This is a genomic window from Paraflavitalea sp., from assembly GCF_059502485.1.
The window spans coordinates 2,652,890-2,710,560 of the sequence record NZ_JCACET010000008.1 but is presented as its reverse complement, the minus strand read 5'-3'; the positions used below and the strand labels follow the sequence as shown (position 1 = coordinate 2,710,560).

Annotated in this window: 53 protein-coding genes (2 of these 53 running past the window's edge); 18 read left to right on the top strand and 35 right to left on the bottom strand. The window is 47.6% G+C overall.

Annotation, left to right across the window (positions count from 1 at the left end):
- Positions 1–335, bottom strand: the beginning of a protein-coding gene (locus AC5JBY_RS13565) for a hypothetical protein (protein ID WP_495905139.1). Its footprint begins 469 nt before the window's first position; only the first 335 of its 804 coding nucleotides appear in the window; it begins with the start codon at positions 333–335; its stop codon lies off the left edge, out of view.
- Positions 336–513: 178 nt separating this feature from the next.
- Between AC5JBY_RS13565 and sucC the strand changes: the two genes are divergently transcribed.
- A complete protein-coding gene (sucC, locus tag AC5JBY_RS13560; protein ID WP_495905138.1) occupies positions 514–1,725 on the top strand; it encodes an ADP-forming succinate--CoA ligase subunit beta in 1,212 nt (403 codons plus the stop codon).
- 199 nt (positions 1,726–1,924) lie between these two features.
- Here sucC and AC5JBY_RS13555 read toward each other — a convergent pair whose 3' ends face one another.
- Both AC5JBY_RS13555 and AC5JBY_RS13550 read right to left on the bottom strand, forming a co-directional pair.
- A complete protein-coding gene (locus AC5JBY_RS13555; RefSeq protein ID WP_495905137.1) occupies positions 1,925–2,407 on the bottom strand; it encodes a hypothetical protein in 483 nt (160 codons plus the stop codon).
- Positions 2,408–2,465: 58 nt separating this feature from the next.
- Entirely contained in the window at positions 2,466–2,810 is a 345-nt protein-coding gene (locus AC5JBY_RS13550; protein WP_495905136.1) for a helix-turn-helix domain-containing protein, read from the bottom strand.
- A gap of 503 nt (positions 2,811–3,313) precedes the next feature.
- On the opposite strand from AC5JBY_RS13550, the gene AC5JBY_RS13545 reads away from it, so the two are divergent.
- Complete coding sequence (locus AC5JBY_RS13545) at positions 3,314–3,805, top strand: GNAT family N-acetyltransferase (RefSeq protein WP_495905135.1); 492 nt, start codon at positions 3,314–3,316, stop codon at positions 3,803–3,805.
- Here the strand turns inward: AC5JBY_RS13545 and AC5JBY_RS13540 are convergent.
- From AC5JBY_RS13540 to AC5JBY_RS13525, 4 genes are all read right to left on the bottom strand, one after another.
- Entirely contained in the window at positions 3,795–4,415 is a 621-nt protein-coding gene (locus tag AC5JBY_RS13540) for a SprT-like domain-containing protein (protein ID WP_495905134.1), read from the bottom strand. The two genes, AC5JBY_RS13545 and AC5JBY_RS13540, sit on opposite strands and share 11 nt — an antisense overlap.
- Positions 4,408–4,815, bottom strand: a complete 408-nt coding sequence (locus AC5JBY_RS13535) for a hypothetical protein (protein WP_495905133.1) — start codon at positions 4,813–4,815, stop codon at positions 4,408–4,410. Before AC5JBY_RS13535 ends, AC5JBY_RS13540 begins: the two co-directional genes overlap by 8 nt.
- Positions 4,816–4,899: 84 nt before the next feature.
- Positions 4,900–5,346 (bottom strand): bactofilin family protein, encoded by a 447-nt coding sequence (locus tag AC5JBY_RS13530; protein ID WP_495905132.1) that lies wholly within the window; start codon positions 5,344–5,346, stop codon positions 4,900–4,902.
- Between the two features lie 116 nt (positions 5,347–5,462).
- Entirely contained in the window at positions 5,463–5,858 is a 396-nt protein-coding gene (locus tag AC5JBY_RS13525; RefSeq protein ID WP_495905131.1) for a hypothetical protein, read from the bottom strand.
- A 182-nt stretch (positions 5,859–6,040) separates the two neighbouring features.
- Between AC5JBY_RS13525 and porW the strand changes: the two genes are divergently transcribed.
- Together porW and AC5JBY_RS13515 are read left to right on the top strand one after the other, a co-directional pair.
- Positions 6,041–9,133 carry a type IX secretion system periplasmic lipoprotein PorW/SprE gene (gene porW, locus AC5JBY_RS13520; protein WP_495905130.1) on the top strand — a complete coding sequence of 1,031 codons (3,093 nt, stop codon included), beginning with the start codon at positions 6,041–6,043 and terminating at the stop codon, positions 9,131–9,133.
- A gap of 202 nt (positions 9,134–9,335) precedes the next feature.
- Entirely contained in the window at positions 9,336–11,756 is a 2,421-nt protein-coding gene (locus tag AC5JBY_RS13515) for a penicillin-binding protein 1A (protein ID WP_495905129.1), read from the top strand.
- A gap of 233 nt (positions 11,757–11,989) precedes the next feature.
- Here the strand turns inward: AC5JBY_RS13515 and AC5JBY_RS13510 are convergent, their stop codons facing one another.
- Entirely contained in the window at positions 11,990–12,541 is a 552-nt protein-coding gene (locus AC5JBY_RS13510) for a hypothetical protein (protein ID WP_495905128.1), read from the bottom strand.
- 335 nt (positions 12,542–12,876) lie between these two features.
- Here AC5JBY_RS13510 and AC5JBY_RS13505 point away from each other — a divergent pair, with 335 nt between their 5' ends.
- Positions 12,877–15,894, top strand: coding sequence for a sensor histidine kinase (locus AC5JBY_RS13505; RefSeq protein ID WP_495905127.1), 3,018 nt, complete (start codon positions 12,877–12,879; stop codon positions 15,892–15,894).
- Positions 15,891–16,607, top strand: a complete 717-nt coding sequence (locus AC5JBY_RS13500) for a LytR/AlgR family response regulator transcription factor (RefSeq protein WP_495905126.1) — start codon at positions 15,891–15,893, stop codon at positions 16,605–16,607. Before AC5JBY_RS13505 ends, AC5JBY_RS13500 begins: the two co-directional genes overlap by 4 nt.
- Positions 16,608–16,732: 125 nt before the next feature.
- Here AC5JBY_RS13500 and AC5JBY_RS13495 read toward each other — a convergent pair whose 3' ends face one another.
- Together AC5JBY_RS13495 and AC5JBY_RS13490 are read right to left on the bottom strand one after the other, a co-directional pair.
- Entirely contained in the window at positions 16,733–17,158 is a 426-nt protein-coding gene (locus AC5JBY_RS13495) for a hypothetical protein (RefSeq protein ID WP_495905125.1), read from the bottom strand.
- A 134-nt stretch (positions 17,159–17,292) separates the two neighbouring features.
- On the bottom strand, positions 17,293–18,396 hold the full coding sequence (locus AC5JBY_RS13490) for a T9SS type A sorting domain-containing protein (RefSeq protein ID WP_495905124.1): 1,104 nt from the start codon (positions 18,394–18,396) through the stop codon (positions 17,293–17,295).
- Positions 18,397–18,749: 353 nt separating this feature from the next.
- Here AC5JBY_RS13490 and AC5JBY_RS13485 point away from each other — a divergent pair, with 353 nt between their 5' ends.
- Entirely contained in the window at positions 18,750–19,862 is a 1,113-nt protein-coding gene (locus AC5JBY_RS13485; protein ID WP_495905123.1) for a DUF2911 domain-containing protein, read from the top strand.
- Here the strand turns inward: AC5JBY_RS13485 and AC5JBY_RS13480 are convergent.
- The 14 genes from AC5JBY_RS13480 to AC5JBY_RS13415 are packed head-to-tail and all read right to left on the bottom strand — an operon-like array spanning position 19,859 to position 31,322.
- On the bottom strand, positions 19,859–20,944 hold the full coding sequence (locus AC5JBY_RS13480; RefSeq protein WP_495905122.1) for a redoxin domain-containing protein: 1,086 nt from the start codon (positions 20,942–20,944) through the stop codon (positions 19,859–19,861). The two genes, AC5JBY_RS13485 and AC5JBY_RS13480, sit on opposite strands and share 4 nt — an antisense overlap.
- A 10-nt stretch (positions 20,945–20,954) precedes the next feature.
- The gene (hisIE, locus tag AC5JBY_RS13475; RefSeq protein ID WP_495905121.1) at positions 20,955–21,551 is read right to left on the bottom strand and encodes a bifunctional phosphoribosyl-AMP cyclohydrolase/phosphoribosyl-ATP diphosphatase HisIE; all 597 of its coding nucleotides are present in this window, start codon (positions 21,549–21,551) and stop codon (positions 20,955–20,957) included.
- On the bottom strand, positions 21,548–21,715 hold the full coding sequence (locus AC5JBY_RS13470; RefSeq protein WP_495905120.1) for a hypothetical protein: 168 nt from the start codon (positions 21,713–21,715) through the stop codon (positions 21,548–21,550). Before AC5JBY_RS13470 ends, hisIE begins: the two co-directional genes overlap by 4 nt.
- Entirely contained in the window at positions 21,712–22,473 is a 762-nt protein-coding gene (gene hisF, locus AC5JBY_RS13465; RefSeq protein WP_495905119.1) for an imidazole glycerol phosphate synthase subunit HisF, read from the bottom strand. Before hisF ends, AC5JBY_RS13470 begins: the two co-directional genes overlap by 4 nt.
- A gap of 20 nt (positions 22,474–22,493) precedes the next feature.
- Entirely contained in the window at positions 22,494–23,618 is a 1,125-nt protein-coding gene (gene hisA, locus AC5JBY_RS13460; protein WP_495905118.1) for a 1-(5-phosphoribosyl)-5-[(5-phosphoribosylamino)methylideneamino]imidazole-4-carboxamide isomerase, read from the bottom strand.
- Complete coding sequence (hisH, locus tag AC5JBY_RS13455; RefSeq protein ID WP_495905117.1) at positions 23,619–24,212, bottom strand: imidazole glycerol phosphate synthase subunit HisH; 594 nt, start codon at positions 24,210–24,212, stop codon at positions 23,619–23,621.
- Between the two features lie 5 nt (positions 24,213–24,217).
- Positions 24,218–25,015, bottom strand: coding sequence for a tryptophan synthase subunit alpha (gene trpA, locus AC5JBY_RS13450; protein ID WP_495905116.1), 798 nt, complete (start codon positions 25,013–25,015; stop codon positions 24,218–24,220).
- 5 nt (positions 25,016–25,020) lie between these two features.
- Complete coding sequence (gene trpB / locus AC5JBY_RS13445; protein WP_495905115.1) at positions 25,021–26,247, bottom strand: tryptophan synthase subunit beta; 1,227 nt, start codon at positions 26,245–26,247, stop codon at positions 25,021–25,023.
- Positions 26,248–26,276: 29 nt separating this feature from the next.
- Positions 26,277–26,792, bottom strand: coding sequence for a GNAT family N-acetyltransferase (locus AC5JBY_RS13440; protein ID WP_495905114.1), 516 nt, complete (start codon positions 26,790–26,792; stop codon positions 26,277–26,279).
- A gap of 4 nt (positions 26,793–26,796) precedes the next feature.
- A complete protein-coding gene (locus AC5JBY_RS13435; protein WP_495905113.1) occupies positions 26,797–27,429 on the bottom strand; it encodes a phosphoribosylanthranilate isomerase in 633 nt (210 codons plus the stop codon).
- 56 nt (positions 27,430–27,485) lie between these two features.
- Complete coding sequence (gene trpC, locus AC5JBY_RS13430; RefSeq protein WP_495905112.1) at positions 27,486–28,265, bottom strand: indole-3-glycerol phosphate synthase TrpC; 780 nt, start codon at positions 28,263–28,265, stop codon at positions 27,486–27,488.
- Between the two features lie 50 nt (positions 28,266–28,315).
- Positions 28,316–29,308, bottom strand: coding sequence for an anthranilate phosphoribosyltransferase (gene trpD, locus AC5JBY_RS13425; RefSeq protein ID WP_495905111.1), 993 nt, complete (start codon positions 29,306–29,308; stop codon positions 28,316–28,318).
- 2 nt (positions 29,309–29,310) lie between these two features.
- Positions 29,311–29,883 carry an anthranilate synthase component II gene (locus AC5JBY_RS13420; protein ID WP_495905110.1) on the bottom strand — a complete coding sequence of 191 codons (573 nt, stop codon included), beginning with the start codon at positions 29,881–29,883 and terminating at the stop codon, positions 29,311–29,313.
- A gap of 20 nt (positions 29,884–29,903) precedes the next feature.
- A complete protein-coding gene (locus tag AC5JBY_RS13415) occupies positions 29,904–31,322 on the bottom strand; it encodes an anthranilate synthase component I family protein (protein WP_495905109.1) in 1,419 nt (472 codons plus the stop codon).
- 303 nt (positions 31,323–31,625) lie between these two features.
- Here AC5JBY_RS13415 and AC5JBY_RS13410 point away from each other — a divergent pair, with 303 nt between their 5' ends.
- Positions 31,626–32,081 carry a hypothetical protein gene (locus AC5JBY_RS13410; RefSeq protein WP_495905108.1) on the top strand — a complete coding sequence of 152 codons (456 nt, stop codon included), beginning with the start codon at positions 31,626–31,628 and terminating at the stop codon, positions 32,079–32,081.
- A gap of 69 nt (positions 32,082–32,150) precedes the next feature.
- A complete protein-coding gene (locus tag AC5JBY_RS13405; RefSeq protein WP_495905107.1) occupies positions 32,151–32,432 on the top strand; it encodes a GNAT family N-acetyltransferase in 282 nt (93 codons plus the stop codon).
- Positions 32,433–32,503: 71 nt separating this feature from the next.
- Here the strand turns inward: AC5JBY_RS13405 and hisB are convergent, their stop codons facing one another.
- The 6 genes from hisB to hisG all read right to left on the bottom strand — a co-directional run bounded on the left by hisB (position 32,504) and on the right by hisG (position 38,814).
- Positions 32,504–33,643, bottom strand: a complete 1,140-nt coding sequence (hisB, locus tag AC5JBY_RS13400; protein WP_495905106.1) for a bifunctional histidinol-phosphatase/imidazoleglycerol-phosphate dehydratase HisB — start codon at positions 33,641–33,643, stop codon at positions 32,504–32,506.
- Positions 33,644–33,732: 89 nt separating this feature from the next.
- On the bottom strand, positions 33,733–34,146 hold the full coding sequence (locus AC5JBY_RS13395) for a c-type cytochrome (protein ID WP_495905105.1): 414 nt from the start codon (positions 34,144–34,146) through the stop codon (positions 33,733–33,735).
- A gap of 11 nt (positions 34,147–34,157) precedes the next feature.
- On the bottom strand, positions 34,158–35,444 hold the full coding sequence (locus AC5JBY_RS13390) for a PQQ-dependent sugar dehydrogenase (protein ID WP_495905104.1): 1,287 nt from the start codon (positions 35,442–35,444) through the stop codon (positions 34,158–34,160).
- 41 nt (positions 35,445–35,485) lie between these two features.
- Positions 35,486–36,547 carry a histidinol-phosphate transaminase gene (gene hisC / locus AC5JBY_RS13385; protein WP_495905103.1) on the bottom strand — a complete coding sequence of 354 codons (1,062 nt, stop codon included), beginning with the start codon at positions 36,545–36,547 and terminating at the stop codon, positions 35,486–35,488.
- A gap of 63 nt (positions 36,548–36,610) precedes the next feature.
- Positions 36,611–37,900, bottom strand: a complete 1,290-nt coding sequence (gene hisD, locus AC5JBY_RS13380) for a histidinol dehydrogenase (RefSeq protein ID WP_495905102.1) — start codon at positions 37,898–37,900, stop codon at positions 36,611–36,613.
- Positions 37,901–37,962: 62 nt separating this feature from the next.
- Positions 37,963–38,814, bottom strand: coding sequence for an ATP phosphoribosyltransferase (gene hisG, locus AC5JBY_RS13375; RefSeq protein WP_495905101.1), 852 nt, complete (start codon positions 38,812–38,814; stop codon positions 37,963–37,965).
- 443 nt (positions 38,815–39,257) lie between these two features.
- Here hisG and AC5JBY_RS13370 point away from each other — a divergent pair, with 443 nt between their 5' ends.
- The 3 genes from AC5JBY_RS13370 (at position 39,258) to AC5JBY_RS13360 (ending at position 45,811) form a co-directional block, all read left to right on the top strand.
- The gene (locus AC5JBY_RS13370; protein ID WP_495905100.1) at positions 39,258–41,699 is read left to right on the top strand and encodes an alpha/beta hydrolase family protein; all 2,442 of its coding nucleotides are present in this window, start codon (positions 39,258–39,260) and stop codon (positions 41,697–41,699) included.
- A 275-nt stretch (positions 41,700–41,974) separates the two neighbouring features.
- Positions 41,975–43,117 carry a glycoside hydrolase family 172 protein gene (locus tag AC5JBY_RS13365; protein WP_495905099.1) on the top strand — a complete coding sequence of 381 codons (1,143 nt, stop codon included), beginning with the start codon at positions 41,975–41,977 and terminating at the stop codon, positions 43,115–43,117.
- Between the two features lie 330 nt (positions 43,118–43,447).
- Positions 43,448–45,811 carry an ABC transporter permease gene (locus tag AC5JBY_RS13360; protein ID WP_495905098.1) on the top strand — a complete coding sequence of 788 codons (2,364 nt, stop codon included), beginning with the start codon at positions 43,448–43,450 and terminating at the stop codon, positions 45,809–45,811.
- 115 nt (positions 45,812–45,926) lie between these two features.
- On the opposite strand, the gene AC5JBY_RS13355 is transcribed toward AC5JBY_RS13360, so the two are convergent.
- Positions 45,927–47,846: a beta-N-acetylhexosaminidase gene (locus tag AC5JBY_RS13355; protein WP_495905097.1), complete on the bottom strand. Its 1,920-nt coding sequence runs from the start codon at positions 47,844–47,846 to the stop codon at positions 45,927–45,929.
- A 236-nt stretch (positions 47,847–48,082) separates the two neighbouring features.
- Between AC5JBY_RS13355 and AC5JBY_RS13350 the strand changes: the two genes are divergently transcribed.
- From AC5JBY_RS13350 to AC5JBY_RS13340, 3 genes are all read left to right on the top strand, one after another.
- Positions 48,083–48,913 (top strand): universal stress protein, encoded by an 831-nt coding sequence (locus AC5JBY_RS13350; protein WP_495905096.1) that lies wholly within the window; start codon positions 48,083–48,085, stop codon positions 48,911–48,913.
- A 97-nt stretch (positions 48,914–49,010) separates the two neighbouring features.
- On the top strand, positions 49,011–49,946 hold the full coding sequence (locus tag AC5JBY_RS13345; RefSeq protein ID WP_495905095.1) for a LysR substrate-binding domain-containing protein: 936 nt from the start codon (positions 49,011–49,013) through the stop codon (positions 49,944–49,946).
- Positions 49,947–50,090: 144 nt separating this feature from the next.
- The gene (locus tag AC5JBY_RS13340; RefSeq protein ID WP_495905094.1) at positions 50,091–51,266 is read left to right on the top strand and encodes a threonine synthase; all 1,176 of its coding nucleotides are present in this window, start codon (positions 50,091–50,093) and stop codon (positions 51,264–51,266) included.
- 200 nt (positions 51,267–51,466) lie between these two features.
- Here AC5JBY_RS13340 and AC5JBY_RS13335 read toward each other — a convergent pair whose 3' ends face one another.
- Positions 51,467–52,030 carry a dihydrofolate reductase family protein gene (locus tag AC5JBY_RS13335; protein ID WP_495905093.1) on the bottom strand — a complete coding sequence of 188 codons (564 nt, stop codon included), beginning with the start codon at positions 52,028–52,030 and terminating at the stop codon, positions 51,467–51,469.
- Between the two features lie 44 nt (positions 52,031–52,074).
- Here AC5JBY_RS13335 and AC5JBY_RS13330 point away from each other — a divergent pair, with 44 nt between their 5' ends.
- Entirely contained in the window at positions 52,075–52,665 is a 591-nt protein-coding gene (locus AC5JBY_RS13330; RefSeq protein ID WP_495905092.1) for a methyltransferase, read from the top strand.
- Positions 52,666–52,683: 18 nt separating this feature from the next.
- Here AC5JBY_RS13330 and AC5JBY_RS13325 read toward each other — a convergent pair whose 3' ends face one another.
- The gene (locus AC5JBY_RS13325) at positions 52,684–53,385 is read right to left on the bottom strand and encodes a hypothetical protein (RefSeq protein WP_495905091.1); all 702 of its coding nucleotides are present in this window, start codon (positions 53,383–53,385) and stop codon (positions 52,684–52,686) included.
- A 304-nt stretch (positions 53,386–53,689) separates the two neighbouring features.
- Between AC5JBY_RS13325 and AC5JBY_RS13320 the strand changes: the two genes are divergently transcribed.
- Positions 53,690–55,207 carry a hypothetical protein gene (locus AC5JBY_RS13320; protein ID WP_495905090.1) on the top strand — a complete coding sequence of 506 codons (1,518 nt, stop codon included), beginning with the start codon at positions 53,690–53,692 and terminating at the stop codon, positions 55,205–55,207.
- Here the strand turns inward: AC5JBY_RS13320 and AC5JBY_RS13315 are convergent, their stop codons facing one another.
- Complete coding sequence (locus AC5JBY_RS13315) at positions 55,208–56,935, bottom strand: sodium:solute symporter family protein (protein WP_495905089.1); 1,728 nt, start codon at positions 56,933–56,935, stop codon at positions 55,208–55,210.
- Positions 56,936–56,989: 54 nt separating this feature from the next.
- On the opposite strand from AC5JBY_RS13315, the gene AC5JBY_RS13310 reads away from it, so the two are divergent.
- Positions 56,990–57,211 carry a hypothetical protein gene (locus tag AC5JBY_RS13310; RefSeq protein ID WP_495905088.1) on the top strand — a complete coding sequence of 74 codons (222 nt, stop codon included), beginning with the start codon at positions 56,990–56,992 and terminating at the stop codon, positions 57,209–57,211.
- A 29-nt stretch (positions 57,212–57,240) separates the two neighbouring features.
- Here AC5JBY_RS13310 and AC5JBY_RS13305 read toward each other — a convergent pair whose 3' ends face one another.
- Positions 57,241–57,671 carry the end of a PIG-L family deacetylase gene (locus AC5JBY_RS13305; protein WP_495905087.1) on the bottom strand. Its footprint extends 2,092 nt past the window's final position, so only the last 431 of its 2,523 coding nucleotides appear in the window; the start codon falls outside the window, past its right edge; it ends in the stop codon at positions 57,241–57,243.

Here is a 57,671-nt window from a genome sequence, read left to right as displayed (position 1 = left end):
TGGGCGGCCATCGGGCTCAAGGGTATGCGGGCAAAATCGGCATTGCTGCCGACGGACAGGTAATCGGGGGCTACATAGTATACCGCCTTGTGGGCCTGGCTCAGAGAATCGACCACTTCTGTTTCAATGCGCACAAAGTATTTGAGAAAGGGCGGGATATTACCCGACAGGATCTCTTCTATTGCTATGGTTTCGCGGTCTTCCCGGGTAAGAGGTATTACCTTTTTATAAAAAGCTGTTCCTGTGAGGGCCTCGTCCGGGCGATCGGGAATGACAATGTACTGGTTGCTGCGGCAGGAAGCGAATAATATGATTATCAATAGTAAGCGGAACATAGAATGAAGGTAAAGAAATCACCGTCCCCGGCTTCACATATCATATACATTTAAAAATCCATATTGCTAATTTCCTGTGTTTCAATTGCTGCCCTTCTATTCTTTATTAATGTATTCTAATTTCCACACCCTTGTATTATGGGCTTTCCTTCTTATTTTCGCCCAAAATTATTCCTGCATGAATCTCCACGAATATCAGGCAAAAGAGCTACTGAAGAAATACAATGTACCGGTTCAGGAAGGTATCCCCGTAGACAGGGCTGATGCGGCTGAAGAAGCGTACAAAAACCTCAAAGTACAGTTTGGCAATAGTTTCGCTGTGGTAAAGGCCCAGATCCACGCCGGTGGGCGCGGTAAGGGTAAGATCCAGGGTAAGGAGCAACGCGGTGTTGCCGTTGGTAAGAGTGCAGAGGATATCAAGCAGATCGCTTCCAATATCCTTGGCGGAACGTTGGTAACTATCCAAACTGGTCCTGCCGGTAAGGTGGTAAATAAAGTGCTGGTGGCTCAGGATGTTTACTATCCTGGTCCCAATGAAGTAAAAGAATTCTACCTGTCGATCCTCCTCGATCGTGGCCGTGGTCAGAACGTGATCATGTACAGCACTGAAGGTGGAATGGACATTGAAGAGGTAGCGCACAATACTCCTGATAAGATCTTCAAAGAGTGGGTTCACCCCGGTGGTGGCCTGCAAGGTTTCCAGGCGCGTAAGATCGCTTTCAACCTCGGCTTGAAGGGTGAGGCTTTCAAAAACTGCGTAAAGTTTGTTACTAATTTATATAACGCATATGTAGGGCTGGATTGCAGCATGCTGGAGATCAACCCGCTGTTTAAAACATCTGATGAGAAGATCATCGCGGTGGATTGCAAAATGAACCTCGACGACAACTCTTTGATGCGTCATCCTGACCTCGAAGCTATGCGCGATATCAGCGAGGAAGATCCTACAGAAGTAGAGGCTGGCAAGTTCAACCTCAACTTCGTAAAGCTGGATGGTAACGTGGGTTGCATGGTAAACGGCGCCGGTCTGGCCATGGCCACTATGGACATGATCAAGCTGAGTGGTGGTGAGCCTGCCAACTTCCTGGATGTAGGTGGTACTGCCAACGCTACTACTGTAGAGGCTGGTTTCCGCATCATCCTGAAGGACCCTAAGGTAAAGGCTATCCTCATCAACATTTTCGGTGGTATCGTTCGTTGCGACCGTGTTGCTCAGGGTGTTATCGATGCTTATAAGTCTATCGGTAATATCGAAGTGCCTATCATTGTGCGCCTGCAAGGTACCAATGCAGAAGAGGCGAAGAAGCTCATTGAAGAGAGTGGTCTGAAAGTACAGAGCGCTATTCTATTGAGTGAAGCTGCTGCGCTGGTTGGCAAGGCTGTAGCATAAGTTGATCATTCATTACTGATCTATATTGGGGTCGCTGGTTTCCAGCGACCTTTTTTATTGGGCTGACATGCCTGGTACATACACTACCCTACTACTGGCTATAGAGTATCCCGGGAGTATCTATGGATGAAACCCTCTATAAGACCTCTATAACTCCTCTATAAGAGCTCTATAACTCCTCTATAACTTTTACTGATTTTTAGAAGTCGCCCTGCATGAAGCGCTTGAGCATGCTGATGACGGAGCCGATGTAACGGTGGGTCTTGTCCTGCAGTTTTTCGTATATGGCAGTTTCGACATTCTGGGGCTTTTGTTCTAATGGAAAAACGTATTTGGTGTTCTTTTTATTGGCTTCGAGGTGCCGGATGGAATAGCGGTAGCCATTTCCTTTTACATCTATCTCCAGTTTCAGGTCTACTGGTATATTGAAGCCGGAAAGGCGGTGGTTAATACGTACTGAAATGTACCCTTTTCCGGTGTGGGTGCCATCAACAAATGCTACTGAATCCCAATGTACAATGAAGGGCTGGCGGAAGAAACTTTTGGCCCGCTGCATCAGCAGGGAATCGGGCATATTGAGGTGTATTTCCCCGGTATATTCGTATTGATCGATGTCATTGCGCGGCAACTGGGCAGTGGCCCGGGTACAGATGAAGAGGAGTATGATATAGCAGTAGCGCATATCATACAAGTTAGAAAATTTATTGATCTATGCAAGTTTGAATTCCGATCTCGACAGGTTAACTGGCTTCAGCTTTCCATGACCTGGGGGTTTGCCCGGTTACTTTGCGGAAGGCTTTGCTGAAGTTGCCTTCGTTCTTATAGCCTACGTATAATATGATCACTTTGATGGGCTTATCTTCCCGGAGCATCTCTTTGGCTTTTTCCATGCGCAGGTTGCGCAAGTAGGTGTACAGGCCGGCGCCATGTACTTCTTTAAAGGCTCTTTTGAGTCGTTTTTCGGGCAGCTTTACTTTGTCCGCCCATTGTGCTATGGTGTAATGCGATTTTAAAGATTGTTGCATTATCAATGCCACTTCCTTAACGCGTTCGATGTCTGCTTCTGTTAGTACAAAACCCTTCATGCAATAGCAATTGTTTATAAGCTGGTTTAATGGTTATCCGGTCCAATCGATGAATGTGCCAGGCGTTCTACCTTGAAAGCCTGTTACATAGGATTGCTTCAATAGCTGGCGTACGGTACTGTAAAAGGGTATGAATTTGTGCTGTCATTTTGTTCCGGTGCGCAACATACAAAAAGGGAGTTGTCGAAATTGCACAATATTATGTCCGATCGGTGCTACGGCTTTTTGGTGGCGTATCTGCCACAAAACTGAAATGCTTAAAGCCTTGCAAAAATCAAAATGGGGCAAAAATAAACTGGCATCGTTTTTCGTTAGGATCGATACGTTACGCTCCATTGCTTAACATAAAACGTTTGACGCAACATGAAAAACCCTGTCAAGATCTTTTTTGGTGTTCTTTTTATCAGCTACGTGCTGATGTATGGTATTATGGCGCTCATTGGTTAACAGCTTCGAGCCTTGAGCGGCGAGCTATACGCCTGGCATTCTTTATCTTCGCGGGCATGCAATCCGTTCATATCCGGTCTATTGAACCGGCCGACAACCCGGCCCTGGCGATTATTATCCGCCATACGCTTGCCGAATTTGGCGCCAATCACCCCGGTACCGTTTATTATGATAGCAGCACCGATGCTTTGTACGATCTTTTTCAAGCTCCCGGCAGTACTTATTTTGTAGCCGAACTGAATGGTAAGCTCCTTGGTGGTGCTGGTATTTTCCCTTCCGACGGTCTCCCTACCGGTACCTGCGAACTGGTAAAAATGTACCTTCTTCCCGAAGCCCGCGGATTAGGCCTGGGCAAATTACTGATCGAGCGATCGCTGGATTTTGCACGTGCTTCCGGCTATCAGCAGGTTTATCTTGAAACCATGCCTGAGCTGAGTAAAGCTGTAAGTGTGTATGAAAAGTTTGGCTTCCGTTATCTCAATGGCCCTATGGGGAATACCGGGCATTTTGGATGTGATATATGGATGTTGAAGGAGCTTACGCGCTGATCTTTACTTCGTAGATGGGGCTGAATAAATACATCTTGCCGGTTTTTATTTCGAGACACTGGTAGCGTTTTCGGAGCTTCTTTCCTTTTTTGAAGATACGCCCCTCTCCTATGTCGAATAGCTGTCCTTCGGACAGGTCTTCTACCAGTACCATCCCTTCATTGTTCCGGTCGTATTTGCGTAATACGCGCATCAATCCTTCATCGGCGCAACTGCTGGCTGGCAGGTCGTGCAGGGACTTCATGATGGCCTGCTGAATATCGGACGGGAATATCTTTTCTTTCAGGAACTCGGACAGCAGTAATGCATAGAGTGTTTTCCATTCTTTGCCGTGGGACTGTACGCGGTTGCCATATTGGGTAAAGGTGACCAGGTGGGCCAATTCATGCACCAATGTGATGAGGAAGGCATAGGGATTGAGGGTGCCGTTGACGCTGATGCGGTGGGCCTGGTATTGGGTGGCGTGGCGATAATCGCCCAAGACTGTTTTACGTTCCCGGGTAATGGTGAGGTGTACTTTGTACTGGTTCAGGTATTCCAGTACTTTCATCACTGCCGATTCGGGTATAAACCGGCGCAGGTAATCCAACGGGGCTTCCTGTTTAGGCATTCTTGTTTTGCTTGCTCAGTTTCATTACGATGGCGGCTTCTGTAATGGAATATACAAAGTAAAGGAGCATAAATCCGAGCACGGCTCCGGTATTCACGCCTTTGCTGCCAGTGGTGGTAATATAAATAAAGGCTACTACTGCGCAGATGCCCATTTTGATGAGCATGCTGCCTTTGATCATCCGTAAAAATGCATGGAGGTTCTTATTTTTTAAGGCCTTGGCATGCTGGTAAAAGGAAAAAACGGTGAGCAGGATCAGGAGGAGGTTGCCAACAATCAGCACATCGGTGTCTACGCCCCATTTTTCGAGCAGGGAGCGACCGATAATGAAGAATGTATTGGTAATCAGAAAGATAATGGTAATGGGCAGAAATGCTTTGACAGCCGTTTTATTTTCCATGGCGCAAAGGTAGGAAAAGGCAATAAGCTATCTGCCCTGTAATTTTTTGGGGTTACAAGGAAAGAAAATCGCGTTTATAGGCCGTTAAGCGCCGGCAAGAATGGCTTTCTCCGTGCGTTTGTCGGCCTGGCCGTTGGATGAAGCGGCTGCCTGCACGGGGGTGCTGCCTTCTGTCATATGGCACTGTCCGTTGAAGTTGGCGCTGGGCTCTATTTGCAGTTTGCCTGCATGGATGTTGCCATTTACCTGGCTGCCACCTTTGAGCTGTAACAGCTCTTTTACTTTGATGGTTCCGGTGACCTTGCCCATGATGTCAGCCTGCTGACCTGCAATGTCTCCATTTACCACGCCATTGGAGCCGATAACTACTTTTGCTGTGCAATTGATGTTGCCTTGTAATACGCCATCGATGCGAATGTCGCCGCTGCTGCTGATGTCGCCTTTGAGAGTTGTGCCGGAAGCGATGATGCTGGCGCCGCCAGGTGTAGGAGTTTCCTGGAAGGTCTCAGATTTGGACTTTTGGTTGAACATATGAACTGGTTTTAAATAAGTTAGGATATAATACAGTAATTCAGTACGGTACTCACCATTGGATTAACGGCAGTATTGCCTCTCTTGTTGCCTCTGTGGATTAATGCTTCGTCCTCTTACTCGTCTATGGCCTCCGGCTTGGGTATATCCAGCGCGGTGGTATCCAGCTTCACGTTCAGGTTGCCCTGCAGTACGTTCTTCACATTATCGAGGTATTGGCTGCGCTGGTACATCACCTGCTCCAGGGAATCGGTCCTGATCTTCAGTTCCCGCAGTTCCCGGGTTGCATTCACGTCACCATATCCTGGTATATACATCCGCAGGGGTGTAAATACGATAAGGGCAACCGTGAGGCCCGTAACCAATACAAATATTGTGCAAAGAAGTATGTAGACACTCAGTCTTGATAATTTAAACGTAACTACTTCTTCGTAAGTATCGTCGTTCATCACTACCAGGCGGTAGCGGTTTTGTAAGCGTTTTAACGTGGAATTGGCATCGAATTTGGCCATACAGAGGATTTCAGCACTTTAAAGGTAGCAAGATACCCCGAAAAGCCCAGTGGTGTGGAAACAAAAAAATAAAGGGTTGGCGTTAAAATATTTTTCCTGAAAATGAGTTATTGGGGTTAGTTTGCGCAGCAATGACGGTCGTGATTCGGACAATTTTAATACTTCTTCTCTGTTACGTTTGGTTGCCGGAAGTCTCCGCTCAGCAGCCCCTGCTTTCTTTTGACCTTAAAGGTAAGCCCAAGAAATACGAAGAAAAGAAACTCCGTTCTGAAAAGACCGGTGATAAGAAGTGGACTGTGGTACGCCGCTTTACGCAGAATGGTGTTACCAAGTTCAACTGGCACTTCAACGCCAATGCGAAGCTGGAAGAGATCATTGCCCGCGCTAAATACAGTTTCAAAGACGACTTTACTCAGCTCCTCCCCTTTTATAATTTCAGTCTGCAGCAAACGTCGACGGACCGGGAACTGGATTCTGTGATCTATAAGGCTAATGCCGGCATTCTCCTGCACGACCTGCGCAATACCTGGATCGACAACATGTATATGTTGATGGGCCGTGCTTATTATTATAAGAACATCCTGGATACGGCGTACCTCACCTTCCAATATATCAACTACATTTTTTCGCCCCGCGAAAAGGATGGTTACGATATTCCCATCGGCAGTAATGCTGTTGAGGGTGGCAATGCTTTTTCTATTTCTACGAAGGAAAAGACCGACATCCTGCATAAGGTATGGAGCTCACCGCCGAGCCGTAATGAATCTTTCATCTGGCAGATCAAGACTTTCCTTGCGCAGGATGAAATGCCCGAGGCTGCCGGCCTGATCGAAACGCTGAAGCATGACCCTAACTTCCCCGACAGGTTGGAAACAGACCTCAAGGAGGTGCAGGCGCTGTATTTTTATAAGCAGCAGTTGTATGATAGCGCTGCCGTGTACCTTGAACAGGCGCTTTCCAATGCATCTGGCGGTACTGAGCGGGCGCGCTGGGAATACCTGATCGCCCAGTTGTGGGAACGGGCCAACAATCATCAGCAGGCGCAGGAGTTCTACGACCGGTCTATCAAGCACACACTGGACCCCGTTATGGAGGTGTATGCCCGATTGAACAGCATACGTCAGAATAAGGGTGATGAAAAGGCTATCCAGGCAAACATCGATGACCTGGTAAAGATGGCCCGCCGTGACAAGTATACCAACTACCGCGATATTATCTACTTTGCTGCTGCGCAAATGGAAATGGAGCGTAACAATGTTGCCGGCGCCAAAGTGTTGTTGCTGAAGGCTACGCGCTACCCCAATCCTACCGGTGATAATCTTAATAAATCAAGGGCTTTCCTGATGCTTGGCGGCTTGTCGTACGACGAGAAGAGTTATGCCGAAGCCAAGCGTTATTACGATAGTGTAACTGTGGTTGACTCTTCTATTCTCAGTCAGCAGGTGTATGAGAACCGCAAGGGTGCTTTATCGCGTATCGTGCAGCAACTGGATATCATCGAACGGCAGGACAGCCTGCAACGGATTGCCAATATGCCTGAAGCAGCGCGGGAAGCGTTTATACGGAAGCTGGCTAAACAATTGCGCAAGCAACAGGGTATTAAGGAAGAAGAGCCTTCCGGCACGACTGATAACAGTAGCCTTACGCAGAACAATAATAATGCGCCTCCGCCTGATCTCTTTGGAGACAACGCCAAGGGTGAATGGTATTTTTATAACTCCGGTCTCAAATCAAAAGGGTTTAACGAGTTCAAGAACAAATGGGGTGCGCGTAAGAATGTAGATAACTGGCGCCGCATTGCTGCCGTGCGGCAAGCTGCCGCCGCCAACCAAACGATTGTTTCCGATCCCAATACCGGCAACCCGATGACCGGCATGGTGGGTTCAGATGGTTCGGCCAATGACCTGAGTTATGAAAGCTTGTTGAAGAACCTGCCGCTCACCGAGAGGCAAATGGCCGTATCGAACGACTCTATCGAGAATGCACAGGTGCAACTCGGCAAAGCTTATATAGAGGGATTGGAAGAATATGCTTCTGCCATTACCGTGCTGGAAGGTTTCCTTGAGAAGTTTGGCTATAGCAGCCTGCGTCCTGAAGCATTATACCTGCTCTATTATTGCTATAATAAAATGGGCCTTACAGCCAGTGCTCAACGCGTGGCTACTGAGCTGAAGGAAAAATATGCCGGTACTTCGTTCGAGAAAACGGTATCGAACCCCAGGGGTACGCCGGAAGAGAATGCAGCCAAGGTTGCCATGACGAAGCAGTATGAACATGTTTACAATCTCTTTATTGAAGGCAGCTGGCAGGAAGCGCAGGATCAAAAGAAGATTGCCGATAGCCTGTATGGCACCAATTACTGGACTCCCCAGTTGTTGTATATCCAGTCTGTATACTTCATCCGTCAGCGCATGGATGATTCGGCCAAGTTATCGCTGCAAAACATCGTGTCCATGTATGCCAATACGCCCATGGCTGAAAAAGCGAAGACCCTGATCGATGTATTGGGCAGAAGGGCACAGATCGAGGAATATCTTACCAAGCTGCAGATAGAACGTCCGAAGGATGACAGCATCACCACGGTCGTTGATGACCAGCCTGTAGTAGTGGCCAAGCCTGATACGGGTGTAGCGGCTCCTGTAGTAGTAGAAGAGCAGGCCCGCATCAAGGAAACGATCACCAAATCCAGTGCGGTCAAGAGCGACAGTGCCCAAAAGGCTCAACGTCCCGGCATCAATACCGACAAACTGAAGCGTGATCCGCTGGTCGTTAATACCACCCCGATACCGCAACAACCTGTGGACACTGTACAACGCCAACCTGTGGCGCCTGTGAAGAAAGACAGTGCCGTTGTGAAGGCGCGTGAAGTGATCGTGGCACCCGGCAAGCCTGCTTTCCTGTACGATCCGAATGCGACGCATATGGTGGCGCTCGTGCTCAACAAAGTAGATCCCGTGTACATTACCGAGGCGCGCAATGCCTTCAACCGCTATAACAAGGAAAAGTATTACAACAAGACTTTCCAGATGGGTAATGTGGCTATATCGGATACGCTGCGTATAATGACCATCAGCAACTTCGAAAATGCCAATGCAGCGATCGACTACCTGGAGAAAGCGCGGAAGGCCGCCCCTGGTGAGCTTATTCCCTGGCTACCGGCTGCGAAGTATACTTTTGTGATCGTTACGGAAGCCAACCTCGGCATTCTGCAGAATACGAAGGATGTAGATACGTATAAGTTGTTCCTACAGCAGATGTTCCCCGGGAAATTTTAAATCGACCACCGGTCTGGCCGCCTGAAGCGGCCTGACGGTTGCACCATAGGCTATTCTGGCAGTTTTAACAGTTTTCTAATGGGTGCCTGGATGGCAAATACTTATTGACAGACAATGGATTATGGTATATTTGAAATGTAGTCTGGTTTCAAGTATGATTTTTGCAGTTGTTCCTTAACCCTTCATAAAAGTTTATTTCTATATGACCCGTCCTGTTAAGATCTTTTGGCGAGTATTCCTATATGGTTTCCTGGCTGTGGTATTGTTTGTCCTGCTCATCAACTGGGGTGTATTTGGTGATATGCCTTCGCTGAGTGAGTTGGAAAACCCGTCCATTACGCTTGCTTCTGAAGTGTATGGCGATGACGGCACTCCTATGGGTAAATACTACCGCGAGCGTGGCAACCGCAGCTACGTGAAATACAACGATATTTCCAAGCATGTGATCGATGCGCTGGTGTCTACCGAAGACAAGCGTTTCTATGACCACTCGGGTATAGATGGCATTCGCCTGGCCAAGGCTTTTGTGACCTTCGGAAGTGATGGTGGCGCCAGTACGATTACGCAGCAGCTGGCTTTGAACATGTTCGATGAGCGGGCCAAGGGCAAGGTGGCAAGGCTTCTGCAAAAGATCAAGGAGAATATCATTGCCATTAAACTGGAACGCAATTTCACCAAGCAAGAGATCATTGCGCTTTATCTTAATACAGTTTCTTTCAGTGATAACGTTTATGGTATCCGCAATGCTGCGCGTACTTTCTTCTCTAAAGAACCTGACCGCCTGACAGTGGAAGAGGCCGCGGTGTTGATCGGTATGCAAAAGGCTACGGGCACTTATAATCCGAGAACAAATTATAAAGCTGCTTTCGACCGCCGTAACACGGTGCTGGAATTAATGGCCAGGAATAATGCCATCGCCCCGGCAGAAGCTGCACGGTTGAAGAAAGAACCCATCCGTCTTAACTACAAAAAGATGGATGAGAACAATGGTATCGCTCCTTATTTCCTGGATGTGATCCGTGATGAATTGAAAAAATGGGCTAAGGACCATAAGAAGGCCGATGGTGAAGAGTATGATGTATATGCTGACGGCCTGAAGATATATACGACTATCAATCCTCGTATGCAATTGTATGCCGAGGAATCAGTGATCAAGCATTTACCTGTTCTGCAACGTGCATTAGCTGCTCAACGGGGTCTGAAAACCGATGCGGTGTGGAAAGGTCACGAAAAGATCCTCGAGGGTTATATGAAGAGCAGTCAGCGCTGGAAAGATCTCAAAGAGGATGGCTTGAGTGATGCAGAAATCAAGAAAACCTTCTACCAGAAGGTGCCCATGAAAGTATTTGCCTGGAATCCCAAACGCGAGAAGGATACTGTAATGACACCGATGGACTCCATCAAATACAACCGTGAAATGATGCAGGCTTCTTTCATGGTGATGGACCCGCTGAGTGGCCAGGTAAAGGCCTGGGTAGGTGGTATCGATTTTAAGAATTACAAGTATGATCACGTAAACCTGAAGACCAAGCGCCAGGTAGGTTCTTCTATTAAGCCTTTCCTGTATGCGCTGGCTATCGAGGAATATGGTTTCACGCCTGAGACGCAGTGCGAGAACACGCAACAATATTTCCCCGGCTCCGGTTATGTGCCTGCCAAGAACAGGGGCCGCACCGGTACGCGCACCATGGCCAGTGGTCTTGCCTGGTCGGTGAACGAGGTGGCTGCTTATATCATCAAGCAAACCACGCCTCAACGTTTTGCCGACTTCCTGAAGCAGATCAATATCCCTACGAAAGTAGATCCCTTCCCTTCCATCAGTCTTGGTACCTGCGATCTTTCGCTGTATGAGATGATGTGGGGTTATACGATGTTCCCTTCCGGTGGTTTCAGCACCAAGCCGCTGTATATTACCCGTATTGAAGACAAAAATGGTAATGTACTGGCGCGCTTTGACACTGAGCGTAAGGAAGTGATCAGCCAGCAAACGGCTTACACCATGGCGCGCATGATGCAGGGGCCTGTAGATTATGGTACTGCTGCCGGCTTACGTGGCCGTCTGGGTATTGCTGAAATGGGTGGCAAGACGGGTACTACCAACGACAACTCCGACGCGTGGTTCTTTGGCTATACGCCTCAACTGATGGCTGGTGTGTGGATCGGTTGCGATGACCGTTTTATTCGTCTCGATGGTGGCCTCGGTGAAGGTGGCCGGGCTGCACGTCCTATCTGGGAATATTTCTTCCAGAAAGCGCTGGGTGATAAAACGCTCGGACTGGATAAGACAGCTAAGTTTGTTCAACCGGAAAACCTGCGCAACTCTTATGATATTCCTTTAGCTGACACCTCTCCTGATCCTGGTGCTGAGGGTGAGAATGTAGGTAATGGTTCTGCCGATGATTACCTGCAAAAGCCCGATACGCAAAATATTCCTACTGATTCCAAACAGGCTCTTGAAGAGCAAAAGGTATTGGAAGAAGCCAACAAGATAAAGAACCAGGTACCTGAAAAGAAAGAGAATACCAAGGAGGAAGTGAAGCCTGAAGAGAAGAAGAAAAAGGATGGCCTCTTCAGGCGCATCTTTGGTGGCAAGAAGAAGGGCGACAAAGAGAAAAATAATTAATAGTAATATACTTTAGTATAACGGGCCGTTTGCTTGCGCAAACGGCCCGTTATATTTTAAGGTATTAGTCAGTTCTTTTGCTTCGTTGATCCGTTCACTACGCTCCTTTTCTTCTAAGCTGGAAAACGAGCAAGGCTCCTACTACTGCGAGATAAAGTAAAAATGACAGCCACATAAATAATGAATTAAGAGGGGTTAGTAAACAGTCTATTGTTTCTAACGTTGATAATGAATCATTTATTATACCGGAATTGCGCGCCTTCCATCAGGGGGTGCTTTCCAAACAGTCCTTCTTTGTCGACGCTCAGGCTGAAGTTGCTGAAAAACACCTCCATAAGCCAGGGCTCGAACCGGAACTCGAAGTAATTATGCGTAGTATCCGCAATAGAAAACGTAGAATGCCGTTCGGGGCAAAACTCAAACAGCAGTGTGATTGAATCGATCTGCTGCTGTGGCAGGTGGATCATGCCTTTATTGTCGGCCGTGAGCATGCTATCACCGGGGCTAATCTTCGCATGTACATAAGGCAGCAGCACTGTATTGTTTTCAATGATGCGAATGGTTGTTTGCTTACCGGGCATGGCCTTGCTGGTTACCAACCCAAAGTCGCGCGCTGGCTGGGGCCTGCTGTTGAGGATCAGCTTACCATCTTTCAGTTGCCAATCGCCCGCTCCATAGCGGTCGAGTGCTCCGTAGGAGAAAAAGAACCGGAAGGTTGCATCTGCATTCAGTTTAAAACCGGAGGCCACTTCCATCACTCCGTCTAAATAATACTCTCCAATCATGTTCAAAGGTTTTTGCGCCTGCATATGGCATGCAGTCATCGTGATAATAGCTGTACTCAGCCACCGTTTCAAATTAGTTATCATCATTCCGGAGGCAAAGTAACTGAGCTCCGGGCAAGTGTAATTGTTGCATTTAGCGAGGTGCAGGAAAAACCTAATAAACAGTAGGATTTACTGTATAGAATGCGAAACAATATTGTTCTGCGGATTTTAATTTGTGTACGCACGATCTGGCATGATCAATGGCGTGTTCTACCTGATATTCAGATCATATTGCATGGTCATGAATGGTGACCGTCTTTACCCTATCAGGACAAATTACCTTACATTTAATCATGGTATGCCGGCTCCCGAAACTCCTGCTTCTTATTGTGATCATTTGTTGTTGCAAGCCGGGCAACCTCGCGGGCCAGTCTCCAGGCCTCAGCCGGATATGGGCCGTGAAAGATGGTCTTCCTCAATCTTTTATCAGTGGCATCTTCCAGGATAAGGATGGATTTCTCTGGATATCTACGCTCAATGGGTTTTGTCGTGGGGATGGACGGACATTCAAATATTTCCGCCACACATATGCTGATAGCAGCGGCCTTGGCAGCAATATTATTTTACACTTGTTCGATGCGGGCAATAACCAGCTGCTGTTGTGTTATATAGATGGGCGGATGGACCTTTTCAATACCGTTACCGAGCAGGTCATTCCTCTTTGGAAAAACAAAGCATTCGATGTATTGCGATCTGAAACTCACTGGTTCAAAAGTCTTGTAAAGGATCACCACGGAACCGGGTGGATGATGGCGCATGATGGTGGTGTTTTCCGGCTGGACCTGCACGGGCAATCGGTGAAGCATTACTCCTTATCTGAGCTGCAGCTCTCTCAACCTGTGCTGGGGCTTGCTGTGCGTGGGGATTCGCTGCTGCTGTTTACAGAAACACGTCTCTTTGTACGGGATAATACAGGAAAGGCTGTCCGGAACATCTCTTATCCTTTCCAGTCTCTTCATTTATTCAAAACAGGCAATGCCAACATTTATTCTCCTGCCATGAGGGCTAATGGTGATATGCTCATTCCTTATGCAGATGGAATAAGAATATGGAATATTGAAACGGGCTTTTTCAAATCTGTTCTGTTTGCCAGGAATAAAGTGCGCGCCAAGCTGATCGACAGGTTTGACCACAACGGTAATTATTATTTTGAGTGTGACAGTAATCTCTACCTGCTTCGGCCGGATAATTCTTTAACGAAATGGCCTTTGATCAATCCTGCCGTTGAAGGGATCATCACCTCGATGTGTATTGACCGGTCGGGCGTTCTTTGGGCAGGCACCAATGGTTATGGATTGCGGCAGTACAACTTGTTGAAGACAGGCATGGATGGGTATAAGTACCAACATTCTTTTGTGATCGATGTTTTGGATCATTATACGCCCTCCTCTGCACCTGTAGCAGGGGCCGGCACTTTTTTAAACAGGTCTGTTGCTTTCGCCAATCGTTGTGTCAGCTTTCATGACTCTGTCTGGATCACCGATGTCAACCAGCAATGGACACAACCAACGCTGACGCTCTTCGCCAACCATAGGGTGTCAGAGCTGACTTTTCGTAATGAAGATAAATTGTCTGTAAATGGGCCAACCCGGATCATGTTCCTTGCTTTTACACCGTCGGGTGTTTTATGGGGCATCGATCAGCATTTTTCGTTGATACGATTCAATATCCAACAACGTACTTTCCGGGTACTTCAACGCATTGCGCTGGACCCGGCAGAAGAGTTAAATGGTATGACGGCAGATGGGGAGTCTGCTTTTTATATCACTACCACGCGCAACCTGGTGCGGGTCGACTCTCTCGGACAGATGGTGAACCTTACTTCTCTCCTACCCAGCAAAGAGCTGCTAACGGTGAGCAAAGATCATGATGATGGCAATATCTTATGGATCGGTACGCTTTCTGACGGATTGATCCGGCTGGACAGAACAACGCAACGCACACAGGTATTCAGCATGGCTACCGGTCTTCCTAACAATACCATCTATAGTGCGCTGGAAGGGAGCGACCATCAGCTTTGGTGCAGCTCCAATAAAGGAATATTTGCTTTTAACAAACAGCTTCATACGGCACAATCTTTTACCTCCAGCAATGGATTGCCCGATAATGAGTTCAACAGGTTTTATTACATGGAGATGCCTGGTGGTGATCTTGCTTTTGGCGGCCCTATGGGATATACCATCTTCAATCCTTCGAAGCTGGAAACGGATAATTTTGATCCTCCCATTACTTTGACTGGCATGGAAGTGATCAACCGGCCTCGCCAGGACTCTGTATTGAGGAGCTTGTCTGCATTGCATTTGCGGTATGATCAAAACTCAATTACAGCTGAATTTGCCGCCATGCAATTCGACTTCCCTGAGAAGCTGCAATACAGGCATATGCTGGAGGGCTTCGATAAGACGTGGATAATGACAGGTAATGATAACAAGGTTTATTATACGAACCTTCCTCCCGGCCGTTATACCTTGTTATTGAATGCCAGCAATACCAGTGGAAAATGGAGTAAACATGTTCGTCGCATCCAACTTATTATTACTCCTCCTTTCTGGCGCACCTGGTGGTTTTATACCGTTGCGATCTTGCTGGTAGGCCTGATGGTCTATTTATTCCTGCAGCAACGGATCAGCAGCCTGAAAAAGGAACACAGGCAACAACTGCAGTTTGAACGTAAGGCCATGGAACTGGAAGCTATGGCTTTGCGGGCCAGGATGAACCCTCATTTTATCTTTAATTGTCTCAATTCGATCAAAGCGCTGATACAGGAAAAAGAGGATAAGAAGGCTATTGCTTATCTCACCAGTTTCGTTACGCTGATCCGCAAGCAACTGAGTCATACCAGTGATAAAACGACGTTGCAGGAAGAGCTGGATACCTGCCGGCTGTACCTGCGGCTGGAGGCCATGCGTTTCGACGACCGTATCGCTTATGAGTTCGACATTGCCGACAACGTGTTGCCGCAGCAAGTGATGGTACCGCCACTGATACTGCAGCCTATTATCGAGAATGCCGTTGTGCATGGGTTGATACCCATGGAGCAGGGCGGCCTTGTGAGTGTGCGGGTATACCGGGAAGGCCGCTATGTCATTTGCTCGATAGAGGATAATGGGATTGGCCGTGTTGCATCGGCGGCTCAACAGCAAAGAAGCAGCCGCCTGCACGAATCCAAAGGTGTAAGGATGTTGGAAGAACGGATATATATACAGAATCGCCTGCATGAGTGGTCGGGCTCTATGGAAACCACCGATCTATATGAAGGTGGCAAATCCTGCGGTACGCGCGTAATGCTTAAATTTGATACCGGATTATGATAAATGCCATTATTGTAGATGATGAAAAGAGCGCCATCATTGCGCTGCGCAATGACCTGACAGCTTATTGCCCGCAGGTGACGATACAGGGTGAGTTCACCCGTGTTGCCGATGCGATGGACCATATCCGTATGTATTCGCCGGGGTTGATCTTTCTGGATATCGATATGCCGGTGATGAATGGTTTTGATTTTGTGAAGGCACTCCCCTCCTCCATCGCACCATCCATTGTTTTTGTTTCTGCTTACAGTGAATTTGCCGTCCGTGCTTTTAAAGTGAATGCGCTCGATTATTTACTTAAGCCTGTTATTCCATCTGAACTGGAAGCGGCCGTGCAAAAGGTGCTGGATAAACGGGTGGGAACGGCTGCTGTACCTGAAGGGGCCAAGGGTAAGATCGCCTTACCCGTGAATGATGGTTATAACCTGATAGATCCTACACATATCATCTACTGCAAGGCGGCCGGGGCTTATACAGAGATCGTGATGGACAATGACAAGAGCTTCCTGATATCGAAGACCCTGGGCCGAACGCAGGAGCTGATGCCTGCGGATTATTTTGAAAGGGTGCATCAATCTTTTCTCATCAATGTTAATCATGTCAAGAAATTCAGGAAGGGGGAAACGCCTTCTGCTATTATGATTAATAATGACGTGGTAAAAGTGTCCCGGCAGAATAAGGACAGGCTTGCGCTGTTGTTGGGTATCCGGTGAGAGCTCCTCCTTTAGATCAGGGTGAGCCGCTCCCGCAGGGCGGGACAAGCTCTTAGAGGGCGACCCACCCTTCGACAAAAAAGCCTCCCGTGTAAGGGGAGGCTGCGTCAATTGGAAATAATGACTTACCTGTACAAATTCAATTTTTGCTCCAGGTAGTGATCTGGAATCGTCTCCGTATTATACAATTGTAGCTCTGTGTTGGTCAGGATTGGCAACTCATGCCCACTGCGATAGTCGAAGTAGTTTGTCTCTGTTATGTACAGCCTGTCGTTCGTAATCTTCCACTTGCCATTATAGGTGCTGCCTGTAACAACAATAGTCAGTGTGCTGTCTGCACGGAATTCGAAATAGTCGGCCGTGGTGAAGCGTGTTGTGTCTTTACTGTTGACGCCATAGTTCGTGTAGTTGCCAATGGCTTCTTTGATGGTCCACTTTCCTACGATCTGCGACGACAGGGAAAGCGTAGAGTCATTGTCCTTCTTGCAACTAATAAGACAAATCATAATGGCAAGGGCAAAGACTGAGAGCATGGATACTGATCTTTTCATGGGGTATGTTTTGTTTTAAAACGATGGTTGGAAAGGTGAAATTGAGTGGTTGGTTATGCTGCCGGCTGTTTGACAGGATCGAATTGGCCAATGGCGGGTATTGCATCATCATTGGCAGGAGAATGTTTGTGCTGTCACGGCGTCTTTAGTACCCGAACCGTTAAGAGCGGCCTGTCCATCTCCATCAACCTGATAAAATAAAGGCCGGCAGGCAACGAGGGTGGTAATTCACAACGGATGACCGGCGTCCTTCTGGCAGGCAAAGGAATGCTATGAATGATCTGTCCCACCCCATTGAGCACCACTGCCGAGGTAATTTTCTCATCTGACGTGGTGTATATGTTTACAACATTGGTAGCAGGGTTAGGGAATACACGGGGGTGTCCGGAACCCGGGGACCAGCTCTCTTGTAAAGGAGGCCGTTCATGGGACCGCAGGGGTAAAAGTATAGCCAAGTAATTATTGGCAACCGAACCACACAAACCATTGTCTGTAGTGCCCGGGGGCAACATAGGGGTGGCAGCGCAGGCAGCACCGGTGCAGGTGTTGGCGGCCGGATGCGTGACCCAGGCGATGGGGCCTCCCGGTATCTGCCACTGTATCTGCGATGCGGTACCTGATTGGGACAAGAACCCGGTACCAGCGCCATTGGCCACAGCCGCCCGGGTTACGATGTAAGAAGGTCCTGCACTCGTCTCCGTAAAGAAGCCCGTGCTGCTCTTAAAGCTAAAAGAATTGCACATCTCAACAGTGGCACCCATGCCTAACCTGAAATATGTATCGCTGATAATAGTGGACCATGATCCGTGGATCACGAACATCCCATAATCATGTATGGTGAAATTGGTTTCTCCAGGGTTAATGGCTCCTGATAAATACAAGTATCCATTGGAGCAAACGTTCACGTTGGAAATCGCAGAGGCAGGCGCCGTGGCCTCTCCTGTATAGGCATTGGCCATCAGCCGAGCACTTCCCATAACAATGATGGACCCGGTCTTACCAACGTTGAGGTTACCAACCGTTACCGAACCTGACTGAATGATCAATGTACCATTGATGGTATAGGCTGTTGTATTATTGATGGGACCTGCTATACAATAGGTGGTTCCCGCTGCGATAGTGCCGCCAGCGGGTAATACATTGTCTGCACCCGGAGGACAGGCTCCTGACCCGCACTGGGCAACAAGGGTGAACTGTAAAAGAACGAGGGGTAAGAGAAGAATGAACATCTTCTTCATAGCATTTAGGATTTTACCCGTACAAAATACTGCCTGCGTCTCGCAGCATATAGCAGGAATATGACCTGCTGATTGTTTGGCGGTGAATAATTGGTGTAATGGGTATTTTAGTTTGTAGGCTGCCCGATATACTAAGCAAGACTTAAAACCTATCAACGACCTGCTTCGCCTCCCAAACGACCGCCTGCATTGATTTTCAGCTACGTATGTACAAAACTGACAGTGTTTTCGGGAGCATTTGCCTTAGGTCATAAAAACCGTCAGTTCATCCTGTTCTTTTGCCAGCAGGTCTAAAATCCCTTTCGTGTTGTATTAATCTTTTTTAGCTTTAGTTACTTTAAAACATAGCTAACATGAAAAACAAACTGCTTCTCGCAGCATCTCTGCTGCTCCTGCTTGCGCGCGCCAATGCCCAACTTACCACAGCTCCGGAAGGTGGCAACCGCAAGGCCATGGTTAGTGAGAATATCGGTATCACCAATGTAACTATTGAATACAGTCGTCCCGGCGTGAAAGGCCGTGAGGGAAAGATATGGGGTGGGCTTATTCATAAGGGATTTGCCGACCTAGGTTTTGGCACCAGCAAGAATGCTCCGTGGCGTGCAGGCGCGAATGAGAACACCGTGATCGAGTTCACTACGCCTGTAATGATAGAGGGCAAGTCTGTTCCTGCCGGTAAATATGGTTTGTTCATTGCTTATGATCCCGATGCTTCTATCGTTATCCTTTCTAAAAATCACACATCGTGGGGCAGCTTCTTTTATGATGATAAAGAAGATGCCGTACGTGTAACGGTGAAGCCTGTACCGATTGACAAGAGTGTTGAATGGCTCAAGTATGAATTTCTGAATGAAACGGATTCTTCGGCTACTGTGGTGCTGGAATGGGAAAAGCTCAGGATACCTATCCGTCTTGAAACTGATCACGTGAATTTGCAGGTGGCCTCTTTCCGTAATGAGCTACGCAGTGAAAAGAGCTTCAATGTAGGCTGGCAAACCTGGAACCAGGCGGCTATTTATTGTGTAATCAATAATGTAAATCTCGAAGAGGCACTGGCATGGTCAGATCATGCCATCAGTGATCAATTCGTTGGGCAAAAGAATTTCAATACGCTTTCTACGAAGGCACAAATATTAAGCAGACTCAATCGCCAGGCAGAAGCTGATGCGGTTATGAAAGAAGCATTGCCACTGGGCAGCGCCAACCAAGTTCATAATTATGCACGTCAGCTGCTGCAACAGAAGAAAGGCCAGGCGGCTTTTGATGCTTTTAAACTGAACTACGATAAGAATCCCAATACTTTCACCACCAATGTGGGCATGATGCGTGGTTACTCAGCTATGAGTAATTACAAGAAGGCTTTGGAATATGCACAGAAGGCACTGCCTCAGGCGCAAGACAAAGTGAATAAAGATAATGTGGAACGCATGATCAAGTTGTTGCAGGATGGCAAGGACGTGAATTAATTACATCCGAGCAATTCGCACAGCTTCGTTTGGAGGCCCTGTCCGCGCAAGTTCTTACCAATGATCTTGCCAGTGGGATCGATAAGGAAATTTTGAGGTATGCCTTCCACTTTATAGAGGCGGGCTACCTCATTGCTCCAATATTTAAGGTCGCTTACCTGTGTCCAGGTGAGGTTGTCATCTTTGATGGCTTCCAACCAGGGTTGCTTGTCCCTGTCGAGTGATACACCCAACACCGTAAAGTTCTTATCCTTGAACTTGTTGAAGGCGCTTACCACGTTGGGGTTTTCCATGCGGCAGGGTCTGCACCAGCTTGCCCAGAAATCTACCAATACGTATTTGCCGCGGAAGGAGGCGAGGGTTACAGGTTTACCAGTTGTATCATTTTGTGTGAACTCAATGGCCTGGCTACCGATGGCGCCTATCTTGCTATCGTCGATGCGTTGTTTCAATATCTTTCCGTAAAAGTTCTGCTGGCCAGTCGTAGCAAGGAGGTTGTAATGTTTTTCCAGTACACTTATGTCCTGCTCCAGTTCGCTTGTTACCACCAACACAAAAGGAGCTACGGGTGAGTTCTTTCTTTCGGTAGTAAACTTCTCGATGGCTGCTTTCGTCTTATCGAGGTGGTTCATATAGGCCACCATGATGGAGTCGCCGGGCTGCACATTGGGTGTGGCGTATAATTTCTGGTTCATTTCCGACAGGGTCCTGAACATAGGGTTGAAAGTAGTTTGGAAGGCCACAAAGTCATCGTGTACCGGTGATCCTTTAACAGCCAACTGCTGCAGGTTCTCAACATTGCCTTGTACAGTAAGCTGATCATTGCCCATGAAGAGTACCGTCTTTTTGCTGGCGCCATCAAAGTTCAGCTGGTAGAGGTTGGCTTCTTTCACGTTACCTTTCAGCTCAAAGGCACCGTTAGTGATGGTGCCGCGGGCCAGTGTATCGGTGGCATTGTTTACATCTGTGAGGGTAACTTTAGAAGCCTCTGGCAGTCCTGCCACATTACCCTTGATCACAAATCCTGTTTGAGCCAGTAACCCCAGGGGGGAGAATAATATGCCAACCAATAACTGTTTCATAGAGAACCTTTTATTTAGAATGTCGCTGTTGTAAAACGTTCACGACGGACTGTAAATTATGCCCTTTTGCGTTAAGTAAAATTAAATAATGGAAAAGGAGATCGGCGGCCTCGTTCAGGAACAGGTCGTCGTTGGAATCCTTGGCCTCAATCACCAGCTCTACGGCTTCCTCCCCCACTTTTTGTGCCATTTTATTGATACCTTTTCCAAAGAGCTGACGTACATAGGATTTCTCATCGCTGCTCTTTTTACGCAGTTCAATGATGTCTTCCAGATAGTAGAGAAAATCGTCGTGATGGTTGCGTTCGCTCCAACAAGTATCGGCGCCTGTGTGGCAGGTTGGCCCCAGGGGCTGGGCTTTGATCAGCAAGGTATCGTTGTCGCAATCGGATAGTATCTCTTTTACCATCAGGTGGTTACCGCTCTCCTCGCCTTTCGTCCACAGGCGCTTTTTGCTTCGGCTGTAGAAGGTAACCTTGCCTTCGGACATCGTTTTCTTCACGGCATCTTCATTCATAAACCCCAGCATCAATACTTTATGGGTTTTGAAATCCTGTACTACGGCAGGTACAAGTCCATCGGTGTATTTTGAATAATCTACTTTCATTTGTCTTCTTCTTTGGTTTTCTTTGCCCGCAGGCTTTCCATGAGTTGCTCCTGTCTTTCCTGGCGTCTTTCTAAACGATCTGCACGTCTGCCTTCCTGCTTACTCCTGACATATTGGACGATGTACAGGGAAACAACCAGTATTATTAGTGCAGGAATGATCATACAGGTCTGATAGCTATTTTTTTGTCCTGCAAATATCCCTTTAATTCGGGAATACTGATCTCTTTAAAATGGAAGATGCTGGCTGCCAATGCCGCATCGGCTTTTCCGCCTTCGAATACATCTACAAAATGTTGCATACTACCGCCACCACCGCTGGCTATTACCGGCACCGGCAGTGCTTCTGCCAGCCGGCGCGTAATATCGAGGGCAAAGCCTTGCTTGGTGCCATCGTGGTTCATGGAGGTGAGCAGGATCTCTCCGGCGCCGAGGTCTACACCTTGTTTGGCCCAGTCGAAGCATTTGGCTTCTGTTTTTACCCTGCCGCCATTGAGGTATACGTACCACTCTCCATCGGCTTCCTGGCGGGTATCGATGGCCAGCACCACGCACTGGCTGCCGAATTCTTTAGCCAGTTCGTTGATGACTTCAGGCCGCTTGAAGGCGGCTGTATTGACTGATATTTTATCGGCTCCATTTTGCAGCAGCACCTGCACATCTTCCACGCTGCTGATGCCACCACCTACTGTGAAGGGAATATTGATGTGGTGGGCAATGCGGTTGACCAACTCGCTCAATGTTTTCCGCTTCTCATTGGTGGCCGTAATATCCAGGAATACCAGTTCATCGGCTCCCTGCTGTGCATAGAGGGCACCCAGCTCAACAGGATCGCCTGCATCACGCAGGTTCACGAAGTTGGTCCCTTTCACCGTGCGGCCGTCTTTAATATCCAGGCAGGGTATGATACGTTTTGTTAACACGTGTAATTATTTTTTAGCGCTTATATTTTCACCAGGTCATTGACTGCAATGCGTCCTTCGTAGATCGCTTTGCCAATAATTGCTCCGCTACAACCTATCTCCTGAAGTTGCAGCACATCATCCATATTGCTTACGCCGCCACTGGCAATCAAATGCAGTTGCGGGAACTTCTTGATGATGTTCTTATACAATTCTATTGAAGGGCCTTGCAACAATCCGTCCTTGCTTACATCGGTACAGAATATCTGTTGCACACCGTGTGCGATGTACTTTTCTATAAAATCATAGATCCATATGTCGGTTGTTTCCAGCCAACCGCCTACGGCAATCTTCTCTTCTTTTACATCGGCTCCGAGCAGGAACTTATCTGCACCATAGGTGAGCAACCACTTTACAAACTCCTGTTCATTCTTCACGGCGATGCTGCCCACTGTAGCCAACGCAGCACCGGAGTTGAAAACGATCTCTACGTCTTTATCGGTCTTGATACCGCCACCAAAGTCGATCACCATTTTGGTTTTAGATGCCAGTGTCTCCAACACTTTCCAGTTCTTCACGGCACCGGCTTTGGCACCATCAAGGTCTACCAGGTGCAGGCGCTCCAGGCCAGCGTCCTCAAATTCGAGGGCTACCTCCAACGGGTTTTCGTTGTATATCTTCTTCTGTTCGTAATCGCCTTGCGTGAGGCGCACGCATTTTCCGTCGATGATGTCTATAGCGGGAATGATCTGCATTTTCTTTTGTAACTGTTTTTCCATTTTAATGAATTCAATGCCGTACTTGTGCCAGGTAGCGCCTGTGGCCTGCATACCGAACTTCTTATAGATGCTGGTGGCCGACAACCGGGCATTGCACCAGATGGATTGTTTGTTGTGGCGCTTAGCCCAATCCAGTACGTATTGCAGGAGGGATGTACCATATCCTTTTCCCTGCTGATCGACCTTTGTGGCAAACTTCCTGAACTGTACGCTTCCTCTTTCCTCAAATACGGAGATGACGGATATCACTTCTCCTTTTACATATATACCCCAATGTAATCCTACTGCATCTTCTTCCAGCTTCACGAAGTCGATCGTCTCCTGCGGATACATCACTGTTTGACGCATCCTCCACACTTCCGGTAATGGTATTGTTCTGATCTCCATCTATATGCTCAAAAAGTTTTTCAACAATTGCTCTCCTACCTGTGCACTCTTTTCGGGGTGAAACTGCAGGCCATAGAAGTTATCTCTATGCAAACCCGCACTGTAGGGCTGTACATAATCGGCCGTTGCGATCGTATGTTCGCCCAGCGCAGCGTAGTAGCCGTGTACAAAATAGCAATAGCTGTTTTCCGGAGTGTTCTTAAACAGGTCTGTCTTCAGGTTGTAGATCGCGTTCCAACCAATCTGCGGCACTTTAAGTGTGCTACCGGCTGGTGGTGTAAACTGTTTTACCTGCTCAGGAAAAATACCAAGGCAGGGTGTGTCATTTTCTTCGCTGTAGGCGCACATCAGCTGCATGCCAAGACAAATGCCCAGCACCGGTTGCTGCAGGTTTTTCAGCACTTCGTCCAGTCCTCTTTCTTTCAGGTAGCGCATGGCGCTGCTGGCCTCACCTACGCCCGGAAAGATCACTTTGTCTGCACTGCGTATCTGCTCATGGTCATCCGTCACAGTTGCCTCTACGCCTATTCTTTCCAATGCATACAATACTGACTGTATGTTGCCGGCATTGTATTTAACGATCACTAAGCTCATAATATTTATTGTAAAACCGTATTCAGAAATTGTTTTACTGCTTTTGGTACGTCGGTCTGGTTTTCCAGCGCCTTGATGAAGGCGGTGCCGATGATAGCGCCCTGCGCATATTGGCTGGCAGCTTCAAAGCTGGCTTTGTCTTTTATACCAAATCCTACCAATACCGGATTGTTCAACTTCATATTCTGCAAGCGTTGCAGGTACGCACTTACGCCGCTCATGTCCTTATCTTTTCCCGTAGTGGAAGAAGATGATACTGCGTACAAGAAGCCAGTGCTCAGGGCATCGAGGCGCTTGATGCGCTCTTCCGATGTTTCTGGCGTAACCAGGAATATGAAATCAAGACCGTACTTTTTGATGATGGCGCCATACTCTGTTTGAAATTCATATTCAGGCAGGTCGGGCAATATCAATCCGTCAACGCCTGCGGCGGCTGCATCTTTACAAAACTTCTCAAAGCCGTATTGCAGTACGGGGTTCATATAACCCATCAGGATAACTGGTACAGTAATACCACCACGCACACCATCTCCGCCGGTGGCCTGTCTCATATCTTTCAACTGTTCAAACAGTGTTTTGATGGTCATACCATTGGCAAGGGCAACAGCACTGCTGGCTTGTATCACCGGTCCATCGGCCAGGGGATCGCTGTAGGGCATACCCAGTTCGATGAGGTCGGCGCCATTTGCCTGCAGGGCCTGCATTACCGGCAGGGTGCTGTCGAGTTGCGGATAGCCTGCCGTGCAATAAATATTCAGTACATGGTCTTTTTTCTTCTTGAATAGCTCCTGTATCCTACTCATAGTATCTACTTTTTTTCGTCCATTGCTTTCATGTACGTAGCGAGGTCTTTATCACCCCTGCCCGATAAGGAAACGATGATCGTATCTGTCGACTTTAATTTCAATTGTTTTAATGCTGCCAGCGCGTGTGCTGATTCGAGGGCCGGAATGATACCTTCCAGCTTAGCCAGTTCAAAAGCTGCTTCCAGTGCCTCGGCATCTGTAGCGCTTAAGAATTTACCGCGTCCTGTTTCAAACAGGTGAGCATGCAAGGGGCCGATACCAGGGTAATCAAGTCCGGCAGAAATACTGTGTGGCTCTACCACCTGTCCATCGGCGGTTTGCATCACCAGGCTTTTGCTGCCATGTAATACACCTGGCTTGCCCAGTTGGGTAGTAGCTGCGCTCAAACCACTGTTGACGCCATGGCCCGCAGCTTCCACCGCCACCAGTTGTACGGATGCTTCGTCGAGGAAATGGTAGAACATACCAGCAGCATTGCTGCCTCCGCCTACACAGGCTATTACATGAGTTGGCAATTCGTTGCCTGTTTTTTCTTTTAGTTGTTTGCGCGCTTCTTCGCTGATGATGCTCTGAAAGCGGGCCACCATATCAGGATATGGATGCGGGCCTACCACACTGCCTATAATGTAATGGGTATCTTCCGGGTTATTGATCCAATCACGGATGGCTTCGTTGGTAGCATCTTTCAATGTTTTGCTACCGCTCGTAGCGGGTATCACCGTAGCGCCCAGCATCTTCATGCGGGCTACGTTGGGCGCCTGGCGTTCGATGTCTTTCTCGCCCATGTAGACAATGCACTGTATGCCTTTCAGGGCACACACTGTAGCGGTGGCTACGCCGTGCTGACCAGCGCCTGTTTCGGCAATGATGCGCTTCTTGCCCAGCTTTTGGGCCAGCAGGATCTGTCCGATCGTGTTGTTGATCTTGTGGGCTCCGGTATGGTTGAGGTCTTCGCGCTTTAAGTATATTTTGGTATTGTATTGTTTGCTCAGGCGCTCAGCCAAATACAATGGTGTTGGCCGTCCTACATAATCGGTCAGCAATGCGTTGAACTCTTTTTGAAAGGCCTCGTCATACATGATCTGCAGGTACTTCGACTTCAGCTCTTCCACATTGCGGTGCAGCATCTCGGGAATATACGCTCCTCCGAAGTTGCCATAATATCCAAAGATATTCGGCTGCTTGTAGGTCCCTCTGTGCTGCCCCAATGGGCTTGTTTGATTGATCATTGGTCAAATATTTTTATATGCTCTTGTTATTACTCTTGTGGTGCTGCCGGTGTGTCCAGCACCAGTTGCAGGAACTTCAGGTCGAGCCAACGGTCGAACTTGTATCCTACTTCTTTGAAATGGGCCACTTCTTTAAATCCAAACCACTCGTGGAGCCTGATGCTGGCTTCATTGCTGGCATCTATACCTGCCAGAATGGTGTGCATCTCCAGTTTCCTGGCCGCATCTATCAGTGGCCGCATCAGTAGCTTGCCTACTCCTTTGCCGCGCACATCTGTTGCTACGTATATGGAGTTCTCTACTGAATATTTGTACGCCGCCCAGGCACGGAAGGGACCTATCGAGCTAAAGCCTATTATTCTTCCCTCCTCTTCTGCCACGAATACCGGAAAGCCTTGTTCTTTCTTGGTATCCCACCACTGCTTACGCATAGGGGCAGTGTGTGGTTCGTAATCATACACCGCCGTAGTATTTACAATGATGTCATTGTAGATCACCAATATTTCTGGAAGGTCTTTTTCTTCAGCGGGTCGTACTGTAATCATGTGGTTAGCTTTTCAACTTATCGACAAATGTTTTTACCTTCTCCATATCCTTTACGCCAGGGGTTAGTTCAAACTTGCTGTTGATGTCGATGGCAAACAGCGCTTTTGCTACAGGCTCTTTCTCAAATGCTTTCAGTTCTTCTTCGTCGCCGGGTTCGATGCCACCGCTCAGGAAGAAAGGCTTGCCAATTGTACTATTCTTCAACACGCTCCAATCAAACTTTTTACCGGTGCCGCCGTACCCCACACCCATCGTATCGAACATAAACATATCGCACACATCCATATAGGGCTTGATCATCCATTCTACGCTGTCATTGTCACTGAGCCGGAAAGCTTTTACCACGGAAACATAGTCGGCGATCTTTTCGCAATACTTCGGTGGCTCATCACCATGGAGCTGTACCATGTGCAGGCGACACTCATCTACCAGGTGCAGCACTTCTTCGATAGAGGTATTTACAAACACGCCTACCTTGTTTATATTATTGACTTTGCGGATCTGTGTAATGTTCATGTGTTTGAACACATACCGCGGGCTTTTCGGATAAAATATAAAGCCGGCAAACATCGCCCCCATTCCAGCCAATGCATCTACCTGATCGGGTTGTGTCATGCCGCATACTTTTACTCTCATGTACTGTCAGATTTTAAGTGTTAGTCATTATCTGGCAAATCAATCACCGATCCTTTTCAGGAAAGGGCTTTAACGAACTTTTCAAAGGCAAGGCCTGGATTTGGTTCTTTCATGAAGTTTTCCCCGATGAGAAAACCACGGAATCCATTATCCTTGAACAACCGAATATTCTCTACTGCAGAGATACCGCTTTCTGCGATCTTTACTTTACCGGCCGGGATGCGCTGTGCCATTGCCAGGCTGCGCTCGATATCCACCACAAAGGTCTTAAGATTACGGTTATTAATCCCTACCAATACGGTTTCATCGCAAACATGTTCCAACTCTTCTTCGTCGTGCAATTCCAACAGCACTTCCAGTTGCAGACTTTGGGCAAAGGTAGCCAGTCGCTTCACTTCAGCCGGTGTCAGGCAGGCTGCGATCAGCAAAATTACATCAGCGCCCATTGCTTTCGCTTCTACGATCTGGTATTCGTCTATAATAAATTCCTTTCGCAGGATCGGTATCTGGTTTACCCGGGCTTTTACCAGGTCTTCCGTGCTGCCGCCAAAGAAATCAGTATCGGTGAGTACGGACAGGCCTGATGCTCCATGTTGGGCGTAAGCCGTTGTTACCGCTACTACATCTGCATCGCCATTGATAATTCCCTTCGAGGGCGACTTTCTTTTAAACTCGGCAATGATGCCTGTTTTGCTATCATCGAGGAGGAACTGTTTTAATGAGAATGTGGTACGGGCAAAGGCCGGGCTCTTTTCCAGATCGGCAATACTTGTCACTGCTTTGCGCTCTGTTACTTCGATCTTCTTGTGTGCTATTATTTTATCGAGAATGTTCATTGTGCTTTATGTATTCGCTTATCAACTGTTCAACCAATCAACTTGTAAACCTATTGCAATGCTACCAGCTTATCCAGCGCGGCTTTTGCTTTTCCGCTTTCGAGGCTGTCGACCGCTGCGGCATAGGCATCGTCGTATTTTTTATAATTGCCCGTACAATACAATGCCATCGCTGCGTTTGCCAGTACCACCGCATTTTGCGACCAGGTGCCTTCACGGTTCAATATCTTCATAAATATTTTGGCTGCCTCTTCTACTGTATTGCCGCCAAAGATATCCATTGGCATCACCATGCGCTTGCCCAGTTGCTCGGGCGTCATCACCCGCTCGCCGGCATTGGTGATCACCTTCGTGTCGTTGGTGAGTGATATTTCATCGTAGCCATCCAGGCCGTGTATGATGGTAAATGCTTTGCCTGATTGCTGCAAAAGGTAGTTGTAGATACGTGCCATTTCAAGGTTGTACACGCCTACCAGCTGGAAGGCTGGATTGGCGGGATTCACCATTGGCCCCAGCATATTGAAGAAGGTGCGTACGCCCAGGTTCTTCCTGATTGGTCCTACTGTTTTTAAAGCAGGGTGGAACAAGGGGGCATGCAGGAAACAGATATTGGCTTCTTCTACTTCTTTCTTTAGTTGTTCGGAAGTGTTCTTGAACTTATAGCCCAGCTGTTCCATTACGTTGGATGCTCCGCTGATAGAGGAAGCTCCGTAGTTACCATGCTTGGCCACTTTTTGTCCGGTGCCCGCTACTACAAAGCAAGAAAGGGTAGAAATGTTGAAGGTGTTCTTACCATCGCCACCGGTTCCTACAATATCGATGGTAGCGTGTCCATTGAGGTCTATGCGCACACAAAGTTCCAGCAAAGCATCCTGGAAGCCTTGCAGCTCTTCAATGGTGATGCTGCGCATCAGGTATACGGTCATGAAGGCTGTTACTTCATGTTCGTTGTATACACCCTTTCCAATGTTGACCAATACTTCTTTGGCAGTGGCCCTGCTGAGGGTTTTGTGTTCGAATAACAGTTGCAGTATCTTTTTCATAATTAGTTTTTCAACCAGTTACGTAATATCTGTTCGCCCATGGGTGTCAGTACGCTTTCGGGATGAAACTGCACGCCTTGTACGTCGTATTTTTTATGTTGCAATGCCATGATATAGTTGTTGGCTTCGCGGGCTGTGATCTCGAGGTCTTTTGGGAAACCTTCTTCACTGATTACCCAGCTGTGGTAGCGGCCTACTTCAATTTCTTTTGGCAAGCCTGCAAAGAGGGGTGCTTTGGCGTTGATCACCTGGCAGGGAGTGGCCACGCCGTGGTACACCGTGCTGAGGTTGGTGAGCTTGCCACCAAATGCTTCTCCGATGGCCTGGTGGCCAAGGCATACGCCCAGGATGGATTTGGTAGCAGCGTATTCTTTGATCAACGGCAGCAACAGGCCCGCTTCTTCCGGAATGCCTGGCCCGGGTGACAGGATGATCTTATCATAGTCCTTTACTTTCTCCAGCGGCAGCTGGTCGTTACGAAATACTTCTACTTTCTGGTGCAGTATCTTCTCTACGAGGTGTACCAGGTTGTACGTGAATGAATCGTAATTGTCAAAAACTAATATCCGGGTCAATGTATATGTTTTTAGAGCTGTTATTTAGATACTTCTTCTGCGAAAACAATGGCTTTCTTCAAAGCACCGAGCTTGTTGTTCACTTCCTGCAACTCGCTTTCGGGTTTGCTGGCGGCTACTACGCCTGCTCCTGCCTGATAGTATAAAGTGTTTTGCCTGCTCAGGAAGGTGCGGATCATAATGGCGTGTACGCAGGTGCCATCGAATCCCATAAAGCCAATGGCGCCACCATAGTAGCTACGGGTGGTGGGCTCGTAGCCATCTATCAATTCCATCGCCCTGAACTTGGGGGCACCGCTCAATGTGCCAGCCGGGAATGTTTTGGCCATCAGTTCAAAGGGATTACTGTTGGGACGTACTTTACCCGTTACCTCACTTACCAGGTGTATTACATGGCTATAGAATTGTACCTGCCGATAATGTTGTACTGCCACTTCATCACATACCCTGCTCAGGTCGTTACGGGCAAGGTCTACCAGCATCACGTGTTCTGCATTTTCTTTGGCATCTTTCAGCAGGCGGTCTGCTTCCTGCTTGTCGATATCATCATCGCCTGTACGTTTAAACGTACCGGCAATCGGATGCACGATGGCTTTGCCTTGTTGAATGAGTATTTGAGATTCGGGTGAAGAGCCCAGTAATTTATAATCGCCGTAATCGAAGAAGAAGAGATAAGGGGAAGGGTTGATGCTGCGGAGGGCGCGGTATACGTTGAATTCATCACCGCGGAAGGATTGCTGGAAGCGGCGGCTTAGTACGATCTGGAAAACATCTCCGCGGAAACAGCTCTGGATACCTTTGGTGACCATCTCACGGTAAGCCTCGTCCGTCATATTGGATACTTCCTCGCCTTCTGCTTTGAAAGGATATACCGGTACGTCTTTGCTGCGAATGAGCGACTCTACTACCGACATATCGCTTTCCAATCCTTTGATCACGTTTTCACAAATGAACAGCTCGTCTTTATAATGATTGATCACGATAACATACTGGTAGAGGCGATAGCGCATGAGGGGAATATCGGGTGTTGTGCTGCCCGACTTCAATTGTATCGTATCGAAGAACTGTACGGCATCAAAAGTCGTATAGCCATAGAGGCCCTGTGCAAAGCGGCTTTCTTTGGAACCGTTGCCGGTGATCTCAAAGCGTTGCATGAAATCCCACAGTAACTGGGGTACCTGCTGCACATCTTTTACCGGAATTCTTTCAGGTGTTTCTCCGGGCCATTTGAACTCGATGCTGCGGGTGGAGGTGATCTCCATGCCGGCAATGGCATTGATACAAATAAAGGAATAGCTGTTCTCGGCCGCATGGTGGTCGGTGCTTTCCAGCAGTACCGTATCGCGGAAGCGATCGCGCACACGCAGGTAAATACCTACCGGTGTAAATACATCGGCCAGCATCTTTTTACAGTTCGTCTGAATGGCTATTTTTTTCATGCCTGGTCCCTCGGAAAGAATTAATAATTGATAAATAGTAAAAACAAAAAGCCCCGATTATAAATCGGGGCCTCTGAATATAGTGTCATAAACAACAATAGCAGCGTTACAAGCCCCGGTTAGAGTTTGTATGCCACCACCACTGATTATTTTGTTTGTTCAGTACCATATTGCAAATATGCAGTAGCAATTCCATTTTGCCAAAAATTTTACAAAATAGACCGATCCAAGGAAACGTTAATATGCCTGTAAACCTGTGTAATACCGGCTATTATTGCATCTACTCCTTAAACCCCACACATCATGAAACCCTTTGCTATCTCTTTTATCATCGCAGCTACGCTGTTTGTAGCTGCCTGCAGTGGCTCTAAAAAGACACAATATCCCGAAGTGGGACAAAGTTCTTCCAAACATGCGATGCTTGACAACAGAACTTTTAAGCTGACAGCAGTATCTACTGACTCTACCTATGGCTACACAGAGGCCAATCCCATCAAAGTAGGTGGCGGCCTGGACAACGGAGCGTCCAATGAACAGCGATTTTTGAACGCCTTGCTGGGGCCTGGCGGTGAAGCGGTCAGCTATACGAGAAGGGGTAGTTGCTGCCACTTCAAAACACCTAACGGCATCATGGGTGGCGGCCTGCTGGACGCCTATATCGTTACCTGGCCCGGGCAGGAAAAGCCCATCGTTCTATTTATTAATATGTATGACCCCGGAGCATTGCAGGCTCCCAAAGGCTTTACTTTCAAGCAATAAACCCTTCTACAACAATTGTGTTAAATTGCCTGTTTAGTGAAAGAGCTTTTTAACTACAATACTCTCAAGATGCTGATACAACACAGGGAAGGAAAAGTAAAGAGCCTGTTCTATGTAGAGCAGGAAGGTAAGATATTGGCTGAAATGGTGTACTCGACACCCAATCCCGGCCAAATGCTAATAGAACATACAGAGGTAGATGAATCTCTTTCAGGCAAGGGAATCGGTAAACAGCTCGTTTATGCTGCTGTAGAATATGCGCGTACAAACAATATCAAGATCATTCCGCTTTGTCCTTTCGCCAAGTCGGTATTCGACAGGATGAAGGATTGGCAGGATGTGCTGGTATAACAGGCATTAGCTTTTAGGTATTAGCTTTTAGCAATACAGCTAACAGCTAATACCTAACGGCTAACAACTTATTATAATACTCCTTTTGTGCTTGGTAAATAATTGCTCAGCGGATCGCGCTTTACTGCCATGCGGATGGCTTTAGCGAAGGCTTTGAAGATCGCTTCTATTTTATGGTGCTCATTATCGCCGTGGCATTCGATATGCAGGTTGCATTTGGCGGCATCTGAGAATGATTTGAAGAAGTGGAAGAACATCTCTGTTGGCATCTCTCCTATTCTTTCTCTTTTGAACTCCGCATTCCACACGATCCAGTTGCGGCCACCAAAGTCGATCAACACTTTAGCATCTGCTTCGTCCATTGGTAAGGCGAAACCGTAACGTTCCATACCGCGTTTGTCAGCCAATGCCTGTGCAAAAGCTTCTCCCAATGCAATGCCTGTATCTTCAATCGTGTGGTGTTCGTCGATGTGCAGGTCGCCATTGGCGCGGATGGTAAGGTCCATCTTACCATGACGGGCGATCTGATCGAGCATGTGATCAAAGAAACCCAGTCCGGTTATGATCTGTGCTCTGCCGCTGCCATCTACATTCAGTTCTATCTTGATCTGTGTTTCATTGGTATTGCGTTCGTGTATCACCTGGCGCAAGCCGAGGCGCAGGTAGGAATAGATATCACTCCACTTCGTGGTTTCCAACGCGATCACCGGTTGCAGCTCCGCTACCTTATCCTTGATCTCACCGGCGCCGAGGGAGGAATCATTGTTCAACCAGATGGCTTTACAGCCCAGGTTCTTGGCCAATTGTACATCGGTGATGCGGTCGCCGATCACATAGGAGTTGGCAATATCGTAATTCGGGTTATTGAGGTATTGCGTCAGCATGCCCGTACCCGGCTTGCGGGTAGGTGCATTGTCTTTGGGAAATGTGCGATCGATATAGGTAGCGCTGAAGTGAATGCCTTCGCCTTCAAGGCTCTTCATCACCAGGTTGTGCAGGGGCCAGAAGGTATCTTCCGGGAAGACTTCAGTACCCAGTCCATCCTGGTTGGTCACGATCACCAGTTCGTAATTGAACTCACGGGCGATACGGCCCATGTATTCAAACATACCGGGATAAAAGGTCAGCTTTTCATAAGCATCAAGCTGATAGGTAGGGGGAGCTTCGTTGATCAAGGTACCATCCCGGTCGATAAACAATACACGCTTCATTAATGATGTTTTTAAATAAAGAATCCAGGAAACAGCTTGCAAAGCTAAGGCTTCCCGGATTCTAAATGTTGTATTCCGTATTCTTGTATTTACTTCGTTTTAGCCCTGATCGCTTTTACTTCGGCAGGCGTGAGCATGCTTGCTTTGTTGCCAAAACTGTTGCGGATATAAGTGGTTACGTCAGCGATTTCCTGGTCGGTGAGGTAATCGTGGGGAGCCATTACGTTCTCATATGTTTCGCCATCCACTTCCACTCCTTTCAACCCTTTCAGGATCACCTGTACCAGTTTGGTTTTGTCGCCTGTTACCCAGGTTGTTTTTATCAAAGTAGGTGTCATATTGGGAACACCGCTGCCATCTTGTTGGTGGCAGGGCAGGCAATAAGTGTCGTATACTTTCTTGCCATTGTCCATCACTTTTTTAGGTACCGGTTTAGGTTTAACCTGTGCAGCCGTCAGCAGGAAGGCAGCAGCGCAGGTGATTAGCAGGAATGTCTTTCGCATAGCGGTCGTATTTATTTTTTAGTGTAACTAACTTTCCATATCCTTCCCTTCTTATCCTCAGAGATATACAATGAACCATCAGGGCCTTGTGCCAGTCCGCAGGGACGATAGGTGGCCTTAGCTGGTTCACGTGACTCACCGGCAAACCCGTCCGCAAATATCTCGTATTTACCGTTTGGTTTGCCATCTTTAAAGGGCAGGAATACTACAAAATAACCAGCTTGTGGCTTAGGCGCGCGGTTCCAGGCACCATGAAAGGCAATAAATGCGCCGTTTTTATATCGCTCAGGGAATTGGTTGCCAGTATAGAACAGCAAGGCATTGGGCGCCCAGTGGCCCGGGAATGCATAAGCAGGCTTTTTCTTGTCTGCACAGCGGTCTTGCTTTTTCTTATCGCCGCCGTATTCAGGCGCCAGTACTTTTTTATCCTGTTGCCAATCGAAGTAGCAATAGGGCCAGCCGAAGTCGTCGCTTTTCTTTATCTCGAACAACTCTTCTGCGGGCAGCTCAGCACTCTCGTCTTCATTGTACATTTCAGGGAACAGGGTGTTCAGGTTATCGCGGCCGTGCTGCATGGCAAATAAGGAGTTGCTGGTCTTGTTCCAATCCAGCCCTACAATGTTGCGGATACCAGTAGCAAAGCGAACACCATTGTGATAACCCTGATCTGGCTGATCGGCTTTGAACTGCCATACGCCGCCTACAGAGTCCAACAATGGGCAAGGATCGGGAGAAGGTGATCCCTTCTTACGGTCTTCCAGCTGACAGGCATTGGAAGGAGCGCCAATGTTGACATACATATTGCCGGCATTGTCCAGTACCAATGATTTGGTGTTGTGGGTGCCGCGATCGATCAAACCGGTAACAATCCTTTCGGGTTGATCGGGATTGATCACTTCCTGTTTATCGTTGAGCTTGTAGCGGAATATCTCTTTGTTGGAGGAAGCATACAAATAGCCATCTTTAATGGTGATACCGGTACCAGCGTAGTTGCCGAAGGTGGTTGACTGATCGGCCACACCATCGTTGTTGGTATCGCGTAACCGTAAAATGCCTTTTCCATTCTTCAACCTGAACAGCATGATGTACACATCGCCGGAGGAAGTGGTTACCAGGTGTCTGGCGCGACCCACTGTGTCGGCAAACACCGTAGCTTTAAAGCCCGCCGGCAGGGTGATGCCGCCATTTTCTTCTATGCGTGGGGCTTTACGGATTTTGGGTCTGATGTGGGTGGTATCGTTTCCATAGGCTGTGCCTGCGAGGAGTACCAACGGAAGCATTTTACAGATCCATTTCATATTGCTGTTTTTTCGTTAGTCATAAGACGACAACTTCCCGGTTATGCCAGTGCGACTGCATACTTTTTTAAGGCATTCACCAGGTTTTCGTTTTCTTTTGCCGTGCCCACCGTAATACGCAGACAGCCTTCGCAAAGGGTCACCTTGCTGCGGTCGCGCACTACAATGCCCTGCTGCAATAAATAGTCGTATATACCGCGTGCATCCGTTACTTGTACCAGCAGAAAATTTGCATCGGACGGATATACTTTTTTTACTACTGCCAATGATGGCAGTATTTTCTCCAGTTCACCGCGTTGCGATACGATCTCTTTGATCATGTCATTCACCTGCCCTACTTCTTCCAGTGCCTGCAGCACCAAATCCTGCGAAGCCTGGTTGATATTGTAAGGTGGTTTCACTTTATTCATTATATCGATGATAGAGGTGGAAGCAAATCCAAGCCCTACCCGCAGTGCGGCCAGGCCCCATGCCTTAGACAATGTTTGCATCACTACCAGGTTGGGATAATCCTGCAACTCCTGGGTAAATGACCGGAAGCGGGAGAAGTTGATATAGGCTTCATCGATGACCACCAGTCCAAAATAGTTGTTCAGCAATACTTCAATATCATCTCTTTCCAGCGAATTGCCGGTAGGATTATTGGGTGAACAGATAAAGATCATCTTGGTATTATCATCCACCGCTTCTTCGATAGCCGGCAGGTCGAGCTGAAAGGCAGGCGTAAGCGGTACTTTCTTGATAGCCACGTCATTGATGTTGGCGCTTACTTCATACATACCGTAGGTGGGCGGACAAATAATGATATTGTCTTTTCCGGGATCACAAAAAGCGCGCATCAACACATCGATGCATTCATCGCTGCCATTGCCAATGAACATGTTTTCTACCGGCACTCCTTTTATTCCACTCAACTTTTCTTTTACTTTCTTCTGCAAGGGATCGGGATAACGATTGTACCATTTTGTCAATGGAGAACCCAGGCTGTTCTCATTGGCATCGAGGTAAATGCTGGCCTCGCCGCTGAATTCGTCACGGGCTGAGGAATAGGGAACTAATTTTTTAATATTTTCTCTCAGTATATTATTAAGATCGAAGCTCATTGTTTTTGTTTTTCAAATTCACGAATCGACAATTCTAAACTACAACTCAGTGTGGGATAGCTGTTACTCATTCTTTACTGAGTGTAACCGCACCCGCACCGCATTCGCGTGCGCCTCCAGGCCTTCGGCCTCAGCCATCAACTCCACGGTGCGGCCAATGTTTTTTAACCCCTGCTCGGAAAGTTGCTGGAAGGTGATCTTCTTTACGAAGCTATCCACGCTTACTCCGCTGTAGGCTTTTGCATAGCCATTGGTGGGCAGGGTGTGGTTGGTGCCGCTGGCATAGTCGCCCACGCTTTCGGGTGAATAATGACCCAGGAATACTGAGCCGGCATTCACTACTTTATCAGCCAACTCGTTGGCATTGTTGCAGGCCAGTATCAGGTGCTCGGCCGCATATTCGTTCAACAGATCGATAGCAGCGGCTTCATCCTTCATCAGGAATATCTTACTGTTTTCCAGCGCCTGTACAGCAAGGTCTTTCCGTGGCAGCAAAGCCAGTTGATTGTCCAGTTCTTTTTGAACGCTATTCACCAATGAGCCTTCGCTTACTACCAGGATCACTTGGCTGTCTACGCCATGTTCTGCCTGGCTCAGTAAGTCTGCCGCTACAAAAGCGGGGTCAGCGCTTGCATCCGCATATACCGCTACCTCGCTGGGGCCCGCAGGCATATCGATGGCGATGCCTTCCTGCTGCACCAGTTGTTTGGCACAGGTAACGTATTGGTTGCCCGGTCCGAATATTTTAGACACCCGCGGTACTGTTTCCGTTCCGTAAGCCATGGCGCCAATAGCCTGCACACCGCCTGCTTTGAATACTTTGGTTACACCTACGGCTTGCGCAGCAAATAAAATAGCCGGATGCAGTTTGCCATTCTTACCGGGCGGAGAACACAGTATGATCTCCCTGCAACCCGCCAGCTTTGCCGGCACACCCAACATCAGGATGGTAGAAAACAAAGGGGCTGTTCCTCCCGGAATATACAGGCCCACTTTTTCAATGGCTACCGATTTGCGCCAGCATTGTATGCCGGGCATCGGTTCCACCACCTCGGGCTCACTCAACTGCTTCTTATGGAAAGCGACGATATTGGCCTGGGCAGTTAAGATAGCTGTCTTCAACTCCTCCTCCAACAAGCCCGCTGCTTCTTTGAACTCCTCCTCACCCACCAGCAGGTTATCGACTATTGCTTTATCGAATTGCTGCGTAAGTTGTTTTACGGCTTCATCTCCTTTGGCTTTCACCTGCTGCAGGATACCGCTGACGGTAGCTTCCAGTTTGGCTGCTTCTGCCACCGGTCGCTGTAGTAACCTATCCCATTCACCTCTTGCCGGATTGTCAAATACTTTCATAAACGCATAATATTATAGCACTTAGTGATTGGTTTCGTATGCCGGTTTAACGATGTATTTACTTAGATTATCATTTTCTCGATGGGAACTACGAGAATACCCTGGGCGCCGGCAGCTTTCAGCTGTTCAATGATATCCCAGAAGGTATCTTCACTCAACACGCTATGTACGCTGCTCCAACCTTCCTGTGCGAGTGGCAATACGGTAGGGCTCTTCATACCAGGCAGCAAGCCGATGATCTCTTTCAACTTTTCGTTGGGCGCATTGAGCAATACATATTTGGTACGTTTGGCTTTCTTTACAGCCCGTATGCGGAACAACAACTTGTCGAGCAACTGTTGTTGTGCTGCATTCAGTTGGTTATTCTTGATAAGAACAGATTGCGACTGAAGGATGGTTTCTACTTCTTTCAGGCCATTCATAAAGAGTGTAGAGCCGCTGCTCACGAGATCGGCTACCACATCGGCGAGTCCGATGCCGGGGGCTATCTCTACTGAACCACTGATCTCGTGGATCTCAGCTTGTACGTTATTCTTTGCGAGGAAGGAATTAACGAGAAAGGGATAACTGGTAGCGATGCGCTTGCCTTGCAGGGAAGCCACGCCATCATACTGCTGGCCGCGGGGCACCGCTACTGACAGGCGACATTTGCCAAAGCCCAGCTTCTCCACGACTTCAGCTTGTTTGTTCTTCTCAAACAATACGTTCTCGCCTACGATACCAATGTCGGCTACGCCATCTTCTACGTACTGAGGAATATCATCATCGCGCAGGAAGAACACTTCCAGCGGAAAGTTGTCTGCTTCTGTTCTCAGGCGGTCTTTTACGTTGCGCAGGTCGATACCGCACTCTTTCAGCAATTGTACCGAGTCTTCATACAAGCGTCCCGATTTCTGAATGGCTATTCTAAGCATAATGTTCTTTGTTTGGCTGCCTGACTGTTTATCCGGCAGATTAATATGATTGTGTTGTGTTGACGAATGAGCAAACAAAAAGGGCTTACCTGCGGTAAGCCCTTTAATATGATTATGGCACTGAACAAAGCACCACCGGCCTACCTGGAAGGGTAAGTATGATGATGGTGATGTATGTGCGTAAATATGTTCATTTCGAGTCGCAAAAATAGGACTTCCTTTCGTTTAGCAAAAAATATTTTTCCGGCCGGTCCATCCTCCTCTCCTATTGTATCGCAATTACTTATAATGGCTTGTATTCCTGTAGGCATTCCGCCACCTGTCACATAATTTTAGCCGGCACAAAAGCACAATACTTAACTTGTCTCCCTACCCACAGGGGTTTCTGATTACTTGCCGTCTAACAGACTAACCAATTCTATCTATTATAAACTAAGTCACTCATGAGAAAACTGTTAGTAGTCGTTTGCATTTTTGTAGCTACCTGGTGTTCTGCACAGGATGAGGGTTACAAAACACCCCCCAAAGAAATCGCCGACCTGTTACTGGCCAAGCCCACGCCCGGCGTCAGCATTGACGGAAAGGCAGAGTGGATGCTGCTGATGGAACGCAACAGCTATCCTTCAGTAGAAGAACTGGCCCAGCCAGAGTTCAGGATCGCGGGGCAACGTATCAATCCCAACAACTTTGCGCCCAGCCGCCAGAACTTCATCAACAACTTTTTCCTGAAGGACATCAAGGCTGGTAAAGAGTATCCCGTAACCGGACTGCCCGCCAATATGCTGGCCGGCAACGTAAGCTGGAACCCCAGTGATAAGAAGATTGCCTTCACCAACACCACCAACAAAACTGTTGACCTGTACGTGATCGACGTAGCTACCCGCAAAGCTACCAAGGTAAACAAGCAGCCGCTGAACGTGATCCTTGGTCAGGATTTCGTGTGGATGGATGATAACACCCTGTTGTATAAAACCACCCTGCAGCCTGCTTCTGCAGCACCTCCAAAGTCGTTAATGCCTTCTGGCCCTGCTGTTCAGCAGAACCTTGGTAAAGTAGCACCCAGCCGTACTTACCAGGATCTGATCAAATCTCCGTACGACGAACAACTGTTTGCTTTCTACAGCACCGTACAACTGGTGAAGAATGTGAATGGCGCTGAAACAAAGATCGGCAAGCCTGATATCTATACAACCTTCAGCCTTTCGCCTGATAAGAAGTACTTGCTCACCCGCACTATTCACAAGCCTTTCTCTTACCTGGTGCCTGCCGGAGGTTTCAACTCCACGGTGAGCATCACTGATCTTACCGGTAAAGTGGTGAAGGTGATGGCAGAGCTGCCTTCTTCCGAGCTTTCTCCTTCTGGCTATGACAACGTGTTGAATGCTCCCCGCGGTTTCGACTGGCGCGATGATGAAGCTGCCACTATCGTATGGAGCGCTCCGCTGGACAGTGGTGTGTACAAAAGCAAAAGTGATTTCCACGATATAGTGTATGCATTGAGCGCGCCTTTTAGTGGTGAGCCTAAAGAGTTGTTCAAAACAGCGTGGCGCTTTGGTGGCATCACCTGGGGTGATGAAAACCTGGCCCTGGTAAGTGAGCGCCTGCAAAGCAAACAAAGCACCCGCCTAAGCCTGTACAACCCTTCTACCGGCAAACTGGAAATGCTGCAAGAGCGTAACATGACCGATGCTTACAATAGCCCCGGCTTTCCTGTTACCGTGAAAAATAAATATGGCCGCAATGTGATCAGGGCGATCGACGGTGGCACCAAGCTGCTGATGAATAACCCTGTGGGCAGCTCTCCCAAAGGTGACCTGCCTTTCCTTGCCAAGTTTGACCTCAAGACCAAACAGAATGAGATCATCTGGCGTTGTCAGGAAGGTTATTACGAAAGTATCACTGATGTGCTTGATGCCGACAAGCTGATACTGCTTACCCGTCGCGAGTCGCAAAAGGATATGCCAAACTACTATATCAAGAACCTGGTTACGAAAGTAGCTGACCGTCCTATCACCAGCTTTGCGAATCCTTATCCGCAACTGGATGGCATTATCAAAGAGAAGATATCTTACAAGCGTTCTGATGGTGTAGACCTTACCGGCAGTCTCTACCTGCCCAAGAATTATGATCCTAAAAAAGATGGTCCTTTGCCTGTATTGATGTGGGCTTATCCCCGTGAGTTCAACTCTGCTGCCGATGCTGCACAGATACGTGGCTCTAAAGACCGTTTCACCTTAATTGGTTATGGTGGCCCTATCTTCTGGGTTACGCAGGGTTATGCTGTACTGGACAATGCGGAGTTTCCTATCGTGGCTGCCAGCGCCGATAAAAAGCCTAATGACAACTTCGTTGATCAACTGCGCATGAATGCAGAAGCGGCGATCAATAAACTGGTTGAAATGGGTGTTGGTGATAAGAACCGCGTAGCAATAGGTGGCCATAGCTATGGCGCCTTCATGACTGCCAACCTGCTGGCGCACACCAACCTGTTCAAAGCAGGTATTGCCCGCAGCGGTGCCTACAACCGTACGCTGACTCCTTTCGGTTTCCAGAACGAAGACCGCACTTTCTGGCAAGCACCTGAATTGTACGCTGCCATGAGTCCCTTCTTCCATGCCGACAAGATCAAAACGCCTTTGCTGCTGATACATGGTGAGATGGACGACAACCCCGGCACCTTCCCCATTCAGAGCGAGCGTTTGTTCAATGCAGTGAAAGGGCATGGCGGTACTGTTCGTTATGTACAGCTGCCTTACGAAGCGCATGGTTATCGCGGAAAAGAAAACCTGCTGCACCTGTTGTATGAGCAAAATGCTTGGCTGGAGAAATATGTGAAGGGTGCTGACAAGCCCAGTGGCGGTGGAAGTAATAAGAAAGCTTTCTAAGACTATTACAGATTAAATAAAACAAAGGCCCTCTCTGTTGTTGTGCGACCGGAGAGGGCCTTTTCTCTACAACCAAAAAACAACCAATCAACACGCTTGTTGGGCAGCGGTTATGGCCCTATATGTTAAGGGTAGTCGCTTTTGTGAGCGACCCACCGTTGTATGGTTATAAAGGGTGTTAATCATTTATCGTGCCTGTATGCCCGAATTGTGTTAAAGAAATGATAAAGGAAAAAACTTTTGTACCTTCCTGTTATCTAAAATCCTGTATGCACATGAGGTCAATACTACTGCTGGTGGCGCTTGTCACCATAACGACTGCTGCTATTGCACAGAAAAACAATTCTTTCAATGGTCTCGATGTAAACCTGGGCAACATCTACCGGGTTTCTAATGCCAAAACACGCTCTATCAGTCCTGAGAACTTTACCGGCGAGCCTGGCAAGGGTGGTATGGCCACGCTTGAAAACGGCTCTGCAAAGAACGAAGCGCGGGAACTGGGGCAAGGATGGAAAGTGAGTCCCTATGTTGTGGTGAAAAAAGGCACCACTTTTACACTGGGTGAGATCACCGGCTCCGGCGCCATTCAACATATCTGGATGACACCTACAGGCAACTGGCGTTTTTCTATACTGCGTTTTTATTGGGATGATGAAAAAGAGCCTTCTGTAGAAGTGCCCGTGGGAGATTTCTTTGGTATGGGTTGGGGTACTTTTGCCCCACTTAATTCTCTTGCGGTTACTGTTAATCCCGGCAGTGCGTTCAATTGTTATTGGCCAATGCCTTTCCGTAAGAAGTGCCGCGTCACGCTGGAGAATATCGCAGCAGAGGATATGCGCATTTATTACCAGATCGATTACACGCTTACTGAAGTGCCGGATGATGCAGCTTATTTTCATGCACAGTTTCGTCGCAATAACCCCACACAGGGTGGTTTATACACTATGATCGATAATATCAAAGGCAAGGGCCATTATGTAGGCACTTACATGGCTTATGGTATTCACAACAATGGCTGGTGGGGCGAAGGTGAGATCAAGTTCTTCATGGATGGCGACACGCAATTTCCTACCATCAATGGTACCGGCACGGAAGATTACTTCTGCGGTTCTTACAACTTCGATGTGAAAGGAAAATATACAGAGTTCAGTACAGCTTATGCAGGGTTGCACCAGGTAATAAGGCCTGATGGACTATACACTTCTCAACAACGCTTTGGCATGTACCGCTGGCACCTGACCGATCCGGTACGTTTTGAGAAAGACCTTAAGATCACCATGCAGGACCTTGGCTGGAAAAGTGGCGGCAGATACCTGCAACAGCAATCGGATATCAGCTCGGTTGTGTTCTGGTATCAACTGGAGCCACATACTTCTTTTCCGAAACTACCTTCGAAAGATCAACTGGAGCAGAACTAAATAAAGAAGGGCCTTCCCGCGGAAGGCCCTTAGAAGAGACTGATTTAACCCCCTAAACCCGTCTTACTAAATCTTACTAAAAATGCAGCCAAAGGGCTTGCTATGTGTTGACATTGGTCAATACGATATCGTTGCAGCGCATTATATTTTTTTATTGCGCAATTGGTAAACCGGACACTCTGTGTAATAAAAACGTACAGTTTCATCCTTAATTCACCTCCCCAACTTACTGTTTATCAAATCATAGTACAACTGGCACTGTTTTCCCACCGATTTATGCAGTAAGAGATATTCTATTTGTTCCAACCACCTTTATAAACATCATCTCATATGTTTAAGAACCATCTAAAAACTGCGTGGCGTAATCTTGTCAAGAACAAGTTTTACGCTTCTATCAACATTGCCGGACTTACTGCAGGCCTCGCTGTTGGTATCCTTATCTTGTTATGGGTGCAAGACGAATTGAGTTATGATCGCTTCCACCAGGAGGCCGACAACATGTATAAGCTGGAAAACCAGGTAGGTACCGGCGCCAGTGTGCAGATATGGACTTCCAACGTTGCACCCATTGGTGTGATGGGCAAACAGGAATTGCCTGCCATTAAAGGAATGACCCGCTGGTGTTATGGTGGTGTGTTTTATAACATGATCTATCAGGAGAAGCACCTCGAAGTAGAAAGGCGCATCATGGCCGATCCCTCTTTCTTTTCTTTATTCAACTTCCCTATCATTAAAGGCAATACCAATCCTTTCCAAAATGCCAACAGCATCGTACTGACGGAAACGGCTGCCAGGAAATACTTTGGTGATGAAGACCCCATCGGTAAAGTGATCGTGTGTGATAAAAATACCAACCTCACCGTGACCGGTATTACCAAAGACGTTCCGAAGAACTCTACGATTCAATATGATCTGGTGATGCCCTTGCAGTTGTATGCCAATATTGAATACAAAGGACGCACGGATGGCAGAACAATAGACAATGATTTCCACCAGTTCAACTTTTTCACCTACTTCCTGTTGCAACCCGGTACCGACCTCAACAAGCTGGCTACGCAGTTGCGCAATATCCACCTGCGTAATAAAGCAGATGATACAGACATCAAATATCAATTCCTGCACGTACCGGATATGCACCTGTACCTCTCGGATGGTAAAGAGGCCGGCATGGAAACGGTACGCATGTTTACCTGGATCGCTTTGATCATCCTTGTTATTGCCTGCATCAATTATGTGAACCTCAGCACAGCACGTTCTATGTTGCGTGCCAAGGAGGTGAGCATGCGCAAGATCGTAGGCGCTGCCAAATGGCAGTTGTTTATGCAGTTCTTTATTGAAACGACTTTGTTGTTCGTTCTGGCGGCTGCGCTGTCGATTGGTGTCATCAAACTGCTGTTGCCTTACTTCAATCAACTCTCAGGAAAAGAACTGGTGCTGAACCTGCGGGATTATCATTTGTGGGTGTTGTTGCTATGTACCATCGCAGGTTCGCTGATCGTTTCCAGCATCTACCCTGCCCTGCTGCTGTCTTCTTTTGAACCGCTCAAAGTATTGAAGGGGAAAATGAATGCATGCATCAGCGATGCACTGTTCAGGAAGGGACTGGTGGTGACACAATTTACCTGTTCGGTAGTGCTCATCATCAGCACGCTCATTATCGGCAACCAGCTGAGTTATATCCGGTCGCGCAACCTTGGCTATGAGAAAGACCATGTATTGAGCATGTGGGTGCGCGATGGCGGTAAGAACTATAGTACGATCAAATCTACCTTACTCAGTCAGCCCGGTGTGCTGGAGGTAACACGCGCCGATGAAAACATCATCGAGCTCTCCAGTCAGACAGGCAACAACTGGTGGACCGGTAAGGGTGCCAATGAAACCATGATGATGTATCCGATCGGCGTGCGGGAAGATTTTATTCCTTTCTTTAAAATGCAACTGGTAGCCGGCTCCAACTTCACCGGTACACCAGCCGACTCGGCGCACTTCATCCTCAATGAAACAGCCATCCGGCAAATTGGTATTAAAGACCCTATTGGCAAGCCCTTTAAATTATGGGACATCAATGGTACTATTGCAGGCGTCGTAAAGGACTTTCACTTTGCTTCGATGAAGAAGCGGATAGAACCTGCTATCTTTTATCCCCACGGACATAAGAATGCCATCCTCTATATCAAGACCACCGGGAAGGACGCTCCCAAGGCCATTGCTGCCGCTGAGCAAGTGTGGAAACAATACAATGAAGGAAGGCCTTTCCAGTATTCGTTCCTTGACGACACTTTCGACAGACTCTATACTTCAGAAACACGCACCGGCACCATCTTCAACATCTTTGCAGGCATAGCCATCGTTATCTGCTGTCTTGGCCTGCTGGGACTTGCGGCTTATACTGCGCAAGTGCGCACCCGCGAGATCAGCATCCGCAAAGTGCTGGGCGCCAGCGTGAGTGGCATTATTCATTTACTGGCCAAAGACTTCATCACGCTTGTCCTGATCTCCATTGTCATTGCCGGCCCCATCGCCTGGTATACGATGAACAACTGGCTGCAGGACTTTGCTTATAAAGTAAATATCGGCTGGGTTGTCTTTGCACTGGCAGCATTGATTGCTGTTGTAATTGCCCTGCTGACTGTCAGCATTCAATCGATCAAGGCAGCGCTGACCAATCCGGTGAAGACGTTGCGAAGTGAGTAGGAAAGCTGCGAGCTTCGAGCTATGAGCTGCGAGCAATAAAACAATCAAATAGAAAAGGGGAAACATCGTCTGGATGTTTCCCCTTTTCAACTTATAAACTTTTTAACTGCTCAACTTATTTCTTCTTCTTATCCGCTCGTGCTTTCAGATCAGCAACAGAGATCGTCACGATACGTCCTACCTGCTCTTTGCCTCTGTAAGTAACCATCCGCAGGTTTTCCGCATCTTTGGGAGCGGTTATTGCGCCGGCATATTTGGGATAGAAGCGGTCGGGGAAGGAATTGTCGAAGCTGTAATAAATATCCAGTCCTTCCACTTCTGTGCTAAGTTCAACTTTCACTTTACCGGCAGCATCGTAAGAAGGATTGATGATTGGCTCATACATGCTGGTGGCATATTTCTTCTCTGCCACATCATAGCGCTGGAAGTGTTGTTCTACCCGGCCTATGAAACCGTTCCAATCTTTCTTTGCTTTGGGCGACCATACCGCTTCTGATACGGCAAAGGCGCGGGGCCAGGTCATATATTGTGCATGGCGCATGTTGTAGATCTGCTCAGTCCACAGATTCGCTTGTCCACCTTTGATCAGGGATGGGCTCACGCCATCAGGTATAGGTTCAAACTGGTAAGAGCTTTTCAGGCGCACGGTGCTGTATACCGGGGGCTCGATGGCGCCATCGCCCTGCATCAGGTCAATGTATACATTGCTGTTGGGGCTCATCACTACTTCATGACCTGCAGTTGCAGCTTCTTTGCCTCCTTTCACACCTCTCCAGCTCATCACGGCCGCACCAGAAGCGAGCCCTCCTTCGAGGATCTCGTCCCAGCCCATCATCTTCTTACCTTTGGATTCGATGATCTTGCCTACTCTTTTCACAAAGTAGCTTTGTACTTCGTGCATATCTTTCAGCTTCTCTTTCTCCATCAGTTGTTTGATGGATTCATTTTTCTCCCAGAAGTTCTTGGCACACTCATCGCCACCCATATGAATGTATCCGAAGGGGAACAGTTCTGCTACTTCTGTAAATACTTTATCCAGTGCGGTATACACCTGCTCATTTGCCGGGTTCAGGGTATTGTCTACTATCGCGTAAAAAGTACCGTCGCCGTTCCACTGCATGAACTTCTCACCAGAGTTTACCCGGTAAGTGCCCGGTGTGCCGGAAAGCTCGGGATAAGCAGCCACCATCGCCATGCTGTGGCCTGGTACGTCTACTTCAGGCATGATGTTCACAAAGCGGTCAGCAGCATATTGCACCAGCTCTCTGATATCTTCATGGGTATAAAAGCCACCGTAGCTGCGTGGCTCATCTGCCTCGGGTTGGGAGAAGGTGCCAAACCTACCCGTTTTTTCCACTCTCCACGCACCAACAGATGTTAGTTTAGGCAGGCTCTTGATCTCAATGCGCCAGCCCTGGTCGTCGGTCAGGTGAAAATGCAGCATATTGTATTTGTACCTTACCATATCATCGATGAATTCCTTTACCTGTTGTTTGGTAAAGAAATGGCGGGAAACGTCCAGCATCATTCCTCTCCAGCCAAAGCGGGGGTAATCGGAAATGCGCACAGCGGGGAGCGTCCAGCTTTTCTTTGCCACCACCGTTTTGCTCTCTATGTCTTTGGGGAATAACTGCAGCAGGGTTTGCATGCCATAGAATAGGCCTGCAGGCTTGTTGGCTTTTACCACTACGCCGGTGGCCCACACTTCAAGGCGATAGCCTTCATTGCCCAAGTCGGCCTCTTCGGCCTTATTGAGGGTAAAGCTGATCACATTCGTACGGGTGGCAGCAGCAGTGGTTTGCACCACGGCAGCAAAACCAGTAGACTTGCGTACCTGCGCAGCAAAGAAATTGGCCACGCGTAGCGCATCCGGGTTGCGGTCGGCCGCCTCGATGCGCGTCTGGGCGGTAAAGGGGAACTGCCCTTCCCGTTTTTCGAGGGAAACCGGCTGCGGGATGATCGCTATCCCTTCGGATTGGGCAAACATCGTCAACGCAATAAAAGCATGGAAAAGAACAAGGATACCTTTTTTCATATTATCGTCAATTTGTGCAAACTGTTTAAAGGTTCTAAAAATAGGGAATTATTGGAGAAACCAAAGTCGGCCACGATGCGCAATCGGTTGCCTCTACACTTAAAAAGTTGATTAAAATCCGATTTCCCAACACAAGAAATAAGTGATTGCATAAAATATTATATCAGACATTATTGACCATTTGCCGATTCATGAATGCCGATATTCCCGTATCTTTCAAAAAAACTAACGAACACATGAAAAAATTTCTCGTTCCTACTGATTTTTCCGATACTTCGAAGAATGCGGCCAAATATGCGGCTCAGGCTGTGGCAGGAGTAGCGGATGCAAAGATCATTCTCTACAATGTGTCCGATAAGATAGCTGCAGGTTCCGATGGCTCCCTGCTTACTGAAGACGACGATGACAGAGCGCTGATCCTGAATAGCGCTTTATCACAACTTAAAGATGAAATAGCCCCTTTTGCAGGCGGCACTTCAATCGATACGGTACTGGAATATGGCTCTTCCCTCGTGGAAAACATGGAGCGTTACGTGCGCCATTATGATATCGACATGGTGATTATGGGTATTACCGGCGCTACCCGCCTGGAACAGATCTTCATCGGCAGCAACACCCTCGATATGGTGAATACCCGCCTTTGCCCCGTATTGATCATACCACCCGATGCGGCCTTCCGTCAGATCAAGAAAGTGGTACTGGCCAGCGACCTGAAAGAGGTAGCCACCACTACCCCCGTAGCACCTATCAAATCTGTACTGGATATCTTCAAACCCACCCTGCACATCGTGAACGTGGACCACGAACACTATGTAGCGGTGACCGACGAGTACAAAGCAGAAGCCGACCTCCTGGGCACTTTGCTGGAAGATTACAAACCCGAGTTCTTCTTCATCAGGCAGTATGACTTTCTCGAGGCCATCAGCCAGTATGCACAGGACAAGGAGATCGATCTGATCATTACCATTCCAAAGACCAACTCATTCCTGGGTGGCATCTTCAAGACCAGCCACACCAAGAAACTGGCTTACCATAGCCATATTCCTATTGTGGCTATACATGAGTAAACACATAACCGACTTATACGAAGCGTTCCGTGGCTGACGGAACGCTTTTTTATTTGTCCTCAACTGACGTAACTTACGTAGCCATTCCTCATTTATTATGATCAACTTCGGGCATACCGTTTTCTTCGAAGTAGCCACTCACCTCAGCTTTTCCAAAGCAGCGGAAGTGCTGTACATCAGTCAGCCTGCCATTACCAAACATATTCAAACCCTGGAAAAGGAATACAAGGTGAGCCTCTTTGAACGCAAGGGCAATTCGGTATCACTCACCGCAGAAGGCAAGATATTACTGGAATATGTGGTGCAGGGCCGGGAGCTGGAGCGGCAGCTGGAATTCGACATCACCGGACAGAAGAACCTCCATATTGCCAAAGGTTCCCTTACATTGGGCACCAGCACCACTATTTCATTATACGTGATACCGCCTGTATTTTCTTCCTTTCATCAGCAATACCCCAATATCGACCTCACGCTGGTGAACCGTAATTCCGAGAATATCCTAAAAGCACTACTGGATCACGAAATAGACCTGGCCATCACGCAGGGCAAGAACAACATCACTACCGTGAAATACCAGTACTTCCTGACCGATGAAGTGATACCGGTATGCAGCGCCCGCAGTGAGCTGGCTAAAAAGAAAGTGATACAACCCGAAGAACTGAAGAAAATTCCCATAGCCTTACGCGAACGAGGTTCCGGCACACTGTCGGCAGTAACAGAAGCCCTACAGAAATGCAAGCTCAGCATTGCCGATATCAAACAACGTATTGTATTGGGCGGAACAGAAGCATTGAAAAACTTCCTGCTCGACGATACCTGCCTCGGTTTTTTACCCTTGCGATCAGTAGCGCGCCAATTAAAAAATGGCGAGCTGGTCCGCCTCAACATTCCCGGCATCTCCATACAACGTCCTTTCTATTTTGTACAACGCCGTGGTTCAGAAGCCGATCGCATCAACCAGCAATTCATCAAGCTGGCGACCAGCTACTACAGCAAAACCATTAGTCGACCCGATAGCAAGACTAAATATTAATTTTTTCTTAAAGTCCCTTTTCATGCAGCGTTTAGCCCGCCTGCAGCAACAAATGGTTATAACTAAAAGTTATAGCGTATAAGCAATCGGTATGAGATACTTACCGCGCGAGGAATATTTTTGTACTGTCTAAACCCGGCTACTATGCAAACGGTACAGCAGTTTACTTCTCTATCACATCTCTCCTGCTCACAGTGTGGACAGTTTTATAGTGCGTTTGAAATGCAGACTTACGCTCCCTGCTGCAACCAGCCTCTCGTGGCGGTATATGAATTGCCCAATGATTTTTCGAAAGCATCTTTGCGCGGTCGCGTTACCAGCATGTGGCGCTACCGCGAAGTGTTGCCTGTTTTTGAACCAGATAATATTGTAAGCCTGGGAGAAGGCATGACGCCTATCCTTACCCCAAAGCATTTGCGCGCGCAGTATGAGTTGCCCAACTTATTCATTAAAGATGAATCAGGCAATCCGACAGGTTCCTTCAAAGCACGTGGATTGAGCATGGCTGTATCCAAAGCCAAAGAAGCAGGCGCGCATACGTGTATTGTGCCGACAGCCGGCAATGCAGGTGGCGCTATGGCGGCGTATTGTGCAGCGGCAGGTATCAGGGCTATTGTAGTAATGCCCAGCCACACGCCACAGGTGTTTAAAGATGAATGTCTTTTATATGGTGCAGAGCTGGTATTGGTGGATGGCCTCATCAGTGATTGCGCTAAAAAGGTAGCGCAAATAAAACAGTCTATCGAATGCTTTGATATATCCACGCTCAAAGAGCCCTGGCGCCTGGAAGGTAAAAAGACCATGGGCTATGAGATCGCAGAACAGTTCGACTGGACACTGCCAGATGTGATCCTCTACCCTACCGGTGGCGGCACAGGACTGATCGGTATGTGGAAAGCATTTAATGAAATGGAAGAAATGGGATGGATCGACAGCAGGCGCCCAAGGATGATTGCCGTACAGGCAGCGACCTGCCAACCCATTGTACATACGTGGAATGGCGTACAACCCAATGCAAAGAATTATATAGGCCGGCCATCTATTGCCAACGGATTGGCGGTGCCCAATCCATTTGCGGAAAATATGATCCTCCGGGTATTACGGGAATCCGGGGGACGGCCTATCGCTGTGCAGGATGCGGATATGATCGCAGCAGTAAAAGAAATTGCCAAAGCAGAAGGATTGATCATAGCGCCTGAAGGCGCCGCCTTGTGGAAGGCCTTGTTGGAATTGCTGGATCAACAATTGGTACAACGTGATGAAAAAATATTAATGCTAAACACTGGCTCAGGTTATAAATACCTGCAGAATATTATGTGACCGATGCAATACGATTGCTTGCCATTTAAAACCTGTCGGGTTTCGCCAGGCCTCTAACGAAAAAGCCTGACAGGTTTAATATAATGGTCTAACCGTTCATCAACTTCGTTTGATTATGGATGTTTTATGTTAAAGGTGGGCCTCCGTGGGAACGGGGGCCTTTTTATTATTGTTAGCAGCAACGATTGTTGCCCGCAGGATTATCGCGTATAATGCAAGGGCACCTCGCCATTGGGCAACGGCGGATGAGCAGCTACCAACTTAAACTTTGTCAGGCCAGTCTCCGCAGAGAACAGTGGAATGCCTTCACCAAACGTTACGGCATTGACGAAAATCCAATAATCATCGATCAGGTTGTGTTGCATCAATAGTTGGGCAGTAGCCGGACTGCCAAAGATCAATATGTTTCCGCCGGGCTGCTCTTTGAGCTTACTGATCGCGTTCGGTATGTCGGTACCGATTACAGTCGTATTGTTGAGTGCGCCAGCCAATGTTTTGGAAACAACGATCTTTTGCGCACGGTTATACCAATCCGAATAGAACTTTACGCCCGCAGAAGCGTTGAGAGCATCCCCTGCGGTGGGCCAATAGGTTTCCAGCAACTGATAGGAATTGCGGCCAAACAAGGCGGCATCGGCTCCTTTCGTCAAATCACATACGAATTGCAGGTTCTCTTCGCCTGAAGGAAATCCATCCAGTTCTCCCTTTTTACCAGCCACAAAGCCATCGAGGGATACATGTGCCAATAAGATAAGTTTACGCATAGGAGCTTTCGTTTTACTAAAAATAAAACATTTACTTTTATTCTATGAACGATCTGCCATTGGATGCTACTTATTGGAATGACCGTTACCAGCAACATCAAACCGGCTGGGATGTAGGCCATGTATCCACACCGCTCAAAGAATACATCGACCAACTTGTCAATAAGGACATAACTATTCTTATTCCGGGGTGCGGCAACAGCTATGAAGCGGAATACCTGCTGCAACAAGGGTTCAACAACATAACCCTGATAGATATCTCTCCCCTGCTTACCCAACAACTGGCTGAAAAGTTCAGCACTTACGTGGGCAGCCGGCTGACGATCATTACCGGCGACTTCTTTGCGCTTGAAGGACAATATGATCTCATTCTGGAACAAACTTTTTTTTGCGCCCTGGAGCCTTCTTTGCGCGGGGAATACGTACGCAAGATGCATAGCTTATTAAAGACTGGAGGTAAACTGGTGGGCGTACTATTCGACCGCGCGTTTGAAGGAGGTCCGCCATTCGGCGGCAGCGAGGAAGAATATAAAGGGTTGTTTGCGCCGCTATTCAAAGTACAAGTGTTGGCACCTTGTTATAATTCGATTAAGCCAAGAATGAATAGCGAAGTGTTTATGATCGCAATGAAATAGCCGGTATTGTTTCACATTTTAATCCATACCCAGGTCATCACATATTCTCTTCTCTGGTGTTACTTCGTGTAGCTCTGCGCCCGATATATCAACAATGATATGATTGATAACAGTTTCCATGTCTTTCCTGTGTACCCCATCCATCCTGTTCAACTTATCATAATTAAGGCTAAACACCTTATAAGTAAACTCCCTTACAGTATGCTGCATGATCGCTGTCTGCAGTGGTTTCAGCAGGTACAGACACAAAATGATAATTACAATAAATGATACGAGCAGTGATATCCAGAACCAGGGAAAATAATCGAACGGAGCGAGTATCCAGGTACCAACCAAGCTGACTCCTCCCACGATGATGATAAAATAAGTGATCAGGCTTCGCCAGGGTTCCCTGAAAGTCAGTTCAGGTAATTCAAGCTGGATCGCCTGTTCAAAATTTGCGTATACCTGCCTTCTGTTATGTTTCGGCAGGATATCTTCCATAAGTGTATTGGGCCTGAAATCTTGCCGGGGAAGTTGGAAGCAGTCTGTAAATGCTTGTCTTAACCTGTAGAAAAGTGCCTGTGACTGACAGGTTTCACTGTTTTTTCCGTCTATGTACCGCCAAACGGCTTCATGCAGGTCACCCACGGTACTGATTTGTTCAGCCTCCTGATCAGGAATATTAATGCCAAAAGTCTTTTCCACTTTCATTACAAGTTCTACGGTATCGAGGCCCATAACTGATAATTCTTGCTGAAAGTACCAGAAATAACGCACATCCACAATACCTGTCCCAATTCCAGAAAACGAGACTTATCAAAAGTCAATGCGAACTCAGTAAGATCGTTTTAACTACTCTATTTTTCCATTGATTCTGCGTTCATCCTCCGTTGATCCTCCATTGATCTTCCATTACAGTATGGAGGATCAATGAAAAATCAATGTACACATATCGAATATTAAATATATCTATAAGGGTTACTTCCCCTATTGATTATTTAGCCAATGGGTAATATTTTGTGGCCAAATCCCTAATATCCTTATGCGTAAGTTGAACACACTCCTTTTGTTGGCCCTCTCTATTTCTGGCTTGGTTTCAGCACAAACGATTTCCATCAACCAGTCCCCTGGCATTCCGGACGGCGAAGGAGATGTCTTTATCCCTGCCCCGGACACGTATGTAGCCGTTACCTCCAAAAGACCCAAGGTGACCGCCTATACCCGGACCATGCAAACGAAATACTCGCATTACATAGATGAATTTGCAGACAGCAAATACATTGGCGCTATCCAGTATAATAGAAAGCTGTACCTGTTCTCTAACCATAAGAAAGACATCTCTCTCCTGGCATTCGATGTAATGAAAGGAGAGGTCATAGGAAAGTTGACGCCTGTTTTTTCGATCACGAATAATAACAACGTGGGAGATTTCTATAAAGGGATTTCACCTGACGGTAGCTATAGCTTTGCCGTGTTTGGTTCCGGGAAAAAATCCAACCAGGATTTTGTAGGAGTGATCATGGATAATAAAATGGACGTGATCACCAAATTCTCTTTCCAGCTGGAAGATATGAGCGATTATATCGACAATACAACCTTTATAATTTCTCCAGAAGGATCTTTATATGCCATCAACAAAATAAGGGTGAAAGCAGAAAAGAAAGATTACAGGCCTTTTCAATACCTCATCACCGAGGTAAACCAACAGGGACAAACAGTTACCACCTTAGTTGATGACTTTCCAACCGGCCGCCTGTCAAACATAGTATGGACCAATAGCAAATCCGGTCTGTCCTTCACCGGCTTATTAGCTAAAACAAAAAAAGAGGACTTTCAATATATCGTTTCAGGAGAGTTTAGCAGCTGGTCAAAAAAAGTGACCGGACTAAAAGAGATAGCTATTGGCAGCGCTGCGTTCTGGCCACAAGCTTCCGGAGAGTTTTTACTGAAGGTGAAAGAAAAAGGCGTTGCAGCTGACGCAGAAATGGTAAAGCATTTTATATTATCCGATGGCACTATTTTAATGGTGCTGCAACCCATAGAAACCGGATTACAGACTTCCCACTATGTAATGCCCGGCCACTCTGTAAACACCACCAGGGTCAAAAGTGTATACATCCTGAAGATCAAAAAAGAACTGGAGCTGGAATGGATGCAGGCCATTCCTATGGCGCAGCATGAGCTAAACTATAAAGTGTATTGCGGCGTATTGCCCATATTACAAAACAATAAAGAGCTGTATATATTCTTCCATGATTATACCCGCTATACCGGTCCTCAACCTGAGCAGCGGCCAAACGAGATCGGTCTGGGAAGTTCATGGCCCTCGATCCAGTTAACGTCTTTTCATGTAAATGAAAAAGGAGCACTGAACAGGATCAAGATCACCAATTATATACCTGATGATATGCATCGGTTTTCACCACATTTTGCCAATGCTACCGGCGAAGGCATCGGTGTCTTTACTTTGCACCACCGGCCATCGGGGGCATTAGGAGGGCACAGTTTTCCACTCGGATCGAAAGGAAGCTTTAAGCTTGCATCGTTTACTATACAATAACTATGCTTTTTCTTCTATAGCCCGTTTCGCGCAGAAAGGGTGTAGCAGTAAACTAAACGCAACCACTGCTACGGCGCCGATGGCATTTAGCCAGAGGAAGGAAACGATATTCAGGAAATAAACAGATACAACTACTATTTCCGCCAGTACGGCGGCAACGAACACGGCCGTCCCTCCTACCCGCTTCAGCCAGAAGGCTACAAGGAATACACCGAGGATGGTTCCGTAGAACCAGGAGCCGAGGATGTTTACCGCTTCGATCAAACTATTACCAAGATTGTAAGCAAACTGTGCCATGATAATACAAAAGACACCCCACAGCAGCGTATAACGCTTTGACCATTTGTATTCCATCAATGGCGTGATCGGACGTTTGGACAGCCGCTTATGAAAATCCACCATCGTGCAGGAAGCAAGGGAATTGAGCGCCGGTGAAATGCTGCCCCAGGCTGCGAGGAAGATAATAGCTATGATCAACCCTACTAATCCATTGGGCAGGAAATCGCCTACAAAGCGCAGGAAAATATAGTTGGTATCCCGGGCCTCACTGCCGGGAATGGCTTTTCTAACGATTGCCCGCACAGAGTCGCGTTGCCGTTTGGCAGCCACTTCATGCAACTGAAGGTCCTCACGATACTGCTCGACAGCATTCTCATCTTTCACTTTAATGGCAGCCGACAGGCCGTTAAGCGTTTGCACTTTCTCCTCCTGCAACTGCTGGTATTGTTGTTCAGCCTGTTTATATTCACCAGCATATTTGCCAGCTTTTACTGTGCGCTCTTCGGCCAGGTTGAAATAAGCCGGGGCTTTATGGAACTGGTAAAAAGTAAAGATGAACACTCCTATCAACAGAATACCAAACTGCAATGGCACTTTAACGATGCCATTGAGCAGCAATCCCAACTTGCTCTCTCCATCACTACGGGCAGTGAGATAACGGCCCACCTGGCTTTGATCGGTACCAAAGTAACTAAGTGAAAGGAAGAAGCCGCCTATCAATCCACTCCAGATGTTGAAACGGTCTTTCCAGTCGAAACCATCGTCGGTAAAGCCGGAAGTGATCACATTCAGCTTACCCGATTTTCCACCGATGTGCAGGGCTTCCGTGATGCCCACGCCTTCCGGCAGCATCTTAATGGCCCACCAGGCAGCGGCAAACATGGCTGCGTAAATAATGATGAACTGTAATTGTTGTGTATAGGCTACTGCCTTAGCTCCACCAGCGATTGTATAGATCAGGAGCAAGCCACCCATGAAGATATTGGTGATCGTCATGTCCCAGCCCAACAAGCTGTGCAAGATCAATGCAGGTGCAATAGTGCTAATGCCTGTCGACAATCCGCGCGACAGCATGAAGAGGGCAGCCACGAACAATCTTGTTTTCAGGTCAAAGCGTTGTTCCAGGTATTCGTAGGCTGTATATACTTTCCACTTGCGGAAGATGGGCACGAAGGCGATACATATGACCACCATGGCCAGTGGTAATCCAAAATAGTATTGCACAAAACGCATCCCGTCGGTATAAGCCTGGCCCGGTGCCGATAAGAAGGTAACCGCACTCGCCTGTGTGCCCATGATGCTCAGCATCACGATCCACCAGGGCGTCTGCCGGTTGTTTAGGAAATAACCATCGAGGGTTTGAGACGCACGGCCTTTGTATACCCCATAGAGTACAATGCACAGCAGGGTAACCACCAGTACCACCCAATCCAGCGTGGAAAAATTCATGCGTAATGTTTGGTAAACAAATAAAACAATACAATCAGCAGTAACAGGAAGCCAATGACCAACCAGTACCAGTGGCGCCACTTCCTGAATACAGGCACTTTTTCTTCGTTAGGAGAAACTGATGTATTGTTTGGCAATCGTTATCGTTTTCTTTTTGACAATATCATTAACACCAGCAGGCCCAGTATAATACCGATGGCAAAGCCGATGGTAGCTTTCTTTATCAACTTTCCAATGATCAAACCTGCCACTATAGCTATTACCAGCGCGATCTGACCTTTGGCTCTCGACGGTGCACTCATTTATTAAAATCCTTTCTTTTTATTCAATGCGATGATATTGGCCAGCAACCGGTAAGCTCCGGGAATGCCCGCAGGCAGCTCACGGAAAAATACAAGGCCGGTATACACAAACTTTCCTTTTCCGTAATCAGCTACAACGAGGCTGTTGTTCAGGGCAGGCTCTCCGGGATCGGCCATAGACAGCACTGACTTGTATGCAGTATCCAGTTGCTCGGGGAAATAAATGCCCCGCTCCTGTATCCAGCCATCGAAATCAGCTTCTGTGATCTTGTTGGGATAGTTCAACACCGGGTGCTCTGGCAACAGGAAGCTCACTTTCGCTTTCTCATCCGTAATACGGTTGCGGGAGATGTTGAAAGGGTAAGGCCCGATACGACTCTTCACCGTGCTGATCAGGTTATTGGTGTTGTACTGAACAATGAGGTTGCCACCGT

Coding starts and splice junctions, on each gene's coding strand:
- sucC (WP_495905138.1), top strand. CDS start 514: ATGAATCTCCACGAATATCAGGCAAAAGAGCTACTGAAGAAATACAAT.
- AC5JBY_RS13555 (WP_495905137.1), bottom strand. CDS start 2,407: ATGCGCTACTGCTATATCATACTCCTCTTCATCTGTACCCGGGCCACT.
- AC5JBY_RS13550 (WP_495905136.1), bottom strand. CDS start 2,810: ATGAAGGGTTTTGTACTAACAGAAGCAGACATCGAACGCGTTAAGGAA.
- AC5JBY_RS13545 (WP_495905135.1), top strand. CDS start 3,314: ATGCAATCCGTTCATATCCGGTCTATTGAACCGGCCGACAACCCGGCC.
- AC5JBY_RS13540 (WP_495905134.1), bottom strand. CDS start 4,415: ATGCCTAAACAGGAAGCCCCGTTGGATTACCTGCGCCGGTTTATACCC.
- AC5JBY_RS13535 (WP_495905133.1), bottom strand. CDS start 4,815: ATGGAAAATAAAACGGCTGTCAAAGCATTTCTGCCCATTACCATTATC.
- AC5JBY_RS13530 (WP_495905132.1), bottom strand. CDS start 5,346: ATGTTCAACCAAAAGTCCAAATCTGAGACCTTCCAGGAAACTCCTACA.
- AC5JBY_RS13525 (WP_495905131.1), bottom strand. CDS start 5,858: ATGGCCAAATTCGATGCCAATTCCACGTTAAAACGCTTACAAAACCGC.
- AC5JBY_RS13515 (WP_495905129.1), top strand. CDS start 9,336: ATGACCCGTCCTGTTAAGATCTTTTGGCGAGTATTCCTATATGGTTTC.
- AC5JBY_RS13510 (WP_495905128.1), bottom strand. CDS start 12,541: ATGATTGGAGAGTATTATTTAGACGGAGTGATGGAAGTGGCCTCCGGT.
- AC5JBY_RS13505 (WP_495905127.1), top strand. CDS start 12,877: ATGGTATGCCGGCTCCCGAAACTCCTGCTTCTTATTGTGATCATTTGT.
- AC5JBY_RS13500 (WP_495905126.1), top strand. CDS start 15,891: ATGATAAATGCCATTATTGTAGATGATGAAAAGAGCGCCATCATTGCG.
- AC5JBY_RS13495 (WP_495905125.1), bottom strand. CDS start 17,158: ATGAAAAGATCAGTATCCATGCTCTCAGTCTTTGCCCTTGCCATTATG.
- AC5JBY_RS13490 (WP_495905124.1), bottom strand. CDS start 18,396: ATGAAGAAGATGTTCATTCTTCTCTTACCCCTCGTTCTTTTACAGTTC.
- AC5JBY_RS13485 (WP_495905123.1), top strand. CDS start 18,750: ATGAAAAACAAACTGCTTCTCGCAGCATCTCTGCTGCTCCTGCTTGCG.
- AC5JBY_RS13480 (WP_495905122.1), bottom strand. CDS start 20,944: ATGAAACAGTTATTGGTTGGCATATTATTCTCCCCCCTGGGGTTACTG.
- hisIE (WP_495905121.1), bottom strand. CDS start 21,551: ATGAAAGTAGATTATTCAAAATACACCGATGGACTTGTACCTGCCGTA.
- AC5JBY_RS13470 (WP_495905120.1), bottom strand. CDS start 21,715: ATGATCATTCCTGCACTAATAATACTGGTTGTTTCCCTGTACATCGTC.
- hisA (WP_495905118.1), bottom strand. CDS start 23,618: ATGGAGATCAGAACAATACCATTACCGGAAGTGTGGAGGATGCGTCAA.
- hisH (WP_495905117.1), bottom strand. CDS start 24,212: ATGAGCTTAGTGATCGTTAAATACAATGCCGGCAACATACAGTCAGTA.
- trpA (WP_495905116.1), bottom strand. CDS start 25,015: ATGAGTAGGATACAGGAGCTATTCAAGAAGAAAAAAGACCATGTACTG.
- trpB (WP_495905115.1), bottom strand. CDS start 26,247: ATGATCAATCAAACAAGCCCATTGGGGCAGCACAGAGGGACCTACAAG.
- AC5JBY_RS13440 (WP_495905114.1), bottom strand. CDS start 26,792: ATGATTACAGTACGACCCGCTGAAGAAAAAGACCTTCCAGAAATATTG.
- AC5JBY_RS13435 (WP_495905113.1), bottom strand. CDS start 27,429: ATGAGAGTAAAAGTATGCGGCATGACACAACCCGATCAGGTAGATGCA.
- trpC (WP_495905112.1), bottom strand. CDS start 28,265: ATGAACATTCTCGATAAAATAATAGCACACAAGAAGATCGAAGTAACA.
- trpD (WP_495905111.1), bottom strand. CDS start 29,308: ATGAAAAAGATACTGCAACTGTTATTCGAACACAAAACCCTCAGCAGG.
- AC5JBY_RS13415 (WP_495905109.1), bottom strand. CDS start 31,322: ATGAAAAAAATAGCCATTCAGACGAACTGTAAAAAGATGCTGGCCGAT.
- AC5JBY_RS13410 (WP_495905108.1), top strand. CDS start 31,626: ATGAAACCCTTTGCTATCTCTTTTATCATCGCAGCTACGCTGTTTGTA.
- AC5JBY_RS13405 (WP_495905107.1), top strand. CDS start 32,151: ATGCTGATACAACACAGGGAAGGAAAAGTAAAGAGCCTGTTCTATGTA.
- hisB (WP_495905106.1), bottom strand. CDS start 33,643: ATGAAGCGTGTATTGTTTATCGACCGGGATGGTACCTTGATCAACGAA.
- AC5JBY_RS13395 (WP_495905105.1), bottom strand. CDS start 34,146: ATGCGAAAGACATTCCTGCTAATCACCTGCGCTGCTGCCTTCCTGCTG.
- AC5JBY_RS13390 (WP_495905104.1), bottom strand. CDS start 35,444: ATGAAATGGATCTGTAAAATGCTTCCGTTGGTACTCCTCGCAGGCACA.
- hisC (WP_495905103.1), bottom strand. CDS start 36,547: ATGAGCTTCGATCTTAATAATATACTGAGAGAAAATATTAAAAAATTA.
- hisD (WP_495905102.1), bottom strand. CDS start 37,900: ATGAAAGTATTTGACAATCCGGCAAGAGGTGAATGGGATAGGTTACTA.
- hisG (WP_495905101.1), bottom strand. CDS start 38,814: ATGCTTAGAATAGCCATTCAGAAATCGGGACGCTTGTATGAAGACTCG.
- AC5JBY_RS13370 (WP_495905100.1), top strand. CDS start 39,258: ATGAGAAAACTGTTAGTAGTCGTTTGCATTTTTGTAGCTACCTGGTGT.
- AC5JBY_RS13365 (WP_495905099.1), top strand. CDS start 41,975: ATGAGGTCAATACTACTGCTGGTGGCGCTTGTCACCATAACGACTGCT.
- AC5JBY_RS13360 (WP_495905098.1), top strand. CDS start 43,448: ATGTTTAAGAACCATCTAAAAACTGCGTGGCGTAATCTTGTCAAGAAC.
- AC5JBY_RS13355 (WP_495905097.1), bottom strand. CDS start 47,846: ATGAAAAAAGGTATCCTTGTTCTTTTCCATGCTTTTATTGCGTTGACG.
- AC5JBY_RS13350 (WP_495905096.1), top strand. CDS start 48,083: ATGAAAAAATTTCTCGTTCCTACTGATTTTTCCGATACTTCGAAGAAT.
- AC5JBY_RS13345 (WP_495905095.1), top strand. CDS start 49,011: ATGATCAACTTCGGGCATACCGTTTTCTTCGAAGTAGCCACTCACCTC.
- AC5JBY_RS13340 (WP_495905094.1), top strand. CDS start 50,091: ATGCAAACGGTACAGCAGTTTACTTCTCTATCACATCTCTCCTGCTCA.
- AC5JBY_RS13335 (WP_495905093.1), bottom strand. CDS start 52,030: ATGCGTAAACTTATCTTATTGGCACATGTATCCCTCGATGGCTTTGTG.
- AC5JBY_RS13330 (WP_495905092.1), top strand. CDS start 52,075: ATGAACGATCTGCCATTGGATGCTACTTATTGGAATGACCGTTACCAG.
- AC5JBY_RS13325 (WP_495905091.1), bottom strand. CDS start 53,385: ATGGGCCTCGATACCGTAGAACTTGTAATGAAAGTGGAAAAGACTTTT.
- AC5JBY_RS13320 (WP_495905090.1), top strand. CDS start 53,690: ATGCGTAAGTTGAACACACTCCTTTTGTTGGCCCTCTCTATTTCTGGC.
- AC5JBY_RS13315 (WP_495905089.1), bottom strand. CDS start 56,935: ATGAATTTTTCCACGCTGGATTGGGTGGTACTGGTGGTTACCCTGCTG.
- AC5JBY_RS13310 (WP_495905088.1), top strand. CDS start 56,990: ATGACCAACCAGTACCAGTGGCGCCACTTCCTGAATACAGGCACTTTT.